General features: G+C 37.1%; 64 protein-coding genes, 1 tRNA gene and 2 riboswitches (1 of these 67 running past the window's edge). Of the genes, 47 read left to right on the top strand and 18 right to left on the bottom strand.

From position 1 onward, the window contains the following. The 7 genes from N782_RS09190 to phoU all read left to right on the top strand — a co-directional run. On the top strand, positions 1-105 hold the final stretch of the coding sequence (locus tag N782_RS09190) for an MFS transporter (protein WP_036818778.1). It extends 1170 nt beyond the left edge of the window; only the last 105 of its 1275 coding nucleotides appear in the window; the start codon falls outside the window, past its left edge; the stop codon is at positions 103-105. 81 nt (positions 106-186) lie between these two features. Continuing rightward, complete coding sequence (locus N782_RS09185) at positions 187-2352, top strand: peptidoglycan D,D-transpeptidase FtsI family protein (RefSeq protein WP_036818774.1); 2166 nt, start codon at positions 187-189, stop codon at positions 2350-2352. A 256-nt stretch (positions 2353-2608) separates the two neighbouring features. Further along, positions 2609-3670, top strand: a complete 1062-nt coding sequence (locus tag N782_RS09180) for a PstS family phosphate ABC transporter substrate-binding protein (RefSeq protein ID WP_036818773.1) — start codon at positions 2609-2611, stop codon at positions 3668-3670. Between the two features lie 104 nt (positions 3671-3774). Further along, complete coding sequence (gene pstC / locus N782_RS09175; protein ID WP_036818772.1) at positions 3775-4722, top strand: phosphate ABC transporter permease subunit PstC; 948 nt, start codon at positions 3775-3777, stop codon at positions 4720-4722. A gap of 1 nt (position 4723) precedes the next feature. Next, positions 4724-5602, top strand: coding sequence for a phosphate ABC transporter permease PstA (gene pstA / locus N782_RS09170; protein ID WP_036818770.1), 879 nt, complete (start codon positions 4724-4726; stop codon positions 5600-5602). 11 nt (positions 5603-5613) lie between these two features. Then, positions 5614-6447, top strand: coding sequence for a phosphate ABC transporter ATP-binding protein PstB (gene pstB, locus N782_RS09165; RefSeq protein ID WP_338048253.1), 834 nt, complete (start codon positions 5614-5616; stop codon positions 6445-6447). A gap of 34 nt (positions 6448-6481) precedes the next feature. Then, entirely contained in the window at positions 6482-7141 is a 660-nt protein-coding gene (gene phoU / locus N782_RS09160) for a phosphate signaling complex protein PhoU (RefSeq protein ID WP_036818766.1), read from the top strand. A gap of 209 nt (positions 7142-7350) precedes the next feature. Here the strand turns inward: phoU and N782_RS20685 are convergent, their stop codons facing one another. Then, entirely contained in the window at positions 7351-7851 is a 501-nt protein-coding gene (locus N782_RS20685; RefSeq protein ID WP_052111267.1) for an endolytic transglycosylase MltG, read from the bottom strand. Position 7852: 1 nt separating this feature from the next. Next, a complete protein-coding gene (locus N782_RS21800; protein WP_036818764.1) occupies positions 7853-8260 on the bottom strand; it encodes a hypothetical protein in 408 nt (135 codons plus the stop codon). Between the two features lie 206 nt (positions 8261-8466). Between N782_RS21800 and rpmG the strand changes: the two genes are divergently transcribed. The 5 genes from rpmG to N782_RS09125 all read left to right on the top strand — a co-directional run bounded on the left by rpmG (position 8467) and on the right by N782_RS09125 (position 12764). Further along, complete coding sequence (gene rpmG / locus N782_RS09145) at positions 8467-8616, top strand: 50S ribosomal protein L33 (protein WP_036818761.1); 150 nt, start codon at positions 8467-8469, stop codon at positions 8614-8616. A gap of 569 nt (positions 8617-9185) precedes the next feature. After that, positions 9186-9740 (top strand): 5-formyltetrahydrofolate cyclo-ligase, encoded by a 555-nt coding sequence (locus N782_RS09140; RefSeq protein WP_036818758.1) that lies wholly within the window; start codon positions 9186-9188, stop codon positions 9738-9740. A gap of 121 nt (positions 9741-9861) precedes the next feature. Next, positions 9862-10824 (top strand): L-lactate dehydrogenase, encoded by a 963-nt coding sequence (locus N782_RS09135; protein ID WP_036818755.1) that lies wholly within the window; start codon positions 9862-9864, stop codon positions 10822-10824. A 56-nt stretch (positions 10825-10880) separates the two neighbouring features. Further along, positions 10881-11069: a hypothetical protein gene (locus N782_RS09130; protein WP_036818753.1), complete on the top strand. Its 189-nt coding sequence runs from the start codon at positions 10881-10883 to the stop codon at positions 11067-11069. Between the two features lie 147 nt (positions 11070-11216). Then, on the top strand, positions 11217-12764 hold the full coding sequence (locus N782_RS09125) for a rhomboid family protein (RefSeq protein ID WP_036818752.1): 1548 nt from the start codon (positions 11217-11219) through the stop codon (positions 12762-12764). Here N782_RS09125 and N782_RS09120 read toward each other — a convergent pair. Then, a complete protein-coding gene (locus N782_RS09120) occupies positions 12740-13621 on the bottom strand; it encodes a hypothetical protein (RefSeq protein WP_036818750.1) in 882 nt (293 codons plus the stop codon). The two genes, N782_RS09125 and N782_RS09120, sit on opposite strands and share 25 nt — an antisense overlap. Positions 13622-13704: 83 nt before the next feature. On the opposite strand from N782_RS09120, the gene N782_RS09115 reads away from it, so the two are divergent. The 8 genes from N782_RS09115 to N782_RS09080 all read left to right on the top strand — a co-directional run bounded on the left by N782_RS09115 (position 13705) and on the right by N782_RS09080 (position 22702). Next, positions 13705-14748 carry a M42 family metallopeptidase gene (locus N782_RS09115; protein WP_036818748.1) on the top strand — a complete coding sequence of 348 codons (1044 nt, stop codon included), beginning with the start codon at positions 13705-13707 and terminating at the stop codon, positions 14746-14748. 105 nt (positions 14749-14853) lie between these two features. Further along, the gene (locus N782_RS09110; RefSeq protein WP_036818795.1) at positions 14854-16293 is read left to right on the top strand and encodes a spore germination protein; all 1440 of its coding nucleotides are present in this window, start codon (positions 14854-14856) and stop codon (positions 16291-16293) included. 99 nt (positions 16294-16392) lie between these two features. Then, positions 16393-16599, top strand: coding sequence for a YqgQ family protein (locus N782_RS09105; protein ID WP_036818745.1), 207 nt, complete (start codon positions 16393-16395; stop codon positions 16597-16599). Between the two features lie 5 nt (positions 16600-16604). Further along, the gene (locus N782_RS09100) at positions 16605-17567 is read left to right on the top strand and encodes an ROK family glucokinase (protein ID WP_036818743.1); all 963 of its coding nucleotides are present in this window, start codon (positions 16605-16607) and stop codon (positions 17565-17567) included. A 498-nt stretch (positions 17568-18065) separates the two neighbouring features. Next, a complete protein-coding gene (locus N782_RS09095) occupies positions 18066-19949 on the top strand; it encodes an LTA synthase family protein (protein WP_036818740.1) in 1884 nt (627 codons plus the stop codon). Positions 19950-20058: 109 nt separating this feature from the next. Then, positions 20059-20955, top strand: a complete 897-nt coding sequence (locus N782_RS09090; RefSeq protein ID WP_052111266.1) for a M14 family metallopeptidase — start codon at positions 20059-20061, stop codon at positions 20953-20955. Positions 20956-21214: 259 nt separating this feature from the next. Continuing rightward, positions 21215-21910, top strand: a complete 696-nt coding sequence (locus tag N782_RS09085) for an ABC transporter ATP-binding protein (RefSeq protein WP_237582632.1) — start codon at positions 21215-21217, stop codon at positions 21908-21910. A 21-nt stretch (positions 21911-21931) separates the two neighbouring features. Then, positions 21932-22702, top strand: coding sequence for an ABC transporter permease (locus tag N782_RS09080; protein WP_052111265.1), 771 nt, complete (start codon positions 21932-21934; stop codon positions 22700-22702). Between the two features lie 73 nt (positions 22703-22775). On the opposite strand, the gene N782_RS09075 is transcribed toward N782_RS09080, so the two are convergent. Beyond that, entirely contained in the window at positions 22776-22958 is a 183-nt protein-coding gene (locus N782_RS09075; protein ID WP_036818737.1) for a DUF2759 domain-containing protein, read from the bottom strand. 166 nt (positions 22959-23124) lie between these two features. On the opposite strand from N782_RS09075, the gene N782_RS09070 reads away from it, so the two are divergent. Next, on the top strand, positions 23125-23751 hold the full coding sequence (locus N782_RS09070) for an MBL fold metallo-hydrolase (protein ID WP_036818735.1): 627 nt from the start codon (positions 23125-23127) through the stop codon (positions 23749-23751). 177 nt (positions 23752-23928) lie between these two features. Continuing rightward, complete coding sequence (locus tag N782_RS09065) at positions 23929-24990, top strand: SAM-dependent methyltransferase (protein WP_052111264.1); 1062 nt, start codon at positions 23929-23931, stop codon at positions 24988-24990. Between the two features lie 177 nt (positions 24991-25167). On the opposite strand, the gene N782_RS09060 is transcribed toward N782_RS09065, so the two are convergent. After that, positions 25168-25410, bottom strand: coding sequence for a DUF2626 domain-containing protein (locus N782_RS09060; RefSeq protein ID WP_036818731.1), 243 nt, complete (start codon positions 25408-25410; stop codon positions 25168-25170). A 336-nt stretch (positions 25411-25746) separates the two neighbouring features. On the opposite strand from N782_RS09060, the gene N782_RS09055 reads away from it, so the two are divergent. Beyond that, on the top strand, positions 25747-26133 hold the full coding sequence (locus N782_RS09055; RefSeq protein WP_036818730.1) for a Spx/MgsR family RNA polymerase-binding regulatory protein: 387 nt from the start codon (positions 25747-25749) through the stop codon (positions 26131-26133). Positions 26134-26334: 201 nt separating this feature from the next. Here N782_RS09055 and N782_RS09050 read toward each other — a convergent pair. The 8 genes from N782_RS09050 to comGA all read right to left on the bottom strand — a co-directional run bounded on the left by N782_RS09050 (position 26335) and on the right by comGA (position 30343). Then, a tRNA-Gln gene (locus N782_RS09050) sits at positions 26335-26406 on the bottom strand. Between the two features lie 71 nt (positions 26407-26477). After that, positions 26478-26855 (bottom strand): hypothetical protein, encoded by a 378-nt coding sequence (locus N782_RS09045; protein ID WP_036818729.1) that lies wholly within the window; start codon positions 26853-26855, stop codon positions 26478-26480. After that, positions 26821-27255, bottom strand: a complete 435-nt coding sequence (comGF, locus tag N782_RS09040; RefSeq protein ID WP_036818727.1) for a competence type IV pilus minor pilin ComGF — start codon at positions 27253-27255, stop codon at positions 26821-26823. The genes N782_RS09045 and comGF overlap by 35 nt, the downstream gene beginning before the upstream one ends. Then, positions 27236-27580, bottom strand: a complete 345-nt coding sequence (locus tag N782_RS09035) for a hypothetical protein (protein WP_036818725.1) — start codon at positions 27578-27580, stop codon at positions 27236-27238. The genes comGF and N782_RS09035 overlap by 20 nt, the downstream gene beginning before the upstream one ends. After that, a complete protein-coding gene (comGD, locus tag N782_RS09030) occupies positions 27564-27998 on the bottom strand; it encodes a competence type IV pilus minor pilin ComGD (RefSeq protein WP_084103034.1) in 435 nt (144 codons plus the stop codon). The genes N782_RS09035 and comGD overlap by 17 nt, the downstream gene beginning before the upstream one ends. Further along, positions 27988-28293, bottom strand: coding sequence for a competence type IV pilus major pilin ComGC (gene comGC, locus N782_RS09025; RefSeq protein WP_036818719.1), 306 nt, complete (start codon positions 28291-28293; stop codon positions 27988-27990). Before comGC ends, comGD begins: the two co-directional genes overlap by 11 nt. 15 nt (positions 28294-28308) lie before the next feature. Continuing rightward, the gene (gene comGB, locus N782_RS09020) at positions 28309-29370 is read right to left on the bottom strand and encodes a competence type IV pilus assembly protein ComGB (protein ID WP_036818716.1); all 1062 of its coding nucleotides are present in this window, start codon (positions 29368-29370) and stop codon (positions 28309-28311) included. Beyond that, a complete protein-coding gene (gene comGA, locus N782_RS09015; RefSeq protein WP_036818715.1) occupies positions 29336-30343 on the bottom strand; it encodes a competence type IV pilus ATPase ComGA in 1008 nt (335 codons plus the stop codon). The genes comGB and comGA overlap by 35 nt, the downstream gene beginning before the upstream one ends. Positions 30344-30502: 159 nt before the next feature. On the opposite strand from comGA, the gene N782_RS09010 reads away from it, so the two are divergent. Together N782_RS09010 and N782_RS09005 are read left to right on the top strand one after the other, a co-directional pair. Next, positions 30503-31000 (top strand): shikimate kinase, encoded by a 498-nt coding sequence (locus N782_RS09010; protein WP_052111263.1) that lies wholly within the window; start codon positions 30503-30505, stop codon positions 30998-31000. Between the two features lie 43 nt (positions 31001-31043). Continuing rightward, positions 31044-31238, top strand: coding sequence for a YqzE family protein (locus N782_RS09005; protein ID WP_036818711.1), 195 nt, complete (start codon positions 31044-31046; stop codon positions 31236-31238). A gap of 37 nt (positions 31239-31275) precedes the next feature. Here N782_RS09005 and N782_RS09000 read toward each other — a convergent pair whose 3' ends face one another. After that, the gene (locus tag N782_RS09000) at positions 31276-32124 is read right to left on the bottom strand and encodes a YqhG family protein (protein ID WP_036818709.1); all 849 of its coding nucleotides are present in this window, start codon (positions 32122-32124) and stop codon (positions 31276-31278) included. Continuing rightward, complete coding sequence (locus N782_RS08995; protein ID WP_036818707.1) at positions 32102-33763, bottom strand: DEAD/DEAH box helicase; 1662 nt, start codon at positions 33761-33763, stop codon at positions 32102-32104. Before N782_RS08995 ends, N782_RS09000 begins: the two co-directional genes overlap by 23 nt. Before the next feature lie 165 nt (positions 33764-33928). Further along, positions 33929-34022, top strand: a riboswitch (glycine riboswitch). A 3-nt stretch (positions 34023-34025) separates the two neighbouring features. Next, a riboswitch (glycine riboswitch) is annotated at positions 34026-34134 on the top strand. A 97-nt stretch (positions 34135-34231) separates the two neighbouring features. On the opposite strand from N782_RS08995, the gene gcvT reads away from it, so the two are divergent. From gcvT to gcvPB, 3 genes are read left to right on the top strand one after another with little or no spacing between them, the layout of a single operon-like run. After that, the gene (gene gcvT / locus N782_RS08990; RefSeq protein ID WP_036818705.1) at positions 34232-35335 is read left to right on the top strand and encodes a glycine cleavage system aminomethyltransferase GcvT; all 1104 of its coding nucleotides are present in this window, start codon (positions 34232-34234) and stop codon (positions 35333-35335) included. A gap of 24 nt (positions 35336-35359) precedes the next feature. Further along, complete coding sequence (gene gcvPA / locus N782_RS08985; RefSeq protein ID WP_036818702.1) at positions 35360-36709, top strand: aminomethyl-transferring glycine dehydrogenase subunit GcvPA; 1350 nt, start codon at positions 35360-35362, stop codon at positions 36707-36709. Next, positions 36699-38153 (top strand): aminomethyl-transferring glycine dehydrogenase subunit GcvPB, encoded by a 1455-nt coding sequence (gcvPB, locus tag N782_RS08980; RefSeq protein WP_036818700.1) that lies wholly within the window; start codon positions 36699-36701, stop codon positions 38151-38153. The genes gcvPA and gcvPB overlap by 11 nt, the downstream gene beginning before the upstream one ends. 40 nt (positions 38154-38193) lie before the next feature. Here the strand turns inward: gcvPB and N782_RS08975 are convergent, their stop codons facing one another. Continuing rightward, complete coding sequence (locus tag N782_RS08975; RefSeq protein WP_036818697.1) at positions 38194-38565, bottom strand: rhodanese-like domain-containing protein; 372 nt, start codon at positions 38563-38565, stop codon at positions 38194-38196. Positions 38566-39053: 488 nt separating this feature from the next. On the opposite strand from N782_RS08975, the gene N782_RS08970 reads away from it, so the two are divergent. From N782_RS08970 to N782_RS08955, 4 genes are all read left to right on the top strand, one after another. Further along, a complete protein-coding gene (locus tag N782_RS08970; protein WP_036818694.1) occupies positions 39054-41612 on the top strand; it encodes a vitamin B12-dependent ribonucleotide reductase in 2559 nt (852 codons plus the stop codon). Between the two features lie 269 nt (positions 41613-41881). Then, complete coding sequence (gene splB, locus N782_RS08965; protein ID WP_036818691.1) at positions 41882-42913, top strand: spore photoproduct lyase; 1032 nt, start codon at positions 41882-41884, stop codon at positions 42911-42913. An 80-nt stretch (positions 42914-42993) separates the two neighbouring features. Next, entirely contained in the window at positions 42994-43428 is a 435-nt protein-coding gene (gene mntR, locus N782_RS08960) for a transcriptional regulator MntR (RefSeq protein WP_036818689.1), read from the top strand. Between the two features lie 859 nt (positions 43429-44287). Continuing rightward, a complete protein-coding gene (locus N782_RS08955; protein WP_036818685.1) occupies positions 44288-45178 on the top strand; it encodes a patatin-like phospholipase family protein in 891 nt (296 codons plus the stop codon). A 17-nt stretch (positions 45179-45195) separates the two neighbouring features. Here N782_RS08955 and N782_RS08950 read toward each other — a convergent pair whose 3' ends face one another. Together N782_RS08950 and N782_RS08945 are read right to left on the bottom strand one after the other, a co-directional pair. Then, entirely contained in the window at positions 45196-45600 is a 405-nt protein-coding gene (locus N782_RS08950) for an SA1362 family protein (RefSeq protein WP_036818681.1), read from the bottom strand. A gap of 32 nt (positions 45601-45632) precedes the next feature. After that, on the bottom strand, positions 45633-46592 hold the full coding sequence (locus N782_RS08945) for a DUF1385 domain-containing protein (RefSeq protein WP_036818679.1): 960 nt from the start codon (positions 46590-46592) through the stop codon (positions 45633-45635). A 129-nt stretch (positions 46593-46721) separates the two neighbouring features. Between N782_RS08945 and N782_RS08940 the strand changes: the two genes are divergently transcribed. From N782_RS08940 to N782_RS08870, 15 genes are all read left to right on the top strand, one after another. Then, complete coding sequence (locus N782_RS08940) at positions 46722-47234, top strand: YqhR family membrane protein (RefSeq protein WP_036818677.1); 513 nt, start codon at positions 46722-46724, stop codon at positions 47232-47234. A gap of 82 nt (positions 47235-47316) precedes the next feature. After that, on the top strand, positions 47317-47778 hold the full coding sequence (gene aroQ, locus N782_RS08935) for a type II 3-dehydroquinate dehydratase (protein ID WP_036818676.1): 462 nt from the start codon (positions 47317-47319) through the stop codon (positions 47776-47778). After that, on the top strand, positions 47762-48823 hold the full coding sequence (locus N782_RS08930) for a M24 family metallopeptidase (RefSeq protein WP_036818784.1): 1062 nt from the start codon (positions 47762-47764) through the stop codon (positions 48821-48823). Before aroQ ends, N782_RS08930 begins: the two co-directional genes overlap by 17 nt. A 93-nt stretch (positions 48824-48916) precedes the next feature. Then, on the top strand, positions 48917-49480 hold the full coding sequence (efp, locus tag N782_RS08925; RefSeq protein WP_036818673.1) for an elongation factor P: 564 nt from the start codon (positions 48917-48919) through the stop codon (positions 49478-49480). Between the two features lie 198 nt (positions 49481-49678). After that, the gene (spoIIIAA, locus tag N782_RS08920) at positions 49679-50656 is read left to right on the top strand and encodes a stage III sporulation protein AA (protein WP_036818670.1); all 978 of its coding nucleotides are present in this window, start codon (positions 49679-49681) and stop codon (positions 50654-50656) included. Beyond that, entirely contained in the window at positions 50601-51113 is a 513-nt protein-coding gene (gene spoIIIAB / locus N782_RS08915; protein ID WP_036818667.1) for a stage III sporulation protein SpoIIIAB, read from the top strand. The genes spoIIIAA and spoIIIAB overlap by 56 nt, the downstream gene beginning before the upstream one ends. Before the next feature lie 25 nt (positions 51114-51138). Beyond that, a complete protein-coding gene (gene spoIIIAC, locus N782_RS08910) occupies positions 51139-51342 on the top strand; it encodes a stage III sporulation protein AC (RefSeq protein ID WP_036818664.1) in 204 nt (67 codons plus the stop codon). 9 nt (positions 51343-51351) lie between these two features. Continuing rightward, the gene (gene spoIIIAD, locus N782_RS08905; RefSeq protein ID WP_237582631.1) at positions 51352-51747 is read left to right on the top strand and encodes a stage III sporulation protein AD; all 396 of its coding nucleotides are present in this window, start codon (positions 51352-51354) and stop codon (positions 51745-51747) included. A 31-nt stretch (positions 51748-51778) separates the two neighbouring features. Further along, complete coding sequence (gene spoIIIAE, locus N782_RS08900) at positions 51779-52957, top strand: stage III sporulation protein AE (protein WP_036818660.1); 1179 nt, start codon at positions 51779-51781, stop codon at positions 52955-52957. A gap of 11 nt (positions 52958-52968) precedes the next feature. Beyond that, positions 52969-53595: a stage III sporulation protein AF gene (gene spoIIIAF / locus N782_RS08895; protein WP_036818658.1), complete on the top strand. Its 627-nt coding sequence runs from the start codon at positions 52969-52971 to the stop codon at positions 53593-53595. Then, positions 53595-54248, top strand: a complete 654-nt coding sequence (gene spoIIIAG, locus N782_RS08890) for a stage III sporulation protein AG (RefSeq protein ID WP_036818657.1) — start codon at positions 53595-53597, stop codon at positions 54246-54248. Before spoIIIAF ends, spoIIIAG begins: the two co-directional genes overlap by 1 nt. A gap of 15 nt (positions 54249-54263) precedes the next feature. Beyond that, positions 54264-54872, top strand: coding sequence for a SpoIIIAH-like family protein (locus tag N782_RS08885; protein WP_036818656.1), 609 nt, complete (start codon positions 54264-54266; stop codon positions 54870-54872). A gap of 372 nt (positions 54873-55244) precedes the next feature. Next, positions 55245-55748, top strand: a complete 504-nt coding sequence (accB, locus tag N782_RS08880) for an acetyl-CoA carboxylase biotin carboxyl carrier protein (RefSeq protein WP_036818653.1) — start codon at positions 55245-55247, stop codon at positions 55746-55748. A gap of 12 nt (positions 55749-55760) precedes the next feature. Next, positions 55761-57116 (top strand): acetyl-CoA carboxylase biotin carboxylase subunit, encoded by a 1356-nt coding sequence (gene accC / locus N782_RS08875; protein ID WP_036818651.1) that lies wholly within the window; start codon positions 55761-55763, stop codon positions 57114-57116. A gap of 18 nt (positions 57117-57134) precedes the next feature. Further along, complete coding sequence (locus tag N782_RS08870) at positions 57135-57554, top strand: Asp23/Gls24 family envelope stress response protein (protein ID WP_036818648.1); 420 nt, start codon at positions 57135-57137, stop codon at positions 57552-57554. Positions 57555-57671 lie beyond the last annotated feature (117 nt).

Raw genomic sequence — 57671 nt, 5'->3', positions numbered from 1 at the left:
CATTTTGTTATATATTTCTTTATTAAAGATGTCCGTTTTACGGTGAATACAGAAGAAGAGTCTGTTTTTGTGAAAAATAAACTTGCAGATAATGATAATCGTTAATCAGGAATTGCGTTGCATAGTATAGGTAAGGAAGAGGTGCTATAATTAAAAAGATGATAACTAAGTAATAGGGGGAGAACTATGGGGAACAAACATAAGAAAAAGAAATCACATCTTCCCTTCCGGTTGAATGTATTATTTTTTGCGATATTTCTATTGTTTTCTGGATTAGTTTTGCAATTAGGGGTTGTACAAATCCTATATGGGGCGGACGCACAAGATGAGATTGATAAAACGACAAACCAAACCACGAAGGTACCCGTACCAAGAGGGAAAATGTATGACAAGTACGGTAATGTAGTGGTGGACAATGAGCCAATGTACTCTATCACATACACACCAATGAAGTCGCCTAGTCAACAACTCCATTTAAGCATAGCTAAGAAGTTAGCAGGTATGATTCAAATGGATACTGGAGACATAACCGTAAGAGATAAAAAAGATTACTGGATTTTAACGCAAGAATCACCATATAAGGATCGTTTAACAAAAGAAGAGCAAACTTATACAGATGAAGAAGCTCAAGCGGAAGAACCAAGACCATATGAATTGCTTTTAGAAAGAATCGATATAAACAAGGACCTTAATTTTAGTGACCAAGAGAAAGAGATTATTGCTATTAAACGTGAACTAGATCGAGCGTATTCCTTAACACCACACGTTATAAAAAATGAAGACGTATCCCAAGAGGAATATGCAGTGGTTGCTGAACACTTAAATGAACTTCCAGGAATAAATGTTACCACTGACTGGAAACGTAAATACCCTTATGGCGATTCACTAAGAGATTTTTTAGGAAGCATCACAACTGATGGATTACCAAAAGATGAGCTTGATTATTACCTATCTCGTAATTATAGTCGGAATGACCGTGTAGGTTCTAGTGGAATAGAAAAAAGATACGAGATGGTCTTGAAAGGGCAGAAAAAACAAATACAATACACAACAGACCGTAATGGAAATCTTGTTAATGAGAAAGTAGTTCAAGAAGGAAATCGTGGTCAAGATTTAGTTTTAAATGTCGATATGGAATTACAAAAGTTAATGGATGAATCCATTCGAAAACATCTTAAAGCCGCCAAGCAAAAGTTTCCCATTGAAAACAAATATATGAAAGAGGCTATGGCTGTTGCATTAGACCCTGATACTGGTGAAGTAATGGCTATTTCAGGGCAAACATGGGATGAAGAAGATAAGGAGTTTTATGATAGTGGCATAAGAGCAGTTAATGCTCCAGTATTACCTGGTTCAGCTGTAAAAGGCGGTACGATGTTAGCTGGTTATGATTATGGTGTAATAAATTATGGGGAGCAAATTTATGATAACCCAATAAAATTGAAGGGTACACCTTCAAAAAGTTCCTATCAAAACTTAGGTTTCGTCTCCGATATAGAAGCTCTAAAGAAATCTTCTAACGTATATATGTATCACGTAGGTATGAGAATTGGCGGGGATCCGAGTTACCAACCAAATGAGAAGCTTACTTTTTATCCAGAACGTTTTCAAGTATTTAGAAATTACTACAGCCAATTTGGTTTAGGAGTCAAAACTGGCCTTGATATCCCCAGTGAAACGGAAGGATCTGGACAGCAAAGTGATAACTTCCTTGGTGGTAATATCATGGACCTTGCTATCGGTCAATATGATACGTACACAACAATGCAGTTGGCACAATACGTATCTACGATTGCCAATGATGGTTATCGAGTGCAGCCTCAAATTGTGAGTGAAATTCGCGAACCTACAACAGAAAGAAATCAGCTTGGGCCTGTTGTTCAATCAAATAATACAAATGTGCTAAATAGAGTAACGATGGACCAAAAATATATTAATCGCGTTCAAGAAGGATTTAGAGAAGTATTTACAAACGGTGGAACAGCTCACACCTATTTTGAAGATACAGATTATGAAGCAGCAGGTAAAACAGGTACTGCTCAGGCTAGTTACTGGGAGCCGATGCGTGATGGAGAAGGTCAAGTAATAGAGTATAAGGAAAGAAAACTAGAAAACTTAACTTTAGTTGGATATGCTCCATATGATGATCCAGAAATTGCATTTGCAATAGTAGTTCCTTATACAGGGATTGTGAACGGCCAATACCAAACAAATAAAAAGATAGGTAGAGATCTTTTAGATGGTTACTTTAAACTAAAGCAAGCACGTAAAGAAAAGGAAAGTGTAAATGACATAACAGAAGAAAAAATGCAGGCAAATGATACACTAACTACTACAGAAAACGAAAACTAATGACATTTTTAAGGCAAAATATAGCGAATCAAGCGATATTTTGTCTTTTTTTATATCTTTTTTTAGAAAAAGCTACGTGGTTTGATCGCCTATTTTGTCGGCTTTTGCCGTAGAGTTTACTTCATCTTTTAATTAATTTACATAACCTTAACATTTTGTTCATATGTACTTAAAAGAGTCTAGGTAAGATATGAATTGTGAGTTGATCAGGGAATCAACCAACAAAATTCAACAAACATTTTAGGGGGAAAAAGAAATGAAGAGTTTCAAGAATTTAGCTCTATTACTTACTCTTGTATTCGCTCTTACTGCACTAGCTGCTTGTGGTAGTAGCGAAGGTGGAGACAGCGAAAGCTCTGGCGATGAAGGTCAGACAGAAGAAGGTTCAAACGGAGATAGCGGTTCTGAATCTGAATCTGGTTCTGAAGGCGGCGAAAGTGCTGAAGGTGGAGAAAGCGAAGAGCTTTCTGGCACAGTTAAAGTAGCAGGATCTTCTACTGTTTACCCAATGGCAGTTTACATTGCAGAGCAGTACCAAAAAGAGCATTCTAACGTTAACGTAACTGTTGACTCTATCGGTTCCGGCGGTGGATTCAAGAAATCTACTAAAGGTGAAATCGATCTATCTAACGCTTCTCGTCAAATCAAAGAAGAAGAAAAGCAAATCGCTAAAGAAAATGACGTACAGCTTGAGCCACTAACTTTAGCGTATGACGGTATCACAGTAGCAGTTAACAACAATAACTCTTTCGTTGAAAACCTTTCTGTTTCCCAGCTGAAGAAAATCTTCTCTGGTGAAGTAACAATGTGGTCTGAGCTTAACTCTGAATGGCCAGAAGAAAAAATCGGTATCTATGCTCCTGGGTATGACTCTGGTACAAACGAATACTTCCACGAAGCAATCCTTGGTGAAGACACTGAGTATGTGGAAGATAGCCGCGTAACTCTTTCTGAAGATGACAACGTACTTGTACGTGGTATCAAAAACGATGAGTATGCAATCGGCTTCTTCGGCTATGCTTACTATGCAGCAAACGAAGATTCTCTTAAAGCTCTAGGCGTTAAAGATGGAGAAGACGCAGAAGCAGTTAAACCAAGCGAAGAAACAATCCAAAACGGAGATTACACTCCATTATCTCGTCCACTATTCACTTATGTGGTAGTAGGTTCTCTAGAAAAGCCACAAGTTCTTGACTATACAGTCTTCACACTTAATAATGCAGCAGCTGCTGCTAAGGACGTACAATACGTTCCACTTAAAGATGAGAAGTATCAAGAACAAATCGACAAAGTGAAAGAATGGGCTCCATCTAACTAATTGATTAATTTCAAGATAGCTCTTTAAAAAGGTGGGGGGCACTAGTGCTAATGGTCTAGTACCCCTCGCTTTTCCTATGTTTAAGAAAGGAGTCTGATTTAGTAATGGAATCTAACCCTAATGAAGGCAACAAACAACAATCTGTAAGTCAACGAATTCAAAGTAATAGACAGAATCGCAGTGGGTTAATGATTATAGAATCATTAGTACCGAAATTATTGCTTCTTGCTTCTATAATTTCTGTACTTGTCACTGTTGGTATTTTATACACGCTGTTAAGTGAGGCAATAACATTTTTTACGCAAGTAAACTTTTTTAGTTTCATTACAGGATTAGATTGGTCGCCATGGCAAGGTAGGTATGGTATCTTAGGCTTAGTAAGTGGTACAATGCTTATTACTGTTATAGCTATGGTAGTAGCAATACCTGTTGGTGTCGCATCTGCTATTTTCTTGAGTGAGTATGCTACAGATAAGTGGAGAAGAATTCTTAAGCCAATTTTAGAAGTTCTAGCTGGAATCCCTACCGTTGTATATGGTTTCTTTGCATTAACATTTGTAACTCCAATACTTCGAGCAATTATCCCTGGATTATCCTTTTTTAACGCGTTAAGTGCAGGGATTGTAGTTGGAGTAATGATTATTCCTATGATTGCTTCTTTAACGGAAGACGCTATGAGTTCTGTACCGAACGAAATGCGTGAAGGTGCTATGGCTCTTGGGGCTACCCGTTTTGAAACGACCGTGAGAGTTGTATTACCTGCTTCCTTGTCTGGAATTGTAGCTTCCTTTGCTTTGGGTATATCCCGTGCAATTGGTGAGACTATGATTGTTGCTATTGCAGCTGGTGCAACACCAAAGTTTACTTTAGATCCTACACAATCTATTCAAACGATGACTGGTTATATTGTGCAGGTTGCTAAAGGAGATGCTGGATTCGGTACAACTATTTACTACAGTATTTATGCAGTAGGAGCAACTCTATTCGTATTTACACTTATTATGAACTTATTGGCACAGTTCATATCTCGTCGTTATAGAGAGGAGTATTAATATGAATTATATCGATGAACAAACGGTTCAAAAAAACATGGGAAACCGTATAAAGAAAAATAAAATGTGGAGATGGCTCTTCTTTTCTGCCACTATGATAGCATTGCTATTTCTCGCTGCTCTTGCCTATCGTATATTGACTCAAGGAATTGGCGGTATTGATTGGCAGTTTATTTCAGGTTTTACATCTGCTTCCCCTGAACGTGCAGGAATTAAAGCAGGTGTAGTAGGTTCTCTTTGGTTAATGGCTGTTACAGCACCTGTTACAATTATTTTAGGGGTAGCTACAGCTATCTATTTGGAAGAATATGCGAAAAAAGGTCGCTTAACGAATTTTATTCAAACTAATATTCAAAACCTAGCAGGAGTACCATCTATTGTTTTTGGACTACTAGGACTAACGATCTTTGTTTACGTTTTTAATATCGGGGAAGTCATCTTAGCAGGTGGTCTTTCACTCGCTTTACTTGTGCTACCTGTAATTACAGTAGCTGCACAGGAATCGGTTCGAGCGGTTCCAACTGATGTAAAAGAAGCATCCTATGCTATGGGCGCAACAAAATGGCAAACTGTACGAAGAATTATTTTACCAGCTGCAATCCCTGGTATAATAACAGGTAGTATTTTAGCTCTTTCTCGTGCGATTGGTGAAACGGCACCTTTACTTGTTGTAGGAGCTTCCACTGCAATATTTACGTTACCAAACGGCATTATGTCCCCATACACGGCAATGCCTATTCAGATATTCAGTTGGACTCAGCAACCTCAACAAGCATTCCAGGGAGTTGCATCTGCAGGTATCGTAATATTGCTAGTGATTTTACTACTGATGAACTCTATTGCTGTGTTTATTCGTAATAAGTTCCAAAATCGTTATTAGTAACCTTTTTTATCAAGCTTCGAGGAGGAATAAAAATGGCTCAAACAAATGAACAACAATCGAATGAAACAGTCAAGCAGACGGAAAGTAAGCAGACTGTTTATAATGTGCAAAACTTAAACTTATGGTATGGTGAAGATCAAGCTCTTTACGATGTAAATATGAAAATTGGGGAAAATGATGTAACTGCTATTATCGGTCCATCAGGTTGCGGGAAGTCTACTTTTATTAAAACGTTAAATCGTATGGTAGAGATGGTACCAGTAGTACGTACTTCTGGAGAGATCAGTTATCGCGGAGATAATATCTTTGACCGAAGCTATGCGGTTGAAGACCTTCGAACTAAAGTGGGTATGGTCTTCCAGCAACCAAATCCATTCCCTAAATCAATTTATGAAAATATTGTATATGGGCCAAGAATCCATGGTATTAAAGACAAGAAAACACTTGATGCTATTGTAGAAAAGAGTTTAAAAGGCGCGGCTTTATGGGACGAGGTAAAAGACCGTTTAGATCAAAATGCGTTTGGTCTATCTGGTGGTCAGCAGCAGCGTGTTTGTATTGCTCGTTGCTTGGCTATTGAACCTGATGTTATACTAATGGATGAGCCAACGTCAGCATTAGACCCAATTTCTACAGCAAAGATTGAAGAACTTGTACAACAATTAAAAGAAAATTATAGTATAATTATCGTTACTCACAATATGCAACAGGCTGCACGTATCTCTGACAATACAGCCTTCTTCTTGAATGGGGAGCTAGTGGAGTACAATGACACCAATACCCTATTCTCTACACCGGGAGATAAGCGAACTGAAGATTATATCACAGGCCGTTTTGGTTAATAGAGTGGTGTAGCCCTGGAAAGGGGAATACCAAATGGCTTTACGTGGTCAGTTTCATGATGAATTAGATAGGTTAAAGTTTAGAATAAAGAAACTTGCTGTAAGCTCTGTAGATGCATTTGATCAGTCTATAACTGCTCTATATGAACATGATGTTGAAAAGGCAAAACAGATAATCAATGATGATTCAAAGATTGACAAAGAAGAATTAGAAATTAATGAGTCAGCAATTCTGTTAATTGCAAAACAACAACCTGTGGCTACAGATTTACGTCGTCTAATTGTTGCTATAAAAGCATCATCTGATTTAGAGCGAATGGCTGATCATGCGACGAATATTGCAAAAAGTACTATTCACTTAGGTGAAAATCATGATGTTGAGATTCATCCAAAACTAAAAGAGATGGCGTCAGTTGCTAAAGAGATGGTGGAAATTGCCACGAAAGCTTTTGAACAAGAAAACGTCTCCTTAGCTCGTAAACTTGCAGAGATGGATGATCAAATCGATGAAATGTACGGTCAAGTGACAAAAGAGATGCTTGAGATGACAGCGAATAATCCACAAAAAATACAACACATTATGCAAATGGCTTTTGTTGGAAGGTATATCGAACGTTTTGCGGATCATATTACGAACATTGGCGAGAATATCTTTTATATTGTTAAAGGGGAAACCTTTGATTTAAATGATTAATTTGCATAAACAAGCCCTGCTCCTTCATGAGAGCAGGGCTATTTGTTAACCGAAAAAATATTGTACTTACATATACAGCATTCAGGGAATGTCCTCCATTAGATTAGATAAATTTACATCCCTATATATGACTCCATACTTTATTTTATAATAAAGACCAACTTCTCTTATGCAATATATAGAAGTTGGTCATTTTTGTTTTAAATGAGTTATTTATTTGTAATGGCATTAGCGATTTCTTCATAAGTCATATCTTTCTTTAATTCGTAGTTTCCCACTTGTATATAACGACTGTAATCGTTCATTTCTAAATATTGATTGAAAGCCTTTGTATCTTCTACCAAGCCCATTTCATTAAGCTCTTGGCTAATACTTTTTGAATACATACCATCTTTGATAATAAGTGTGGTGGATTCATCTTCTTGACTGTCCTTTGTACTATTTTCAGTATTTTCTTCTTCTTGTTTTGAGGTCGTTTGATTTGTTTTCTCTTTATCTTTGGGGTTTTGTTGACTTTCTTGGAGAGACTGGTATTCAGAGTTAGAAAGTATATGGTAACCTTTCTTATCTAAATAGTTAGTTGCTTCTTCTTCGGATATAGGTTTTGTTTGACCTGAATCATTTGCTTCGCCACTTTGAAAATAGACAATTGTAAACAAAGAAGTAGCAGTGAATATACCTAATGCATATGCTCGAATAGCGTGTTTCATATTAAGACCCCTTTGAAGAATATTGTTGTAATGTTGTTAAGATGTCATGCTCCTTTAAAGAGGTTTCTTGTGCTATGTCTCTAGTGGTATAGCCTTTCTCATACATATGTAACACTTTTTGTACTAATGGTGGCTGATATGCTTGAGAAGTGGATGTAGGGTTGGTTTGATGTTTGCTTGATTTTTGAGTAGCTTGAGCTCCACTATACATAGTAGTAGATACATCGTCCACCAATAATTCTTCTTCCAAAATACGCATTTTCTTCTTTAATTGATAACTCTCCTGCATTGTAGTCATCGATAACTGTTCGACTTGTTCTTCAAGATCTTTGAAACGATCTTTCATTGCAAAAGATAGAAGATAAAGGGCAAATGCTACCCCGAATAATGTAAGTATTATATATAACATATTCATCACCTCATTTCAGTCCTTTACTAGTTATATCATAAGTTAGCTATGTAGAAAACAAAGGAACGAAAACATTCATGTTAATTTTAAAATTGATAAAGAACGGCAAATTTGCTTGAAACACAGCTAATAATTTGATACTATTATTAAGTCTAATAAAGAATGTGAATACATGACACAGTAACACTTGTTTGGAGGGATAACCAATGCGTGTAAATATTACACTTGCTTGCACTGAAAGCGGAGATCGTAATTATATTAGTACTAAAAACAAGCGTAAAAACCCAGAGCGCTTAGAGCTAATGAAATATAGCCCACGTTTGAAGAAGCACACTCTTCACCGTGAAACGAAGTAACAGTAGGATTTCCGATCCTACTGTTTTTTTATGCTATTATTTGGGTTCCAGGCCCATCTCCCGCAATGAAGGGAGGAACGGAAACATGGTAAAGGTGATTGATATTACAAATTCGTATTGAAGTTAACACCTATCTTAACGGACAAATAATCTCTTATTTCCTGAAAAAACGTTATTTATAGAAGTTAAACGGACACAGGACACCTTATTTGGCTAAATTACCATTCATAAAGGGTGTTTTGCTCCAAATTAGGTATCCTATGTCCTTTGAGTACCGAAAATTGTCTTGATTGGTGATAATAACGCATCCTATGTCCGCTTTCGCATTGTTCGATAAGCTTCCCACTTAAGATTTTCGTCAAATTCAAGACAAATAAAGCAACAAGTACTCCATAGGTCCGATAGCAATCCTACTCTCGGCTCCACCCTATATTCAGTAGCTTTTTTTGTAATATCTCAAATCCAAGTCATCAAAATTATGTCTATAATGTAGAAGAAACTTAATAAAAAAGTAAGTATGTTTGTATGTATTTGCAAGTTACACTATTATCATATGGAGGTGTATTATTGTGAAGAAAGAATTGCGGAAAATGGGATTAGATATTCTAAAAAGTCTTGTAGGTGAAGAAAGAAGCAATATATCAACAGAAATTGAAAAATCATTATACCAAACCGACCTATGGAGACAATCGAATGTGATTGGTGTTACTATTTCTCAAGTCCATGAGATTAACACATATCCATTAATAAAGAAAGCTTGGGAGGAAGGGAAACAAGTTGCAATACCTAAATGTTTTCCTAAACAGAACCAACTCGTTTTCTATCAATTAACATCATTTGATGAATTAGAAACGGTGTTCTATGGACTTAAAGAACCTATAGTTGAAAAAACAAAAAAACTACATAAAAACGATATAGACTTAATGATTGTACCAGGTTTGTTATTTGACTATAACGGTTATCGGATTGGATATGGAGGTGGATATTACGATCGTTATCTGGTCGACTTTCCCAATTATACGGTTGCGCTGGCTACGAATCGTCAACTAATTGAAGAAGTTCCTTATGATGTGTATGACATTCCGGTTCAGCACCTTATAACAGAGAGTGGTATGCGTTATTAATATTAAAATGTTAACAATTTTGCAACAATGATAACGTTTACACCTCTTTTGGCAACAAACGAACTAATGTACACTTGAAATAGATAGAGAAAGTACTCTCCTAACTGAAAGGATGTTTTTCATGGAAAGAGTTAATCGAGTAGCACTAATCGGTACAGGATTTGTAGGATCTAGCTATGCATTTGCTTTATTAAATCAGGGCATCGCTGATGAACTTGTTATGATTGATTTAAACAAAGATAAATCAGAAGGGGATGCAATGGATTTAAATCATGGTTTAGCATTTGCTCCTTCAACAAAGAAAATTTGGTATGGTGATTATTCAGATTGTAAGATGGCAGATATTGTTGTTATTACAGCTGGTGCAAATCAAAAGCCAGGAGAAACTAGATTGGATTTAGTTGAAAAGAATACACACATTTTTAAGAGCATTGTTGGACAAGTAATGGATTCAGGATTTGATGGAATCTTTATCGTTGCTACAAATCCTGTGGATATATTAACTCATATGACATGGAAGTTCTCTGGTTTGCCTTCTCATCGAGTTATCGGATCAGGGACTATATTAGATACATCTCGCTTACGGTACAGTATAGGGGAATATTTTGAAGTGGATGCACGAAATGTTCATGCCTATATCATGGGGGAGCACGGTGATTCTGAATTACCTGTATGGAGTCATGCCAATGTAGGCGGACGATCCATTTATGATCGAATAAAAGATAATCCTGAAAAATATGACAAATCTGATTTAGAGGACCTTTTTATTGGCGTTCGAGATGCAGCTTATCACATTATTCAGCGTAAAGGAGCAACTTATTATGGAATTGCGATGGGACTAGTTCGCTTAACCAAAGCTATCCTTCATAATGAAAACTCTATTTTAACTGTATCTGCCTATTTACAAGGACAATACGATGAAAATGATATTTATATTGGAGTACCTGCAGTTGTTAATCGTTCCGGAGTACGTGAAGTTCTTGAGTTAAACTTAGATGAGGATGAAAAAGCAAAATTTCATCATTCCGCGAATGTACTAAAAGAATCTCTTCATCCAGTAATTCAAAAAGTCAGTTCCGAATAACATGTTTCACTTCCTCACATACTAGAATTATCTAGGTTAACAGGAGGAAGAATAGTATGAGATTTTTGTGGTGGATCATTGCTTTAGTCGCTGGTATATATTTATTTAACCGTTATAAGTATCGTTTGTTGAATGTTCTCTTAGCCGTAGATTTTATTAGAAAGATGGCCGTATCATGGAGTATGCAACTTCCATACATTCGTGAGAAAATTTTACCGAAAATTTTAGGAAGAACCTCATTCTAATGATGGTCATTGATTTTCTTGAAACTCCTGACACTAATACTGTGTTAGGAGTTTTTTTACTACATCCATACTACATATTATTATAAGCTGTGCCTTTCTGATAAACACTATGTTCATGGTAAAATACTTATAAAGGGGGGGAATGCCATGTATATTGAAGAGTCCTATTACTTTTGGCGATTAGCAGCAGATTTAGTCGTTAATCATGATTTTGAAATTATCCAAATGATAGAAGACAAACACGAGGTATGGCTTGAGCAACGAATACAAGGAAAAACTAATGTAGTAAGGCTTTCCCACAAGACGTTTGACTGGTCCAATCAATTAAAACAAGACCAAGCTGTATTGGATGAAAACATAAAACGCGTTTTAAAAGTTGTGGGTGGTCGTCAGGTCCATATACATAATGTATATATTGCTAAGTTTAAACCTGTTGATGACTGGAATGAATGGAAAGATACCCGAAGCCTACCAGGTAGGAAAAAGGGAACAGTTCAAACCTTTTATATAGATGAGCAATCCAGAGAGACAGAAATCAATCAATTATATCGATCCTTGCAATTAAACGAGAAGAATTTTCCTGCTCCATCAGAATTTGAGATGGAACAAATGGTGGAATATTTAAAGCAATCGATTCGGAATAACCACACAAAAAAGCAACAACAACGTGAACAGATATTTTTTTATGGAAAACCTTTTCTAACTTATATTCTCATTGCCATTAACTTGTTCTTATTCGGTTGGCTGGAATATCAAGGTGGTAGTACAAATACATATACACTCATCCAATACGGAGCTAAATATAACCCTGCGATAGTAGATGGGGAATGGTGGCGTATTGTCTCCTCTATGTTTTTACACATTGGCTTCTTTCACATCATGCTGAACATGTTAGCGTTATATGTCTTGGGTACAGCAGTGGAAAGGATGTTTGGGAGCAAGCGATTCATTGTAATCTATTTTGTAGGTGGAATCATAGGTGGTTTAGCTAGTTTTGCTTTCACCCCGAATGTAGCTGCAGGAGCATCAGGGGCCATCTATGGATTGTTTGGAGCTCTTTTGTTTTTTGGTACCGTATATAAAACACTTTTCTTTAGAACCATTGGTACAAACGTAATTTTCATTCTGATACTCAATATTGTTTTTAGCGTTCTTATGCCTCAGGTAGATAATGGTGCGCATCTTGGTGGACTTGTCGGAGGCTTTTTAGCTTCAAGTCTTGTTCACTTCCCTAATAAAAAAGAAGTAGGGAAACAGGTTGCAAGCTTTCTTGTTATTACTGCACTTGTTATAGGGTTAGGTTGGTATGGTTACAATCATGAATCGAACCACTATGACGCAAGACTACAAGCTGGTGTCGCAACAAACTATAATAAGAAAGAAGAATATCAAAAAGCAATAGACATTACGACAAAAGCATTACAGCATACATCATCAGACCAGGAAAGCCTCTATTTTGTAAGAGGGAACGGTTATGTGAATGTTAAAAAGTATAATCAGGCCAAAGAAGATTATTTAAAAGCAATTGAATTAAACCCAGACTTTGCTGAGGCTCATCAGAACCTAAGTGTTCTCTATTATAATTTTGAACAAAATGAGGAAGAAGCCATAAAACATGCGAAACGTGTATTAGAATTGAATCCTGATAATAAAGAAATGAAGCAATTCATTCAGTCCGTAGAAGAGAATGGGTAACGTTGGATGAGCTTCTCCTTTTCTCCTTTACTGTTCTCGAATAATACTACTAAGTGTGTCCCTTTTTTATCTGCTAGTACTAAAGGGACATACGACTTTATGGTTTCATCCTTGTCATTGTCTTTAGTGGTGAACGTAAGCACATAATTTTTATATAATCCTTCCCAAAGCTGACCTATCACTTGAAGAGTTTGGTCAGCTGTTAAGGATGGAAATGGTTTTGTCTCATAATCTGGTAATGACGTTAAGGGAATTACTTCGTATTGAGTTTTATTGATTTGAAAATGACCAATCAATTGATTCCATTCATAGTGCAATTGTTGATTTGTGGCATGGTCTAATGTCTTCTTCCAGTCCTTTTGGGTATCATTCTCAGGTATTTCAAATGATTCAAGAGGTGTTAACGGTGAATCTATGACATATAATTCAGCTTTGGACATATCTTGGATGCTTTTAATTTTATCATCTGGATAATGTAACTCCCCGTGATGAAAGGTGATTGCTTGATAATGACTACTGTCTTCTCCATGTACTTCCGTATCTTGAAATAGATTTTGTCCACTTTCTTTCCATTTACTTAAAATCCCCTTCAGTTGACCGTCCGAGTACAAAAGGGATACATCCTGCCGCAAGTATATTGGTTCATCTATTAATGATTCTGTCTTCCATTGAATGTCATACTCATCGTGATCACTTTCTGAAAGAAGGGTAAGGGAAGTGGTTGTTTCTTCAAATCGCTTCTCTTCATCTAATGGAAAATATTTAACAGTTGTTTGGTCTTGAGGTTTTTCCCATTGCGAAAGAATAATAAATCCGCCAATAAAACATAAACATATATATAACATTGCTTTTTTCATATGTGCACCTCTTCTTTCTTTGGACATCCTCTGTGCTTCATATGTATGATAGAAATTGAAGAGTTATGAAAAGGGGAGAGAATATGATAAATCATTCCAAACAAATTACCGAAGTGTTAAAACAATTAGTATCCATACCTAGTCCTTCTGGTTATACGGAAGACTGTATTCGCTTTTGTGAGAATTACTTCCAGTCAAAAGGGGTACAGACATCCATTACGAATAAAGGAGCCCTTATTGCTACACTAGAAGGGGAAGATAATACTAAGCATCGCCTACTTACGGCTCACGTTGATACGCTAGGGGCAATGGTTAAAGAAGTGAAATCCGATGGTTCTCTGAAGCTATCAATGATTGGGGGCTTTCGCTGGAATAGTGTTGAAGGAGAATACTGTCAAATACACACTGCCTCAGGTGCAACGTATTCTGGTACTATTCTGATGCACCAAACCTCCGTCCATGTATATAAAAACGGTGGCGATGCTAAGCGGGACCAGGAAAATATAGAGGTACGAATCGACGCAGAAGTAACGAACGCCAGTGAAGTGAAAGACTTGGGTATCCAAGTTGGAGACTTTGTTTCATTTGACCCTCGCTTTCAAGTAACAGATAACGGATTTATTAAGTCTCGCCATTTAGATGATAAAGCTAGTGTAGCCATTCTGCTTGAGTTGGTAGCGGAGCTGAAAGAACAAAACGTAACTATTCCTTACACTACTCACTTCTATATCTCTAATAATGAAGAAATTGGATATGGTGGAAATGCGAGTATCCCTGAAGAGACAGTAGAGTATTTGGCTGTGGATATGGGGGCTATAGGGGATGGTCAAGCAACTACAGAATACGTGGCATCAATTTGTGCAAAGGATGCTACAGGACCTTACCACTATGGTTTACGCCAACACTTAGTTCAAATAGCTGAAAAAGAAGAAATTGACTATGAAATTGATATTTATCCTTACTATGGTTCTGATGCATCTGCTGCTATCAAAGCTGGCGCCGATGTGAAGCATGCTTTAATAGGACCAGGTATCGATGCGTCACATGCATTAGAGCGTACCCACCAAAAATCGCTACATCATACTTATCAATTACTAATGGCCTATGTTCAATCAGATTTAATATAGAGACAGTTTCCTCATGTATGCTTTGGAAGGTTTGAGCAAACACTTATAATAGACCTTTTGTAAAGTTAGGTGAGGAATTTGAGAGAAGAAACATCAAAGCAGCCAATGTTTGATAACTATGATGATAATGTCTCCTACATGAAGGAACGCATGGGTGTAGGAAAAAGCTTCGATGTTATTCAGTTAGACTTGGAATATGCAGGTCGTAGAATGGCATTGTTTATGATTGATGGTTTTGTAAAAGATGACATACTGCATTATCTAATGAAATTGTTATCTAAATTGGAACCAGAACAGTTAGAGCCTGACCCATTTGAACGTTTACTGCGAACTCATTTACCCTATGTAGAACTTGGGCATAAAGATGACCTAAATGAAGCGGCAGATTGGGTTTTAGCAGGTCCCACTGCTCTATTTGTAGAGGGAATTAACGATAAGATTATCATGATTGATGCCCGTACATATCCGGTACGTGGCCCGCAAGAACCTGATGTAGAACGTGTGGTAAGGGGATCTCGTGATGGCTATGTGGAAACAATAATATTTAACACTGCCTTAACCCGTAGAAGGGTTCGCGATCGATCACTTCGTATGGAGTATATGCAAATCGGACGCCGGTCTAAAACAGATGTGTGTATTTGTTACCTTGAAGATATTGTAGATATGGACAAGGTGGAGCATCTAAAGAATAATTTACAAAAAATTGATACAGATGCCTTACCTATGGCAGAGAAAACGGTAGAAGAATTTTTAAGTGGTCGTCATTGGAATCCATATCCAACGATTCGTTACACAGAAAGACCAGATACAGCGGCAGCACATCTATATGAAGGACATATTTTAATCATGATTGATGGCTCTCCGAGTGTTATGATTACACCGGCTACTTTTTGGCATCATTTACAACATGCTGAAGAATATCGACAGAAGCCTTCTGTAGGAGCTTATCTACGTTTTGTTAGGTTTTTTGCAGTATTTGCTTCCTTATTTATATTACCCGTATATTATTTATTTTCCATGGATCCGTCGTTACTGCCTAAACAGCTTAGTTTTATAGGACCAACTGAAATAGGAGTTCTTCCTCTAATCGCTCAATTTCTCATAGCGGAAGTAGGAATAGATACCTTAAGGATGGCCGCCATACACACTCCTTCAGCATTAGCAACAGCTCTTGGATTAGTGGCTGCCATTCTAATTGGCCAAGTAGCTATTCAAGTAGGTTTATTTACGAATGAAGTTGTTCTTTATTTAGCTGCAGCAGTTATTGGAACGTATTGTACTCCAAGCTATGAATTAAGCTTATCCAATAGACTAACTCGGTTATTTTTGCTAATTGTGACAGGTTTGTTTGGCGTTAAAGGCCTTGTCATTGGGACAACATTATGGATCTTATACTTAGCCAGAATGCATACCTTCCGTACTGCTTACCTATGGCCTTTTTTACCATTTAATTATCGGGCATTCCGTGATGTAGTGTTACGTACCCCAATGCCACTAAAAAATAGAAGACCTACTTTTTTACACACTCAAGATCCTGATAAATAATCAGGGTCTTTTTGGTGTTTAAATGTTTCCATAATGATAAGCACTATCTTTTTCTTTCTTTCAATATAAACGATTGCTATAATAAAATTAGGTGATCGTATGCAAACAATTTATGATGTACAACAATTATTAAAAAGATTCGGAACGTTTATTTATATTGGTGATCGTTTAGCTGATTTAGAATTAATGGAACAAGAAATTAAAGAATTACATCAAGCTCAATGCATTACCAATGATGAATTTCAAATGAGTGTATTATTGCTTCGCCATGAAGCTGCTAACCTTCGTGATCAACAGAAGAGGTGAATCGTGTGAGTACAAAACATTTAATTGGTATTGATATAGGTGGCACTACCGTTAAAATCGCATTTATTACATATGATGGTGTGATTATAGAAAAATGGGAGATACCTACAAACAAGAGTGATGAAGCACAATATATCGTTCCTGATATAGCTACTTCTATTCGAGATAAACAAAAGGAGAAGGGTTATCAGCATGACGATTTTGCTGCTATAGGGGTAGGTGCTCCAGGATTTATTGACGTAGATAGTGGCATGATACATGAAGCGGTTAATGTTGGATGGAAAAATTACCATTTGAGCGAAGAGCTTAAACAAGCCACAGGATATAAAGTGTGGGTAGAAAATGATGCCAACTTGGCAGCGCTAGGAGAAAACTGGAAAGGGTCTGGCGATCGTGCCAACCATATGATAGCTGTAACACTAGGAACAGGTGTTGGCGGTGGTATCATTGCGAATGGCCAGCTATTACACGGAGCAAATGGTACTGTTGCAGAAATTGGTCACATGGCAGTTGAGACAGAACAACCATTACCATGTAATTGTGGCAAGTCTGGTTGTCTAGAGACTGTTACATCAGCAACAGCTATATCAAGGTTTGCCAAAATGGCTATTGAAGAAGGGAAAACCACTTCCTTAGCTCAAACGTTAAAAGAAAAAGATGATATTACAGCAAAAGATGTGTTTGAAGCATCCACACAAGGTGATCAAGTAGCAGAAGATATTTTAGCTTACGTCATAGAGCATTTAGGGAGAGCTATTGCAAATCTAGCAATAGCACTAAACCCATCTAAGATTGTTATAGGCGGTGGCGTATCGAAAGCTGGCGACCAGTTACTAATTCCACTGCGAGCGGTTTTTGATCAGTATGCTTTAACTCGTACAAGCCATGCAGCTGAAATCGTTATGGCATCCCTAGGAAACGATGCAGGTGTAATGGGTGCCGCATATTTTGCGAAAGAAGAATTATAAGACAAAAATCCCTTTCTGCTAATGGAAAGGGATTTTAACTAATAAGAATACTCATTTTGCCTGATATATTTCCACATACATCATCCTTCAATATGTGGTTTCATGCACTGTGAGCATTTTGTAAACTTGCTTCAACCTCGACCTTCATGATTTATGATGTGTCGAGGTTTTATATTGAAATGTAATTATCCACCTAATGAATCCATCTACTAGTGTCTCCATCCAATTCCTAAACATTGCACAACTTCTATCCTACCTTTAAAGACAGCAGTCACTATTTCGCTAAAAATTCGCACTGAGCTTTTATAGATATTTTGTAACAAGTCATTTGTAAAAAATTTGTTAAGAGTTTGTGAAACTTTTTCTGGGGGATGACCGTCATATAGTAAGTAAGTCGTTTAGAATACTATGCTAAGTGATATATAGGTTTATAGAATTTATAAAGAACTTTAACAAAAACAAAATATTCGGTCTCAAACATGTGGGAGGAAAGAAATCATGTTGTTCAATTATAGTAAAACACCATTCTATGCTATAGCTGCCTTTCTATTTGCGGTGAAAACATATATGGTCTATCGGTTTATATTTGATTTATCTATTGAGAATCCACTGCAAGAAATCATTTTAATCATAAACCCAATAGCTACCGCATTTCTCTTTTTTACTGCTGTAGTATGGTTTAAACCAGAAAAGCAAATCAAATATACGAGAAGAATTGCACTTATAGGTTCCTTAATATTGTACTTTAATGTCATTTATTTCCGTTCGTTTAGTGATTTTCTTACGATTCCGGTTCTATTTCAATCCAGTAATGCTGGAGATCTAGGATCAAGTATTTTACAACTCACCTATACATTGGATTTATTGTTGTTTTTAGACGTTGCAATTATTTATTTCCTTAGTAAAAAAATATCCCTCGATGCTCAACCTTCACTAAAGAACATGAAATTAAGAGCAACTGTAATTGCTGTCGCTCTATTAGTAGGTAATGTTGTGTTAGCTGAATTGGAGCGCCCTATGCTATTTGTTAGAGCTTTTGATCGGGAATATTTAGTCAAAAACATTGGTGTGTTTAACTTTCACCTTTACGATGTAGCACTACACTCTAAATCAAAAGCTCAGCGTGTTCTTGCAGATGGCAGTGAAGTAAAGCAGGTAGAGGAATATACAAATAAAAATATTAAAAGTGGTCAACCATCTAAACTACAGGGTATTGCGAAGGATAAAAACATTATTTATATATCAGCAGAATCCTTACAAAGCTTTGTCATCAACAATAAATTAAATGGGGAAGAAGTAACCCCTTTCTTGAATGATTTAATCGATGAGAGTTATTATTTTGAAAACTTCTATCATCAAACAGAACAAGGTAAAACTTCTGACTCTGAGTTTGTAATCGAAAACTCGATGTATCCATTATCTAGGGGTGCTGTATTCTTTACACACTCTCAGAATGAGCTCAATGCTGTTCCAGAAATCGTTGGTGATTATGGATACACATCTGCAGTATTCCATGCAAATAATAAAAGCTTTTGGAACCGAAGTGTTATGTACGACACACTTGGTTATGATAAGTTTTATTCTGAAACCTCTTATAATGTAAATAGTGAAAATTCTATTGGCTGGGGGTTAAGTGATAAAGCCTTCTTTGATCAGTCTATCAAGTATTTAAAATCGATGGAGGAGCCTTATTACGCCAAGTTTATTACACTAACGAACCATTTTCCATTCGAATTACCAGAAGAGCAACAAACTATTGATAAATTTGATTCTAACTCGAAGACTTTAAACAATTACTTTACGACAGCTCGTTACACAGACGAGGCAATCAAACAGTTCTTCCAACAACTAAAAGAAGCTGGTGAATATAAGGACTCGATTTTAGTTATATATGGAGATCATTATGGAATTAGTGAATACCATAATAAAGCCATGAGTCAGTACCTTGGGAAGGAAGAAATTACTCCGTATGATCATATCCAGCTACAACGTGTTCCCTTTATTGTGCATATCCCAGGTCATGAAGGGGGGCGGACCATTTCAAAAGTAAGTGGTCAAATGGACATGAAGCCTACCATTCTAGGTATGATGGGAATTGAAACGGAAAATGGAGTAGATTTTGGTACCGATTTATTTACCAGTGATGTAGATCCACTCGTTGTGTTACGAGATGGAAGCTTTATTTCCGAAAATTATCTATACACCAGAGACACTTGTTACAATCGTAAATCAGGTGAAGAAATAAGCATGGAAAAATGTAAGCCACTTGTGTCCAAGGCACAACAAGAATTAAATTATTCAGATAGTATTATATATGGAGATTTATTACGCTTCTATGATGCTGAATACACTCAGGTTGAGGAAGATGTGAATTATAAATAATTGTTATTCTAGCTTGCTACTTATCGTAGCAAGCTTTTTTGTTCTTCTAACCAAATGGAAGTTATATAATGGTGTCAACATGATAGAAAGTAAAAAGGAGACCAAAGCGATGAGCGAGATACGATTACACAGTAAATATGATTCTATTTCTTGTAGGAATAATGTGTTGGAACTACAACAGAAGTACCCATTTATTGTATTAAATGTAATCGGTACCTCCTTATTAGGTAGGCCAATTTTTGAAATAAGTGTAGGCGAAGGGGAAAAGAAAATTCATTGGAATGGAGCCTTTCATGCTAATGAATGGATTACGTCACCATTACTTATAAAGTCACTCGAAAGATACTGTAATGCAATCGTGCAGGATCTCAAAATTGAAGGAGTGTATGCTCAAAATATCTACGATCAAATTAAATTGTCTATCGTTCCAATGGTTAATCCAGACGGAGTAGATTTGTTCCACTACGGATCTGCAATTGCAGGGTTATATAAGCCTCTTGTTGAAAGAATAAATGCACAGCATAATCATGAAACCTTTACTTCATGGAAGGCTAATATCAGGGGAGTAGATTTAAATAATCAATTTCCGGCCAATTGGGATATAGAACAAAAGAGAAAGCCCATTCTCCCCTCTTTTCGAGACTTTCCTGGGTATTGCCCTTTATCTGAACCAGAGGCTTTAGCGATGCATCAATTATCTATTCACCGTTCATTTGACCGTGTATTAGCTTTTCATAGTCAAGGTGAAGTCATTTATTATGGATATAATCAAGCAGAACCATCTATCTCCAAGGATGTGGTGAGTAACTTTCAAAAAAAGAGTGGGTATCTTCCTATACGTACAATTGATAGTCATGCTGGCTATAAAGACTGGTATATTCAACACTTTAGAAAAGAAGGGTACACAATTGAGGTTGGCAAGGGAATCAATCCCTTACCATGGTCCACTTTTAACGAGCAAGACAGGCGAGTAAGTAAAATATGTATGAGTAGTCTTATTTTATGAGTGGCATGAAAAAGTAATACCCTCTATACGTTTGCACCTAAGAATACTGCATCTTTATTTAGAAAGGAGGAACCCTACAAGTAAATTGCATATAACTTCAACAAAGAAAGCAAAAGCATTATGCAAAATAATCTAAACCATACGTCTATTAAATGTTCTCCAACAGAAAGTATTGTCTGATTGGGTATCAATTAAAGAATCTTATCCATATCGAGAAACAATATTTCAGCAATTTACTAATAAGGAAAGGTGATTTGTATTGAGCCAATCGATGTATTCATTTCATAATGTCCACAAAGGAATCCTACAAAACATAAATGTAACAATAGAAAAAGGGGAGAAAGTAATCATTTTTGGTCCTTCTGGTTCTGGCAAAAGTACCTTATTGCATTTATTTAATCGGTTGCAGGATCCGGATGAAGGGAAGATTCACTTCAAGGACAACCCCATACAGTCCTATCATATACCTGATCTTAGGAATCAAGCAGGTTTGGTTATGCAAGCACCGCATCTATTTCCAGGGACAGTCCTTGATAATATAAAATACGGGCCATCTCTAAGAGGGGATTGGCGTGAGCAAGATGGAGAAGAGCTTTTGGCATATGTACAACTACCCACTGAATATCTAAGTAGGGATGTGAACCATTTATCAGGAGGGGAGCAACAACGTGTGTCATTGGCCAGGACGCTAGCTAATAAACCTGAAGTATTATTACTAGATGAGCCTACGAGTGCATTAGACCAACATACTATAGAAGAAATAGAAGATGTATTAGAGGAGTTAATCCATGAACATCAATTAACAATGATCATGGTCACCCATAATCTTAAACAGGCTAAAAGGTTAGGTGATAAAGGTATATTCCTATCAGAAGGTGAAATTTTAGAATCAGGACTTATTCTCGATTTGCTTGAGACCCCTACTACAACCTCATTACAGTCATTTCTTGCTTAAATTATTGAAGGAGTTGTACTAATGTCACCAGAAATCTCAAATCAGTCTTTACTTTTTTTAATTGTATTTGTCCTCGTACCGTTATGGTTATCCTACTATTATCAGTTAGGATTAAAAAGAGATATTATCTGGTCTTCCATAAGAGGTGCCCTTCAATTATTCTTAATAGGGTATGCCTTAAATTTCTTATTTGATTTACCTGCTATTCAAGGTATCCCTCTCATGTTATCTGTTATGATTACTGTTGCCAGTTTCCATGCCAAGAAAAAAGGCGAAGGAATTCCAAGAATGTTATCTACGATAGTCATAGGGTTAATTCTTATTGAAGGTAGTGTGTTATCACTGTGGCTTTTAGCAGATATGATAGAATTTACACCATCTCAAGTTATTCCGATGAGCGGGATGGTAATTGGGAATAGCATGGTTGCTATGGGATTAGCAATAGAAAGGATGAGAAGTGAATTTAAAGAGAATGAGGGAAGGATTCTGGCTGCTTTATCTTTAGGTGCTAAACCAAGTCAATCTTCAAAGATTATACTACAACAAACATTACAATCTTCATTGATACCGAATGTAGATCAGTTGAAAACAATTGGACTCGTTCAATTGCCAGGCATGATGACTGGTTTAATTCTCGGAGGTGTAAATCCTGTAACTGCAATAAAATATCAATTAGTCATCTCTCTAAGTATTTTTTCAGCTGTTTCCATAAGTGCTATATACATAACACTTATGACGTACAAGTATTTTTATAATGACCGTATGCAACTAAAAAGAATGGAAAGTGAATAGGGAGAGGGTTTTTGGAGCAATAAAAAATCCTCTCGATAATCATGAGAGGATTGTACGTTATTTGTGGATTAGTTTAGTGACCGCCGCCACCACTACTTGTGAACTGAGATATGATCGTCATAATTGAGAAGAATCCAAATACTAACGTTGAAATACCCGCAAAAGCTACTGCGAATAGATTTTTGGTCTTCAATTCGCGGAAAACAGCCACTGCGCAAAGAATTGTAACGAATAACATCATGATTGCTAATGTCATATTCCTTAACCTCCTTTTTACACATCTACTATTGCAGACGGTAAACATCTTCATATACTATAATTAATATGTATCTTTTCTATTCTTCTCATACATTTTAAACGACTTTTCTTTGTTTGTCGAGATATTATTAATAGTTTTATACATTATTTTAGGGGGTATTTTAATGAAGCTAGAACAGTTGCCATTAGGGCCTTTAGGAACAAATTGTTATATCATCAAAGAAGATAAGAAAGCGCTTATTGTAGACCCAGGTGGAGATGCGGACAAGTTAATTCGAATGATTGAGAGAAGAGAGTTACAGCCTGTTGCTATTTTACTGACACACGCTCACTTTGATCATATAGGAGCTCTTGATGAAGTAAGAGATCACTTTGAAATTGAAGTGTATATGCATGAAGAAGAACAAGACTGGTTAATGGACCCAGAAAAAAATGGATCGGCTTTATTCGGAATGGTTACCTCTAGCATCACAGCACGAAAGGCTGAACATTTTATAGGGGCAGGTACAACACATGTTGAAGGATTTTCATTTGAGACCCGCTATACACCTGGTCATTCCCCTGGTAGCATTTCATTTATATTCCATGATGCAGGCTTCGCAGTAGTTGGAGATACATTATTTGCTGGTGGTATTGGAAGAACGGATCTACCAGGTGGCAATATGGAAACATTACTATCCAGTATAAACACCCAGTTACTTGATCTGCCAAATAACATGGAAATCTGTCCGGGTCATGGCGACATGACAACTGTAGAAGTAGAAAGAGAAGAGAATCCATTCCTAAATTAGTTCGAAAGCATAACATATAAAAGAAAAAGCAGGCATACCTATAAATGAAGTAGGACATGCCTGCTTTTTCTATATTCATCAAAACTCCTTCCTGCATTAGTTTCACTCTGCCCTCACTTAGTAATAAAAGTCATCTCGAAATTCAGTTCTTTCCAATCCAATAGTTAGGAGGAGCATATGAAAAGATACTTACAAACATTAATTCAAGGACAAGAGGAGAATTTTATGCCTTTTGATACCTTTATTTCCTATGCTCTTTATGATCCTGTGTATGGATATTATCAAAGACAAGGAACAAAAATCGGTAAAAAAGGTGATTTCTACACATCGAGTCATGTGGGGGACATATTCGGGAAACTGATTGCCTCCTATTTTAATAAAGTTGCTGTTTGTGAAGATTTACCATTGCATATTTGCGAAATAGGTGGAGGGGATGGACGATTTGCACATACCGTATGTGACACATTATCTTTCTCAGGCAAGGAGTTTAAATATGATTTAATTGATAAAAGTTTAACACACCAAAGGACAGCCTGTTCATTAGTGAAGGAATTTAAGGAATGTTCCATATATGAGTCACTGCAATCATGGGGGGAAGAAAACCGTGATTTCTCAGGAATCATTTTTTCAAATGAATGGCTAGATGCCCAACCTGTAAAAGTAGTAAAAAAAGAGGATGGATTAGTATATGAGGTAGGAATCTCCGTTCAGGAGAATACTTTAATCGAATGTAAAAAGCCTGCAGATAAGGAAGTATTACAGTTCTTGAAAACCTATCAATATAAATTAATGGAAGGTCAAAAGCTGGAAGTCCCTTTGTATATGGTCGAGCAAGCCTCATACCTTTCCACTTATATAAAAAGAGGTCTGATAGTGACGATAGATTATGGTTATACCCATGAAGAAAGTATGCAACCCACAAGGATGCAAGGTAGCCTTAGAGGATATCGAAATCATCACATTATTGATGATATTTTAGAGGCACCTGGAGAATATGATATTACACATCATGTACATTGGAATACTTGGGAGCAAATCTGTGAAGAAAGGGGTATACAAAAAGTATGGAGAACTAAACAAAATAACTGGTTACTCCATTTGGGAATTCTTGACCACTTGCAAAATAATATTGGGCAAGACCCATTTTCTTTAGATCAAAAGCAAAATCGAGCGATAAGGTCCTTTGTGTTAGGTGACCAAATGACAAATAGTTTTGATGTATGTATTCAAAGAATATGAACAGAAAATGCATTTGAAAATGGTGAACAAAAAGCTCAATGCGTCTGCTTAGCGACGTATATGCTAAGGCCTACACGCTGTATGTTTGTTCGATGTTGCTGCACGATCAGCGAATGTAATCGAACGTTAGATAATAAAAAATCCCTGCGTTTATTAGGTACAAACGCAGGGGTTTTTTTAGTGCCCAAATGATGGGGTTAATAAGAATGCAGTATAATACGTAAATCCGATAAAGAAGACTGTTAAATAAGCGCCAAATATGTACATATACATACGCTCTGATAGTTTGAGATAACTTAGTGTTATGAAAAATACTGTTTGAACTAAGAATAACATCGTCGCGTCTGGCATTTCACCGACAAAAAACATAACAGTGAAAATTCCTGTCCAAAAGGCAAGTACGCGGAACATACGATCCATACCGAATCCCCCTCCTTTATCCCAAAGGTGACTTATCATGGTAATTATAAACGACTAAAGCAAGATTGTAAATGTATTCATGTAAACCGCATCCATAATCCTTAAGATTATAGTGAAGTATCTTAGTTATTTGCTTCTTATAAAAGTATACCCGAGCTTACGATTATCATTCTATTTTAAAATATTTCATACCTCTTATAGTGACTTGATAAACCTTTTTAATCAAAATAAAATTTAAAAAATTTCAAGCAAATGTGTGTACAAATGTTGTACAACGGTTATACAATGTATATAACAAAGGTCCTTATAGATATTAACAAAAGGGAGAGATTATACATGAGTGAGCTGAAATTTTATACGTATCCAAGTTGTACATCTTGTAGAAGAACAAAAGCATGGTTGAAAAATCAAGAGGTTACATTCAAAGAACGCCATATTTTTCGTGAAACTCCAACATATGAGGAGCTATTAGAAATATTGCAGTTAACAACAAATGGTATTGACGAAATATTGGCAACACGTGGAAAAACATATAAATCATTGGATGTCGATGTAGATAACTTAAGTATTTCTGAATTTATTAAGTTGGTTATGGATGAACCTAAATTGTTAAGAAGACCAATTGTAACCGATGGAGAAAAACTCGTAGTAGGATACAACGAAGAAGGGTTGAAGGGTATTACAAAAGTAAAACAGGACTTTCTTCTATCAAATATTTCATAAATCCGCTAATCAAACTTGCAAACATACATGAAAAGCGCATGCAATTCGATGTTGACTTATCGTAAGAAGGAGCAATAAGTTTGCTAGTTGCTGAGCGTTGAAGCTAGACACGTTAAGCGCCAGAAATTTATAATTACTGTGGTACTAAAATAAATGAAAACACCCTGGCTATGGGCCAGGGTGTTTTCTGTAAGTGTGAAACTGGGCTAGAAGGATTCGAACCTTCGCATGACGGAATCAAAATCCGCTGCCTTACCGCTTGGCTATAGCCCAACGGAATTACAATATTATCTTGCCAGGTTTCTCTTCATCTTATACACTTATATTTATTTTTACATAAATGATTATTCAGATGGCATTGATATATATTGTACGAGTCCTTTTTCACTATTATTTATTGTGTTTATCCGATATTCCACTCGAACTTTCTGATCAGCTTGTAAGCTTCCTATTGCTGTTACTTTACCGTAAAAGAAGTCATATACATAATGATGGTCCATTTGAAATGTATGTTCTCTACATTCCTCTAGTACGCTTGCATGGGCCATTTGAAATAAAGTATCGAGTTGGATTTGTTCTTTTTCATTAATGGTTAAGGCTTGACTGTGTTGGAGTTCAAGTAATAAAGCGGAAAGGACAATGAAGGTTAGGGTGATAAGTGTAAGGAGGATTGGTAGTGCGAATCCACTATCGTTTTGGAATAAGGCTAAACGTTTTCTCATACGATTCTCCTTTTAAAGTGATTACAGAAATCATTACCGTATGCTCATTTGAAGAGGTGCTGTTAAACGCTGAAATGTCATGTATTAATGTTTCATGCCCTTGACCGTTTACTTGTCTACGTACAATTGATCCATATTGTTCAATTGTTATTCTTTTTCCGTCTGATTGGAGTAACTCAATCCCTTTTGAGGTCTTAGTGAAGGAAATTGTTTTGTGGATCTCATCTTGTATAAATTGAAACAACTGGTTAGCTTCCATATCATCAAGAGTAGCATAAGGGTGAAAGGAGGCTATTTGTTTTACCACAAACGGTAAACTACTGATAATAAGTAAAGAAAGTATTAATGCAAATAAGGCTTCAATAAACGTAAAACCATTTTTATTTATAGGCTTTTGCATAGAAACATTCCTTTGATTGTTTTTCCCGTTTGCTTGTCCATTCCACACAACCTCTAATTACGTTCGTTTCCTCTTCAAATGTAAAATGCATGGGAGTTTGTTTGTAATTCATTGAATAAGAAGTAGGAAAATCGAGTGTAGCATCCCATATTACTTTTTGTAACTCACTATGAAGCAGATGCATTACCATACGTTTTTCTTCAAATCGTATTTGTTCTTGGTGAATGGTTAAAAGGGAAGGGAGGATAAATAGCAGTAAAAAAATATATATGGTGAAAGCATATAATTCAGTTATTGCCAAATATCCTTTATTGTTCTGTAACATAGAATCTTCCTTTACCTAATGGGAAAACCATTATATAAGATTTATTTGGGGTGCGTATATAAAATGTTCCGGGCGATCTATTTCTCCCATTGACATCAAAATGAATTCTTTTAGAGATGGAGGTTTCAATTGACCACCCCTTAGGATATTGTACCTCCCGTATTAGTCGATGATTATAGATTTCGTAATGATCTTTTTTTAGAAATAAACTAAAATTTTCTCCTTTTGTCATGGTTTCTTGTTGCACATAAAGGACATCAGTCTTCAATTGGTTTAGAAACAACTCCTCTTTATACCCTCTGTATAAGGAAGTTGATAATGGAATCGCTATGGATAAAAGAATCGTCCAAACCGATAAAACCATCAGCATTTCTACCAGCGTAAAACCATTGCGTGGAGGGGCTAGATTATTCTTCACTTGCTAATTTAACCAGCCCATTTGGTTCTAGTGTAAGCGTATCTCCATTAGGGCATGTTTCGCTTTCTAAATACCCTTCATCCATTAGGATTGTAATGCTGGATGGGAAATCACCATTTTCGATTTCATATGTGTGTGCTTGTGTTTCGACTAGCTTAATAAATGCTTCACACCCTTTCTTTTGTACAACAGAATTATTGGTAGATATATGCGGTATGGTAATGAGCAATAAAGTGGAAATGATCATTAAAACAATCAGCATCTCTATAAGTGTAAAACCTTTTTCATTGTTCATAATTGAACTTCCTTTCTACATTTGATTCATCCATTGGAATAGGGGCATCATAATAGAAGCATAAATAACCATAATTAACACACCTAAAAACAGAAATAATGATGGTTGAACCCAATTTAAAATCTTGTGAATAATGGATTGAATTTCTTCCATCATCCATTGAGCATAAATGTTTAAATCTAATTCAAGGTTACCGTCATACTGATTTCTCTGGATGATTGTTGATAAATTTTTTTCAAAGAGAACTTGGTTTGAAATTAAGGTATGGAATCTTTGACCTTCACTTAATCCTTTATATAATGATTGAGCATACCAACTGAGTATTGGGAAGTGATTCTGGGCTTTTATTATAAGTAAACATTTTTGGATGGGGAGCCCTATAGAAAGCAGAGAGCTCATATGAAAGGCAAATAAGAAGGTGGTTTGTTTTTGAAGAAAAGTTTTACATATGGGTATGTTTTGATAAATCTTGAGGCGGTTTTGGAGAGAAATATTTCGTGAAGTGATTTTCCAAATAACAATACATAGGATGAGAGTGATGATGAGAAATATGAAACCATAAAGAAATCGATCCATCCATCTTACAGTGTGTAACAAATCTGATTCATTAATATTCATTGAAGAAAAAAGATTGATAAAGGATGGAAGTAAATGGGTTTTTACAAATGTAAGCAAGGTAAGCATGATAAATAATAAAACGGCTGGGTATTGTAGCGCCTTTTTGCCTTTTATCATAAAATCCTGCTGCTTCTCTAATAAATCTGCACTTTGATCTAGTGCATGTTGCAAATTACCATACGCTTTTGAAAAATACAGATACGATATAACATACTTTGAAAAACCATGTTTGGATAAAACTTGGTCTAGGGATTCCCCTGATAACAATCCCTCCTTAATACTGATAACCAGAACTTCTTGTTGTGTATCATACTGTAACACTTCTAGTGCAGAAACAAGAGAGTATCCTCTTCCTATTAGAAGAGAAAGCCTTCTGAGAAAGCGTTGTTGTTTTTGTAAAGGAATCGAATGTGAAAACCATGATTTAAATAATTTGTTTGGAAACGAAGCCGAGAGCATAGGCTTTCCTCCTTAAGCGATGAAAAGAAGAGTAGGATTCGTCTTCGTAAGGAGAAAATCCCTTGAAAGCATTCTTTAAGTGTTCGTTATCTAATAGCTCTAAAACAGCTGCTCGAGAATGTGGAAGGGTCCCTAAATCATCGTGAAGTAGTGGTAGGAGTTGTTGAGAGGCAACAGCTACAAGGGTTTGTTGAAGGTCGGATTTTGTAACTCCCATCTCAAGCATTCGAGAAAGCGTCCCAAACGCGTCTTTTGCATGTAAACTCGATAATACCAAATGGCCTGTTTGAGCTGCCCTTATAGCGAATTGTGCAGTGCTAGCATCACGAATTTCACCTACCATGAGGATGTCGGGGTCATGGCGTAGTGCAGCCTTCAAGCCTGCGTTATAGTCAATTCCTGCTTTTTCATTTACTTGAACTTGGAGAATATCTTTTAGTTGATTTTCAATAGGATCCTCTAATGTAATTGTCTGAACGGATCGTTCTGCTAAAAGAGATTGTAGTAATGCATATAATGTAGTTGTTTTACCACTTCCGGTAGGACCTGTGAATAAAATTAGTCCGGATCTGTGATTCATCCAAGATTTAATGTGTTTTAGCTGGTTTGGATATAAAAATAGTTCATTGAGTTTCGGTACCTGTCTTTGAGGGAGAATTCGAATGGCAAGACTTTCAGTTGATTGGATGGGGAGGGTAGATAATCGTAAAGCGTAGGATGTTTCATTCTGCTTAAGAAATGACACTCCATTTTGAGGAACAAGGATTTCTCCAATATCCATGCCAGATGTGAATTTCAAATAAGAGAGTAATGGCTGATATTTGGATAGTGGGAGCGTTTGTTTCTGGATTCGTTGTCCATGGATTCGATAATAAACAATCACGTTGTCTCCAAACGGACAAAAATGGATATCTGAGGCTTGAGAGGAAATAGCATCTAAGATAAATTCATCGGTTTCTTGTGATACATTCATTTTTCATATAACACCTCCTGTTTTTTGCTACAGTAGCTATTTCGACAAAACTTCTTATATTCCTTTATTCTTTTTAAAAATTTTTTCTTGTAAGTAACCCCTATTTATTCGCTATAATAAATCATTAAGTTGTACATGTTACGAAGGGAGAGCTGGATGATGAATATTTACTTAATTGGATTTATGGGAAGCGGAAAATCAAGTGTAGGCAAAGAATTGGCTACATCTTTAGGTGTCTCGTTTATTGACACAGACTCATATATAGAAGAAGTCACACAAAAATCAATTCCCGCTATATTTGCTGAGCAAGGCGAGGACGGGTTTAGATCGCATGAATCCGATGCCTTAGAGCGGTTAAGTACTAAAGAGGCGGTCATTGCTACAGGTGGCGGAATTATTGAGATTCCTGAAAATAAAGATATTATGACTAAGAATGGTATTATTGTTTATTTACATACAAACTTTGAGACGATAAGTAAACGGCTTCAAGAGGATGAAAATCGCCCACTTTGGAATCAAGATTTGGATAAACGAAAAGCCTTATACGAGAGGCGTTTACCATTGTATAGACAATTTGCTCACTATGTTGTCGAAACAGATGATAAAGAAGTTGAAACGTTAATTCATGAGCTTAAAGAGGTTATAAAATCATCTTAAGAAGGAGATACTAGTAGTAAATGCACAATCAGAGGTGAGTGTTATGTCTGGTAATGACTATGTGAAATTCATGACTCAAGAATTAGTGAAATACATGGACATGCCACATGAAGAAAAGCAGAAGCGGAAAGAGGATAAAAAGCTTCACCGCAAACCTGCTTCAACTCAGATGTTTGGTGTATTACCGTTTGCTATTAAATTTTTGTTTAGACGAAATAAAGGGAAAAACAGAGGGTAGTATAACCCTCTGTTTTTTTATATAATTTTATTTTCGTTTATCTCTTTAATAAAGAATACGATGTTTGTTGAACGAAGTAAAACAATCCGGCGTTGATAATTTCTAAAGATACTTTAGGCTCAAAGCGTTCTGCAAGCTTTGCTACTTCCGATTGATACCGTTCTTTTGCTCCCTTAACATGCTCGATTTCCTCTTCAGACATTTCATCTGTTACTTCAATCTGTTTGCTATAAAAATAATCCAATAGCTCTTTTTCTTCATGAAGTTTCTTATGAGAATCTTCCACCCAAGTATCGTCATGTGAGCTTATTTGATTTTGTGTATATTTTTCAATTCTCTTTAAGGCACTGCTCACTCGTATGATAGGGGTAAGAGTGAAACAATAATCAGGAATAATTGGAGTTAGCTTAATCGTTTTCAATTTTTCCATAAAGTCAGGGACTATTGCACCAGTTATTAGGTGGAGTCCAACAGATACGATTTCATTCCTTTTTTGGGTACCTTGATAATGAATACTCAAATTTAATACTAACCAGGGTGTTAAGGAAGTTTGTGAGGCAAGATTCTCCACCTTCTCATATTGTTTCGTTATCATCCCTTTGTTTTTTAGTGTATTAAACATTTGATGTAACCTGGGTGAGCCGAAATGAATCCATTCTCCTTTTTCCTGTTTTTTCTCCGGGTTAGTAATAAAAGTAACCTTCATAGGAATGCCTTTCCCACCAACACGTTTTACATAGTTCCAGTAAAAAGGACGATTCATCAGTGTTTCGTCTAACTCATCCGTAAGTTGAACGGTCATGACACCTTGTTGATCCTCAACAATTTCACAATCATTTGCAGTGAAATAACGTATCAAGAAATTATGAAGCTCCGCTTGTTTCATCTTGTCCCTCCTGTTCTTGGGCATAGGAAATGACAGAAGAAAGGTTGTTTAGTTTCACTTTCATTTCCCCTACAGAGCCAGATTGAGTAAAGATATCCTGTATCTCTGTTTCTATATTATCAATATCTAATTTCTGTAATATTGCATCTAAATTCCCGACTACGCGTTGGAACAAGTGAATTTTTTCATATAATAGAGATAGAACATGTTCTTCAATGGTATCTTTAATAGCAAAATTATAAATATTCACATCTTCCTTCTGCCCAAATCGATGAATCCGTCCAATTCGTTGCTCTAACCGCATTGGGTTCCAGGGTAAATCATAATTTATCATGTTATTACAAAATTGAAGGTTAATGCCTTCTCCGCCTGCTTCTGTTGCAATAAGAACCTGGGCTTGATTTTGGAAAAGTTGCTTCATCCAATCCTTTTTACTTCGTTTAAAACCGCCTCTAAACGGAACCGAAGTAATCCCATGCTGTTGTAAAAACCATTGTAGATAAAACTGAGAAGCACGATATTCGGTGAAAATAATAAATTTTTGATCCGTCTTAGAAATAAGCTCAACAACTTTTTTTGCTTTAGCATGATGCGGCATTTGTTCAATATGAGATATCATTTCTTGCAACTGTTCGGCACGCGATGGATGAATCTCTTCATTTTTTAGCATGTTTTGAATGGATAGAAAACAAGCCTCTCTACTAGAACATAACTCTCTTAAAAGAGTAATGTTTGTAAACGCCATACCTCCACTAGAGATTTCAGATAAAAAGGAATATGCCTTTTGTTCTTCATTAGTAAATTCTATATTCACAGTCTCTACGTGCCTTTTTGTCCACTCAACACCTGTTTCATCTCGACGGTTACGTACCATAACTTTATTGACTAGAGTTTTTAAGTGATGATCATTTGAGAGTTGATTTCGGTTTTTACCGAACCGTTTTGTAAAGTCTTCATAGTTTCCTAAATGTCCGGGTTTCAATATTGAAACAAGGTTGAATATATCTATTAGATGGTTTTGAACAGGTGTTGCTGTAAGGAGTAAGCAATATTTTTTCTTAAGCTTTTGTACAAATTCATAGTTTTTGGTTTTATGATTTTTTAATTTATGAGCTTCGTCAATAATAACCATATCGTAATCCGTATCTAAAATGATGTCACGATGTGGGGCTCTTTTAGCTGTATCCATAGAGGAGACGACCACATCATACCCCCATATGTGGGATTTTCGTTGTGCTGCTGCAGGGATATAAAATTTCTGATTCATTTCTAATACCCATTGATTTACTAAGGAAGCTGGGGCTAAAATCAGCACCTTTTTTACAAGACCTCTAATCATATATTCTTTTAATATAAGACCAGCCTCAATTGTTTTTCCTAGACCAACCTCATCTGCTAGAATAGCTCGACCATTCATATGCTCAACAACCTGTTCAGCACATGCTAATTGGTGAGGTAGAAAGTCTACCTGAGGTAAATACTGAGGAGACGTAAGCCCCTTAAATTCAGGAGTAGATAATTTTTTTGATGTTTCATAGGCCATTTGAAATAAATCCCATGAACAAAATGGACCTTCTGACATTAGCTCATTTTCCAATGAAGCATCAATCGAAGTGTGGAGATCGATATTTTGATTCATTCTATTCTCACCTCAAATTATAGAATATCGTATCTTTAAAGGTGTTTTTTAGGTACACACCTATGAAACCCTATGGTATAATGACACTAATTTATAATCTATTGTTCACATAACTTATGGTTTTTATGATATAGCTACATATTTTTTCAAATTTCATAATAGCGAATGATTACAAGAGGAGAGACTACTTTTATGGTAGCGCCGAAGGAGCAAGCTATTTTGTAGCGAATCTCTCAGGCAAAAAGACTCTTGTAGGACGCACCTCTGGAGAGTGCCTGATTTATTTTGGGCCACCCAAGAAGCAAGCAGTTCTATTTGTGATGAATGCGATTACAATAGGAGCTGTGAAACTTTCTGGTGAATGGACAGGGAATATCACTAAGCATGTGAATTCTCTGTTTTTTTATGGTCTTTTTTCAGAAAATTATGATAAGAAATCATCGAGTAAAGCTGAATGGGGGAACTAGAATGTCGGATTTAAAACGAACGCCTCTCTATCCTGAATTTGAAAAGGCTGGTGCAAAAACTGTTGACTTTGGTGGATGGGAAATGCCTGTACAGTTTTCTTCTATTATAGAGGAACACAAAGCAACACGAGGTACTGCTGGTTTATTTGATGTCTCTCATATGGGGGAGATTTATGTAGAGGGTCCTGAAAGTGAAGCTTTTTTGCAAAAAATGTTAACAAACGATGTATCAAAATTAACACCAAATAGAGCACAATATACCATCATGTGTTATGAAAATGGTGGAACAGTAGATGATTTGTTGATATATAAGCTAGCAGAGCAAAAATATTTACTTGTGGTGAATGCTGCTAATACAGAGAAGGATTTTAAATGGTTAAAAGACAATCTTTCTGAAGAGGCAACTGTAGAAAACCACTCTCATCATTACGTGCAACTGGCCATACAGGGACCTAAAGCAGAAATGATTTTGCAAAGACTAACAGAAACGGATTTGTCTGAAATTAAATTTTTTCGCTTTAAACAGGATGTCTCGTTTGAAGGAGTAGAGCACAAAGCGCTGGTATCCAGAACGGGATACACAGGGGAGGATGGATTTGAAATCTATCTTGATCAAGAATCCGGACAAGCTTTATGGCAATCCATTGTTAAGACAGGAGAGAAAGATGGCTTACAACCCGTAGGGCTAGGAGCAAGGGATACGCTTCGTTTTGAAGCGAATCTAGCTTTATATGGACAAGAGCTAAGTTCCGAAATAACGCCAGTTGAAGCTGGACTTTCCTTTGCAGTTAAAACAAATAAAGAAGCAGACTTTATTGGTAAAGAAGTGTTGAAAAAGCAAAAGGAAGAAGGGCCAGCACGTAAGCTTGTTGGTATAGAAATGATTGATAAAGGGATACCTCGTCATGGATACCCTGTGTTTGTAGAGGATGAACAGGTAGGTTTTATCACATCAGGAACTCAATCTCCTACCTTAGATAAACGAATCGGTTTAGCGTTATTACCAGTTGCGTTTACATCGGAAGGACAAGAGGTTGTCGTTCAAGTACGTAAGCGGAAGCTTCGTGCCAAAGTGGTACCAACTCCGTTTTATAAAAGATCATAGAGCATGTAAAGGGGGAAAACATCCATGGCATTTCGATATTTACCAATGACAGCCGAAGATAAGGAATCCATGCTGGAGGCTATTGGGGTGAAGTCTACTGATGAATTGTTTCAAGACATTCCAGAGGCGATCCGTTATAAAGGCGATCTTCAAATAAAGCCAGCTTTAAGTGAACCTGTATTAGTGCGTGAAATGTCACGCTTAGCAAATAAAAATATAAACACTCAAGAACATACATCGTTCTTAGGGGCCGGAGTGTATGATCATTACATTCCTTCTATTGTAAACCACGTTATTTCACGTTCAGAATTCTATACGGCTTATACGCCATATCAGCCTGAAATCTCTCAAGGTGAGCTACAAGCAATATTTGAATTCCAAACAATGATTACTGAATTAACAGGGATGGAAGTATCTAATTCCTCCATGTATGACGGAGGTACAGCACTTGCAGAAGCGGTAACATTAAGTGCTGGCCAAACGAAGAAAAAGAAAGTCATTGTATCAAAAGCAATTCACCCACATTCAAGAGAAGTTATTCAAACATATGCCAAAGGTCCAAATTTGGAAGTTATCGAAATTGATACGAAGGATGGAATAACGGATATCGAGGCTCTTGAACAAGAACTCGACGAAAATACTGCGAGTGTTGTCCTATCTTATCCAAACTTTTATGGTCAAGTCGAACCATTAGCGAAGGTGCAAAAACTTCTTGAAAATTATAAAGCAATGTTTATTGTCTCAAGTAACCCACTTTCCTTAGGGTACCTAACTCCACCAGGAGAGTTTGGAGCAGATATTGTGGTAGGAGATACACAAGTATTTGGAATACCAGGACAATTTGGGGGACCGCATTGTGGTTATTTTGCTACTACAAGTAAATTGATGCGAAAGGTGCCTGGTCGGCTAGTTGGACAAACAAAAGATGAGGAAGGCCGAAGAGGCTTTGTTCTTACTCTGCAAGCTCGTGAGCAACATATCAGACGAGATAAAGCGACCTCTAATATTTGCTCTAATCAAGCATTAAATGCATTAGCAACATCTGTAGCTTTAAGTGCACTAGGAAAACAAGGTCTAAAAGATATGGCATACCAAAATATGCAAAAAGCTCGTTATGCATACACTCAATTTAAGGAAGCGGGTATTGAGGTAAAGTATGAGGGAGCATTTTTCAATGAGATTGTAGTTGTATTTCAAAAGTCAATTAAGACTATAAATCAAAAGCTTCAGGAAAAAGGGTATATTGGTGGTTTCGATCTGGAATCGATCGACCCAAGTCTAAGTGGTTGTATGTTAATTGCTATTACCGAAATGCGTACAAAAGAAGAAATTGATGGCTTTGTCAGAGAATTGAGGGATATACATGATGAATGAAAACTTTCCACTGATTTTTGAACGTAGTCAAGAAGGGCGTATGGGGTATAGTTTGCCGGAGTTAGATGTACCTGAAGTAGAGATTGAACTAGAAGAGCCTTATGTTCGAAAGAATGATGCGGATTTACCAGAGGTGAGTGAACTTCAAATAATGCGTCATTATACGGCATTATCGACAAGAAACCATGGTGTTGATTCAGGATTTTATCCATTGGGTTCCTGCACTATGAAGTATAATCCAAAAATTAATGAAGATGTAGCTCGCATGACAGGATTAAGTCATATTCACCCGTTACAAGATCCTGATAGCGTTCAAGGTGCTTTAGAGTTAATGTATGATCTCCAAACCTCTTTAGAAGCTATTACAGGTATGAACACGGTTACCCTTCAGCCTGCTGCTGGAGCTCATGGGGAATGGACTGGATTAATGATGATTCGGGCTTTTCATGAAACAAATGGAGATTATCATCGCACCAAAGTAATCGTTCCAGATTCAGCGCATGGTACGAATCCCGCTTCAGCTACCGTTGCAGGTTTTGAGGCGGTTACTGTAAAATCCAATGAGCAGGGATTAGTTGATTTAGATGATTTAAGAAGAGTTGTGGATGAGAACACCGCTGCACTGATGTTAACAAATCCGAACACGCTTGGGTTATTTGAAGAACATATTCTTGAAATGGCTGAGATTGTTCATGGAGCTGGCGGAAAATTATATTATGATGGAGCGAATTTGAATGCCATTCTAGGATACGCTCGTCCTGGAGATATGGGCTTTGATGTAGTTCACCTTAATTTGCATAAAACATTTACTGGTCCTCATGGTGGTGGTGGTCCTGGTTCTGGTCCTGTAGGGGTGACTTCAGAGTTGGCACCTTATTTACCAAAGCCGCTATTAAAGAAGCAACATGATCGATTTGTATTTGAACATGATCGCCCACAATCAATAGGTAGAGTGAAACCCTACTTTGGTAATTTTGGTATCAACGTTAGGGCATACACGTATATTCGCACAATGGGACCTGAGGGACTTCGTCAAGTAAGTGAGTATGCAGTCTTAAACGCGAATTATATGATGAGAGAGTTACAAAAGGATTTTGATTTACCATTTACACAGCATTGTAAACATGAATTCGTGCTTTCTGGTAAACGTCAAAAGAAACTAGGGGTGCGAACACTAGATATAGCTAAACGATTACTAGACTTTGGCTATCATCCACCTACCATTTACTTTCCTATTAATGTAGAGGAAGCGATGATGGTGGAACCAACAGAGACAGAAGCAAAAGAAACACTAGATGAGTTTATTGCTGTTATGAGGCAAATCTCTAAAGAGGTAAAAGAGAATCCTGAGGTTGTACAAGAAGCACCTCATACAACCATAGTAAGTCGACTAGACGAAACCACAGCAGCACGTAAACCAGTATTAACATATAAAAAAGAATAGACTAAAAAGATCCTCAACATGTAGTTGAGGATCTTTCCTATTAACTCTGTTTAATTTTACCGTCCCATTTCTTGAATCCACCTTGTAGGACATGAAGTTGCTCGTATCCATTTTTATGAAGGACGTTCGCTGCTCTTGATGAACGTGTTTGATTTTGGCAATACAAGTAAACGGGTTTATCTGGACGAACTTCCTGCAAACGTTGTTTTAATTGAGTTACTGGGATGTTTCGAGCTCCAAGTATATGACCTGCTTTAAATTCGTTAGGTTCCCGAACATCAATCAGTTGAGCTTTACGGTACCCTTCACGAAATTGTTCTGGTGTCAGTGTCGTTAAATAACGACGTTGATTTACATATCTAATAACGGCATAGCCAATTATGAGTGCTAGTCCAACAATAAAAATCCACATCGTAACTCCCCCTATCTCTCTTGTTTCCTAATCTATTATAGTTCTGTTTGAAATAAGTTTCAAAGTTTTTTTATCCAAAAATGAAACCTTTCTAGTTTGCTTCTTTTTCTAAGAGGAATTATAACTTAGTGTACTTACTGGTTCAAACACTCAATGTATAGATTGAGTATAGCGTCGATATATCCAATTTATTTGCAAGTAGTAAATTAGGGATTTGTAGAGGGAATTGTCGATTTATACGACAAATACCTTATATATTCTTTTATTTTCTTAGATTTTTCAGATTGACAAATGGATTGGGTTTTGTTCAAAACACAATATATAGTGTAAATTCTTTTCAAAGAACACTATATATTGAACTTTTATATTGAACCAAGGAGAGGACTATGGTAAGTTATATATAGCAAAAGTTGAGCGGCTACAAGCGCTGATATTCATCAATAGATGTCGAACTCAACGCATTCTACGCGATAGAGGAGAGATGGATCATGCAGGCGGTGAAAGATTCACTAAAACATATCAACATAGATCAACTGAATAAAGATATCGGGATGTTCCCTCAAGTTCATCCGGTTACAGCTGATATGCATATAACACACTCAGGGGTATCAAGACTTGTGATGTTAGATCGATATGCTTTTAAGGACACAGAGAAAATCACACTAGCATCAGGAGATTTTGTAGTTCTAACCATTAAGGAAGATCCTAAATTTCCTGCTAGAGGATTAGGCTACATACAATCTATAGATTGGGAAGTATCAAAAGCTCAAGTTAAAGTTGAGCCAGAATTCGTTCATGTATTGGATAACCAAGAAGAAGCTGAAACGGGCATTATTACTCGTTCACTAGATGTAATAGACAAACCGCTTGAGATTTTTTACGAACAAGTAGCCCTGCGTAATGCTACTGGCTTGGCGGAAGTAGAAGTGGATGAAACCAATAAACAGGAATGGTTTAAGCATTTCTATGAAGAACTATCAAATCTAAACTTTATTCCTGCTGGGCGTGTATTATATGGAGCTGGGGCTGATACAGATGTTACTTACTTCAACTGTTATGTAATGCCTTTCATTCAAGACTCTCGAGAGGGGATATCAGACCATCGGAAGCAAGTGATGGAAATCATGTCCCGCGGAGGAGGCGTTGGAACAAACGGTTCTACGCTTCGGCCAAGAAACGCTCTAGCAAGAGGAGTAAATGGTAAATCATCAGGTTCTGTTTCTTGGCTCGATGATATCGCCAAGTTAACACACCTCGTAGAACAAGGTGGTTCAAGACGGGGAGCGCAAATGATTATGCAAGCAGATTGGCATCCTGATATTATTGAATTTATTATTTCAAAAATGCAGAATCCCCGCATTCTACGGTTCCTAATTGAGACCACAGAAGACGAAGAAATTAAGCGCCAGGCCCAATCGAAATTAAAATTCACTCCTCTTACAGAAACGGAACGAGACATGTATCAGGGAATTGTTAATTATAAAGCGATTGAAGGCCAAGGAGGATTTACCAATAAAGTAATAGCTGAAGCGGAAGAAAAGCTACGCTTAGGCGGTAACTATGACGTTCACAATTCTGAGTTTTTAACTGGAGCGAACATCTCTGTATGCTTAACAAATGATTTTATGGAAGCTGTTGAACAGGATGGTTACTATGACCTACGCTTCCCAGACGTAGAAAATTACTCTCCTGAAGACATGAAAGCATATAATGAGAAATGGCAAGAAATTGGAGATGTCCGTGAGTGGGAAGCAATGGGGTATAAGGTGAAGACACACCGTCGCATGAAAGCGAATGAACTTTGGAATTTAATTAATATTTGTGCTACCTATTCAGCTGAACCAGGCATTTTCTTTATTGATAACGCCAATGAAAAGACCAATGCAACAAGTTATGGTCAAAAGGTAGTCGCAACAAATCCTTGTGGAGAACAACCACTAGCTCCATACTCGGTATGTAACTTAGCGGCTGTAAACCTTGCTTCTTTTGCAAATAAAGAAACAAAGGAAGTTGACTATGAAAAGTTGAAGCAAACGGTTCAAACAGGCGTGCGAATGCAAGATAACGTAATTGATGCTACACCATATTTTCTTGAAGAAAATAAAAAGCAGGCACTTGGAGAACGCCGTGTAGGCTTAGGTGTAATGGGTCTTCATGATTTATTAATTTACACAGAAACTGCCTATGGTTCAAAAGAAGGTAATGAAGTAGTTGATCAAATATTTGAAACAATTGCAACCACTGCATACAGAGCTTCTATAGAATTGGCTAAGGAAAAAGGCAGCTTCCCGTTCCTCATTGGTCAGACGGAAGATGAGACAAAGCAACTTCGTGAGCAATTTATTAATACAGGTTATATGAAAGGAATGCCGGAGGATATACGCCAGGGTATATTAGATCATGGTATTCGCAACTCTCACTTGTTAACTGTAGCTCCTACAGGTTCGACAGGTACAATGGTGGGAGTTTCAACAGGGCTTGAGCCATACTTCTCTTTCTCTTACTTCCGTAGTGGACGATTAGGTAAGTTTATTGAGGTAAAAGCAAGTATTGTTCAAGAATACTTGGATGAGCACCCTGAACAAGATCCAGACAACTTGCCTGAATGGTTCGTCACTGCCATGAGTCTTTCACCAGAAGCCCATGCAGATACACAATGTGTCATTCAGCGCTGGGTTGATAGTTCTATATCGAAGACAGTAAACGCTCCTAAAGGCTATAGCGTGGAACAAGTGGAGCAAGTATATCAACGCCTCTATCGAGGAGGAGCAAAAGGTGGAACTGTTTATGTGGATGGTAGCCGTGATGCTCAAGTACTCACACTTAAGGCAGAGGACAATAAAGTAGAAGAACAACAAGAATTGTTCGAAAACGAGCAACCTAAAGTAGTCCTAATGGATACGGTACACGAGTTAGACAAGACAGATGTCACGATTGGATCCGAAGTAGGAAATACATGTCCAGTATGTCGAGAAGGTAAAATTCAAGATGTTGGCGGTTGCAATACTTGTATGAATTGTGGAGCACAGCTGAAATGTGGATTATAGGATAGACGAAAAGCTTGAAGAATGAGTACATTCTTCAAGCTTTTTTATTTTTTTATAGGAAATTATAAAATTCAATGCTTGTGTATAACTAAAAAAGTGAAGTAGCCGCCTCGTGTGGGCCGCAGCATATACGTCGCTAGCAGAGCGCTGGCGCTTTTGTGCCATATAAAAAATCATGAACAGGTCGTTTATACTGTGGGATACATTCTTTACCAGCAGTGTTCATCAGTTGTTGGTTCATACTAAATCCTAAAAGGAGTGATTTAGTAATGAAGCCATTCACACCTAAGTTGGTGTACATTGAACCAAGAGCAATGGAATATCCTCTCGCTCAGGAGCTTTACCAAAAGTTTAAGGACCAGGGGATTGAAATTAGAGAAACAACTTCCCATAATCAAGTGCGCGGTATTCCAGGGGACAATGAACTTAAACAATACGCAAATGCGAAAAATACGTTTGTCATTGGTGTACGAAAAACATTAAAATTTGACACATCAAAGCCTTCAGCGGAATATGCAATACCACTAGCAACTGGTTGTATGGGGCACTGTCATTATTGTTACCTACAAACTACATTAGGAAAAAAACCATACATTCGAACATATGTGAATTTAGATGAAATTTTCAACCAGGCACTAGAGTACATTGAAGAACGAGAGGAACCTACTCGATTTGAGGCCGCATGTACTTCAGATATTGTAGGGATTGATCATCTTACTCATTCATTAAAAAAGACTATTGAGTTTATGGGGCAACAAGAGAAAGGAAGGTTACGGTTTGTAACAAAGTATCATCACGTTGACCATCTTTTAGACGCGAAACACAATGGACATACTCGCTTCCGTTTTAGTATTAATGCTGATTACGTAATCAAAAACTTTGAACCAGGTACTTCCTCTTTAGACAAACGGTTAGAAGCAGCTAGAAAGGTAGCTGATGCTGGATATCCGTTAGGGTTTATTGTTGCTCCTATTTATTTATATGGAGATGATTGGAAACAAGGATATCATCAGTTGTTTGAGAATCTTTACAATCAGTTAAAAGGAAGTTCAGTAAATCAAGAGGACCTAACGTTTGAATTGATCCAGCACAGGTTTACGAAACCAGCAAAACGAGTCATTCAACAACGCTATCCTAAATCTAAATTAGAGATGGATGAGGACGAGCGTAAATACAAATGGGGAAAATACGGTATAGGTAAATACGTGTACCCTAACGAGCAACAAGAGGATATTCAAAATACGATGAAAGCCTTCATGAACGAATTTTTCCCTAAAAGTAAGCTTTCGTACTTTACGTAAGAAATCTTGTCAGCATCCCGAATCTAGTGTATCATTTTAACAAGTTAGATTTTAATGGACGGCAGAATTGGAGGATTATCATGCCAACACCAAGTATGGAAGATTATATCGAACAAATATACATGCTAATTGAAGATAAAGGATATGCCCGCGTTTCCGACATCGCTGAAAACCTTCAAGTACATCCTTCATCTGTTACGAAAATGGTACAAAAACTAGATCGAGATCAATATTTAAATTATGAAAAATATAGAGGGCTAATCCTAACAGCTAAAGGTAAAAAAATCGGTAAGCGACTAGTTTATCGTCATGAGCTGTTAGAACAATTCCTCCAAATTATAGGTGTTAATAGTGAAAATATCTACGAAGATGTTGAAGGAATTGAACATCATCTAAGCTGGAACTCCATCGATCGAATTGGCGATTTGGTCCAATTCTTTGAAGGGAATCCAGAGTGTATAGAACTGTTACGCAAAGTACAACAACAAAACGAAGAACAAACCGAAGATGAATAAAGCAGCTGGCCTTCCAGCTGCTTTTTTTATTTTGATTATTCAAGATAAGAGGAAAAATCTTGAAGACTTGGATTCGAGATAGTCTGAGGGGAGAGATGTTTTCGTTACGTATATTAGAGAAAAGATGGGCCGGGAAATAGCTCGCTTTCCTGCGGCCTCACGCGACGTGAGGTCGGTCGAGTTTGCTTCAGGATGTAGCGAACTTACTCGACCTTCCTTGATTACTAACAGAGTCTCCTCGGGCCAAAAAGCGGCCCTGTGGGGTCTCGACACATCCGTTTTTCCGCGGGAGTCTCACTATTTCCCGGCCCATCTTTGCGTTATTATGGTTTAATGGAAACATCTCCATTTGTCGAGGATAGCTATACGTTCGTTCTTACATAATGAATCTGCCAACGATGTTTTGATGACATGAAATGAATGTCTAAATCCCACTTTTAAAGGTAGTGAGCTTTGTATAAGTGTTATAAACAGCATATAAAACGGTAAAAAAGAGTAATCCTCTGATGATATTAAGAACGACCCATCTTAGCCGCGGGTCCGATCGCCAAACTTCAGCAGGGGGTGAAGGGGGAACTGCGAGACTCCCGCGGGAGAAAGAGGTTGGTGAGACCCCGGAGGGAGCGAAGCGAGTGAGAAGGCTCACCAGCTCGCCCGCAGGAAAGCGAGTTGTTCCACCGTAACCCCCCTCCACTATTTAAGTATCGGACCCAATACTTTCCATAATAACTCGAACCCAAGTCTTCAAGATAATGGGGCTATAACGATATATCAAATGTAATAACAAAGTTCTAATTACCCTTACAAACGACTATAGATAGTGGTAAACATGTAATAGTTTCGGGGAGAGTGGCGTGTAGTGAGAATTGATGGCGTATTCTCTGGTGGTGGTGTAAAGGCTATTGCATTTATTGGTGCTATAAAAGAAGTGGAAGAGAAGGGATATACATTTGAGCGAGTCGCTGGAACATCTGCAGGTGCTATTATTGCAGCATTTATCGCTGCTGGTTATTCTAGTGAAGAAATAGGAACGTTATTTGACGAGTTACAACTTGAGAGTTTTTTGGACCCTCCAATGATGGGGGATTGGTTTCCATTTTCAAAATGGCTGTCTCTTTATTTTCGACTTGGCATTTACAAAGGAAAGAAGTTAGAAGAATGGATCTATGATCAGCTAGCAAAAAAAGGAGTTTATACATTTGGCGACTTAGAAGATGGGGGTTTAAAGGTAATTGCCTCAGATTTAAGTTTAGGAAGAATGGTGGTCATCCCTGATGATTTAGAGAGATTATATGGCATTTCTCCTGAGCATTTTTCCGTTGCGAAAGCAGTAAGAATGAGTGCAGGACTACCATACTTTTTTATCCCAGATCGTATTCAAGGAAAAAGTCCAATAAAAAGTGTCATAGTAGATGGTGGCTTGTTAAGCAATTTTCCTATTTGGGTTTTGGCATTACCTGATGAGAGAAGGATCCGTCCTATTTTAGGAATGAAATTGAGTACATCAGTAGAGCATGTCCCTCCAAAGAAATTAAACAATGCTATTGAAATGTTTCAAGCATTGTTCAGCACAATGAAGAAAGCGCATGATGCACGACATATATCAAAAGCAGAAGCTGTTGATATTATATTTATACCGGTTGAGGATGTAGATACTACAGACTTTAATTTATCGGAAGAGCAAAAAAGAAACCTCATCTCATTAGGAAAAAAACAAGCGCAACTATTCCTGAAAACATGGACTAAATAAAAAAGATCGAGCACTCATTACAGAGATGCTCGATCTTTCTTTTTATTCTTACTACCTTCAATAACACGAAGCTGTGGTCCATCTTTTCTTGATTTAGAGGTTTTTGTTTTTGGTGTTACCTTATTTTTTATGGTAGAGGGTTTCATTTTGCTGGCAATGCTAGAGCTAGAAGAGTTCGTATTACCATATTTTTGTTTAGACTGACGAACAGCTTTTCGGTATCGTTTCATCTCATCCGATTGACCACCATTACGTCTGGAAAAGATGAAATAAACGACACCTATTACTAGCGCTGCAACACCTGCGGTCATAATTATTTGAGTAAGAAAGCTTTGGGTATCTGTAATCAACTTAAAGCCCATACCGATTATGGCCAGAGTAATAATGGCATAAGTAAGAGGTTTCGCAATATTTCGAAACAATAGGTTTTCCTCCCTTCAGCAATCCATTCGGTTTATGAAATCACCTTACTACCTTGTATACCACTTTTAGAGGCGTTTTTATCATTCTCTAAAACTTTTTTAAAAGAGTGAATAGCAACCTCCACTTGTTCATCTTTAGGTTCTTTGGTAGTAAGTAATTGAAGCCAAAGACCAGGGTAGCCAAGTACACGTAGAACAGGAACGTTACGTACTTTATTTGTAAGTTGAAGTACTTCAAAAGAAATACCAATAACGAAAGGTAAAAGCAAGATACGGTTCACCATTCTCCACCAGAGTGGTTCTGTTTCAATGAATGGTAATAAATACACGAGAATTCCAACAAAAACGGTAAATAATATAAAACTCGATCCGCAACGATAATGCAACCTTGAACTCTTTTGTATACCTTCTACGGTAAGATTAGAGCCACTCTCATATGCATTAATTACTTTGTGCTCAGCACCATGGTACTGAAACACTCGTTTAATCAAAGGAGTAAGGGAGATGAGGTAGATATACACAAGAAGAAAAATAAATTTAATGAAACCTTCTAATAGCACCTGACCAGTTTCTCCAGGTACGATTCCTCTGAAGAATTCTGCAATCAAGGCTGGTGTTAAGGTGAAAATCAACTTTCCAAATATAAAAGATAATACACCTACTGCACCAACACCAATAATCATTGCGAGTTTTGATGTTTCTTCTTCTTTTTGGATTGATTCATCATCTTCTGGATCTACATCATATCGTTCTGTCGAAAAGTTTAGGTGCTTTGTACCATTAGCACTAGCTTGAACCAAAGCAACCAATCCTCGAATAAAGGGTATTTTCTTTAATCGTTTAGATATTTTAGAGTCTTTCCGTTCTGTTTCAAAATATTCAATAGAGTCGTCATTCCGTCGAATTGCTGTGACATAACCTGATTGACCAGCAAACATGACACCTTCAACGACGGCCTGGCCTCCATATGCTGGTTGGTTTTGCTCACTCATATATCCACCATCCTAGATGTTTCTTCGTTTCTTCTATTTTACTAGAAAATGGAGTTAACCTCTAGTCCTCTTCCAAAAAAGCATGGATTTTATCTTTTTGGGCCATCCTAGGTTATGGAGGTGTATAAAATGGAACAAGAGCAAAAACAACTTCAAAATGAGGATTTAGAACAAAATAAAACGGAAAAACCTGTATCATCATTGTCCAAAGCACTGGTAACTGGATTAGTGGGAGGTCTTCTATGGAGTTTTGTTGGAGTGGTAACGTATTTCTTTAATTTTAGTTCAGTCTCTGCTGCTTCTTTTATTATACGTTCGTGGATTCAGACAGATTGGACTGGAAGCTGGATTGGTGAATTTCTAGGCATGATTGCAATAGGACTACTTTCATTAGGTATAGCGTTAATTTATTATGGTCTATTACGAAAAACAAAGGGGTTAGTGCCTTCCATCCTATTTGGGGTTGCACTATGGTTCATCGTCATGTACTTATTTAATCCTGTATTCTCAGCTGTACCCACTGTATATGAGATGGATAGCAACACCATTGTAACAACCCTCTGTATTTATATTTTATATGGAACATTTATCGGGTATTCCATTTCTTATGATTATGAGCAATTTGCGCATGGTGCTAGCTAAATTATTATCACAATGATGTGTGTTGTGTTATCCTTAAAAGTGTCGGAAAATTTTCCCCAAAATCGATACAGGGAGAGGAATTATGAAAGAATTGTTATTGTTAAATGGCCCTAACTTGAACCTCTTAGGAGAGAGAGAACCCGGTGTTTATGGGGCAGTAACTCTCGAAGATATTGAACGTCAGGTTAGAGATATTTGCAAGCAGGAGGGGTGGCAATTAAAATCCTTTCAATCGAATCATGAGGGAGATTTAGTGGATGCGATTCATGAAGCGAGACATTCCTCGAAAGGTATTATATTTAATCCAGGTGCCTATACTCACACAAGTGTAGCTTTACGAGATGCTATATCGGGTGTGAATGTGCCTATGATTGAAGTTCATATCTCTAATGTACATAAAAGAGAATCGTTTCGCCATACATCCCTTTTATCGCCAGTGTCATGGGGTCAGATTGTTGGATTGGGTCCAATAGGATATCAATTAGCCGCCAAGGCCTTTATTGACCATTTTAAGGAGGACACAGATGATGGAGAAGCTAAGTAAAGTAAGAAAGAGACTAACTGAAGAAGATTTAGACGGTGTACTTGTTACAAATGATAAGAATCGTCGTTATATGACTGGCTTTACAGGTACTGCTGGAGTATTATTAATTACTCAAGAGAGTGCTCTTTTTATCACCGATTTTCGCTATGTAGAACAGGCGCAGAAAGAAGCGCAAGGGTTTGAAGTCATCAAGCATACAACTCCTATACAAGAAGAGATATCCGCTCAAGTAGAAAAGTTGGGTATTAAAAGATTAGGATTTGAAAAACAGCATATGACTTATGGGGTATATGAAGATTATCAAAAAGTCATAAATGCAGAATTGGTTCCTACAGCCGGCGTGGTTGAAAAATTACGCTTGATTAAGAGTGAAGATGAGATTAAGATATTAAAGGAAGCAGCTGAAATTGCTGATGCAGCTTTTGAACATATCCTTACGTACATAAAACCTGGTGTGAAGGAAATAGATGTATCAAATGAGCTAGAATTCTTTATGAGAAAGAAAGGCGCTACATCTTCATCATTTGATATAATTGTTGCTTCTGGCTATCGATCAGCATTGCCTCACGGTGTGGCATCTGATAAAGTCATTCAGTCAGGTGAGCTTGTTACCCTAGATTTTGGAGCTCTTTATAAAGGCTATTGCTCAGACATTACCCGTACAGTTGCTATAGGTGAGATTAGTGATGAATTAAAAGAGATCTATGATACTGTTTTACAAGCGCAGTTACGTGGTATGGATGGGTTGAAAGCAGGTATTACTGCTAAAGATGCAGACGATCTCACAAGGGATTATATTAAAGATAAAGGATATGGAGAGTACTTTGGACACTCTACAGGCCACGGTATCGGGTTAGACGTTCATGAAGGACCTGGTCTTTCATTCCGATCAAAAGAAACTCTACAACCCGGTATGGTTGTTACAGTTGAGCCTGGTATCTATGTTCCAAATGTAGGTGGTTGTCGAATTGAAGATGACACTGTTATTACAGAAAACGGTAACGAACGCCTATCCACTTCTACCAAAGAGCTTATTTACCTATAAACTCTCTTAAGGGTATTAGAGACATCGAAAGATTACCGAAATTCATTCATATCTTATGGGTGAGTAAATGATTTTGCTTAAGGAGGATAACAAATGATTTCCGTAAATGATTTTAAAACAGGACTAACTGTTGAAGTTGATAATGGAATTTGGCAGGTTATTGATTTCCAACACGTAAAACCTGGAAAAGGTGCAGCGTTTGTTCGCTCTAAACTACGTAACTTACGCACAGGTGCAATTCAAGAGAAAACCTTCCGTGCTGGTGAGAAGGTGAACAAAGCACATATTGAAAATAGCAAAGTTCAATACCTGTATTCAGCAGATGATGTTCACACTTTCATGGATAACGACACATTTGAGCAGGTTGAATTACGCACAAATCAAATTGAAAATGAGTTAAACTACTTGAAAGAGAATATGGAACTTAATATTCAATTCTATCAAGGAGAAACTATTGGAGTAGAACTTCCAAATAATGTTGAACTAGTCGTTTCCGAAACAGAACCTGGTATTAAAGGTGATACAGCTAGTGGTGGTACAAAACCTGCAACACTTGAAACAGGTTTAATCGTACAAGTGCCTTTCTTTATTAACGAAGGCGATAAATTGGTAATTAGCACTGCAGATGGAAAGTATGTATCCCGCTCCAATAAATAAGAATCATAAACGTAAGAGTCAGGCAATAGTGCCTGGCTCTTTTTTTGTTTCAAGAGATATATGTAATTTATAAGTAATAAGTTATAAGTTTGTAGCTAATGAAATAGACTTACGAGACTTATCTTATTTAAGGTCATAAATTGGTCAAGCTGGCATAAATTACAGTAAAAGCACGTAATAGAAATGTGAGGGCTAAGAATGGATGAAATTCTAAGAATTATACCTCCTCAAATTCAAGAAAAACTTCGGCATCTTACTATACAAGAATGGGATGAGCTTCAAGAAATTCGTTTGCGTATAGGGCGACCGATAGAGCTTATTTTTTCAGGACATCAGCAGGTGTTAAGTGAAGTCATTCCAAGTGAGCGCGATAGTCAATATGTAATCAATCAACTTGGGGATTATTCAATTTATCGCTTGGAGGATGAATTGCGTGAGGGCTATATAACAATAGCTGGTGGTCATAGGGTAGGACTAGCTGGAAAAGTAAACACCGAGAAAGGTTTCGTGAAAGCAATTCGACATATCTCATCTTTTAATATTCGAATTGCTAGGGAAAAAATTGGCGTTGCTAATGAAGTCGTAGAGAGTCTTTATGAAGATTGCTATAGAAACACTCTCCTAATTGGTCCACCTCAAACTGGTAAAACAACTTTATTAAGAGATATGGCTCGAATAATCAGTGAAGGTTCAAACCATTTACCTTCTAGAAAAGTTGGTATTATCGATGAACGATCTGAAATAGCAGGTAGCTTGCATGGAGTGCCCCAACATCAACTAGGCTTGCGAACGGATGTTATGGATGCGTGTCCTAAGGCAGAAGGTATGATGATGATGATTCGGTCGATGTCACCAGAGGTCCTCATTGTCGATGAGATTGGAAGTAAGGAAGATGTCAAAGCATTAATGGAGGCTGTTTATGCTGGTGTCACTGTCATTTCTACAGTGCACGGTGACAGTTATGATTCTGTTAAACATCGACCATCGTTGCGCCCATTATTTCAGAATCATGTATTTGAACGCTATATTGTTCTAAATGAGTGGGACCGAAGTGGTTTCACACGCACGCTCTTAAATCACCAAGGGCAACGAATTCCATTGAAAAAGAGGTGCATGGCAAATGAAATGGATCGGAGCACTTCTCCTACTGTGCGCTACAACGTGGGGAGGATTTGAGTTTGCAAGACGTTTAAATGAGCGTCCTAAGCAAATCCGACAATTAAAGAATGCGTTACAAGTACTAGAAGCAGAAATACTTTATGGGCAGTCACCTGTTATAGAAGCGTGTGAAAAAGTAGCTAAGCAAGTGCCAGCTCCCTTAGCTTGGTTTTTCGAAGAATTCAGTGCATCTCTTAAACAGAGTAGTTCCTCTTTATATGATGTGTGGGAAGATCGCCTGGATCGATACTGGTCAATTAGTGCATTGGGTGAGGGAGAAAAAGAAATTATGAAGCAATTTGGTCAAACATTGGGTCAGCATGATTTTGCTGGACAACAAAAGCACATAAGACTTGCACTTTCGCATTTAGAAAGAGAATTACAAGAAGCACAAGAGCAACAACAGCGATATAGCAAAATGGTGAAAAGCCTAGGGTTTTTATCTGGATTGCTGATTATATTGCTTTTTATATGACAGGCAAGAGAAAGGGGATCGAAGCATGCTTGGGGACGCGTACATTTTATTTCAAATAGCAGGTATTGGCATCGTTATTGCCATGATTCATACGGTCTTGAAGCAAATGGGTAAGGAAGATATTGCCCAATGGGCCACTTTAGTAGGTTTTATTATTGTTTTGTTTATTGTAATGGATAATCTTTCGGATTTATTTCAACAAATTAAATCAGTCTTTTTATTTCAATAACAGGATGGTGTGAATATGGGGATTTTTCAAATTGTTGCCTTTGCCATTGTAGCTAGCCTGTTAACCATTATTCTTAAAGAGCAAAAAGGTTCGATTGCATTCTTCCTCATCCTATTCACTGGAATTGTTATCTTTCTCATACTTATCCAACAAATCGCACAAGTTTTCTCCTTACTAGAATATATTGCTCAAAAAGCAAATGTGAATGGAATGTATGTGGAAACCATACTCAAGATTATTGGAATTGCTTATATAGCTGAATTTGGGGCTCAGATCACACGGGACGCTGGCTTAGGAAGTGTTGCATCAAAAATCGAGTTAGCCGGAAAAGTATTTATTTTAGTATTAGCTGTTCCGATTTTAACAGCGGTTATAGAAACAATTCTAGGCTTTATTCCTGCCTAGGGATTGTAGGGAGGGAGTTTTCCCGAAAGGCATGAGACAAACCTTCAAAGTATTGATTGTCGTTCTCTTTATTCTTCCATTCATTATTGTTCCTGACTTACTAACTCATGCTCAGACATCTGGATCAGAATGGACAAGTAGTGACCTTGACCGTATTACCTTCACAGAAATACAAAGGTATTGGACAAAAGTTGTCGATGAATATGGAGGGTATTTGCCAGAAATACGTAAAGGGTCGTTTATGGAGTTCATGCAACATAGAGAGTCTATCTCAATAAAAGATTGGACATTTGGGTTGCTAAAGTATCTATTCTATGAATTTATTATGAATGGAAAATTACTTGGAACGCTTTTGTTTCTTACCTTATTTTGTATGATTCTTCAATCGTTACAAAATGCTTTTGAAAACCAAGCTGTTAGTAAAGTAGCTTACGCCATTGTGTATTTAGTTCTGATTGCCTTAGCTTTGAATAGCTTCCATCTTGCTGTGTCGTATGCCAAAGATGCCATCCAGATGATGAGTAGCTTTATGATAGCATTATTGCCATTGATGTTAGGGTTAATGGCTACCTTCGGAAATTTGATAGCGGTATCTTTTTTCCATCCCGTTATTATATTTTTAATCCATGCAAGTGGCTTATTAATCTCTAATATCGTTTTACCACTATTTTTTCTATCAGCATTGTTAACCATTGTTAGTACGATAAATGATCAATATAAAGTAACTCAATTAGCCCAACTATTACGTAATGCCGGCTTAGGGATTATGGGGGTATTCCTTACTATTTTCTTAGGTGTTATTTCTGTTCAAGGTGCTGCATCTGCAATACAAGATGGAGTGGCAATGAAAACAGCAAAATTCGTAACAGGTAATTTCGTACCAGTTGTAGGTCGGATGTTTACAGATGCAACAGATACTGTACTTAGCGCTTCATTGTTACTAAAAAATACAGTTGGAATCGTTGGGGTCATCATTATTTTAGGACTGGCTTTATTTCCAGCAATTAAGGTCTTGGCAGTAGCTTTAATCTATAAATTAGCGGCAGCTGTTCTTCAACCTATAGGTGGTGGACCTGTTATTACATCTATGGAGATTATAAGTAAACATATTTTATATGTATTTGCTGCATTACTCGTAGTTACATTCATGTTTTTCTTGGCAATCGTCATCTTAGTAGCCGCCAGCAATCTAACCATGATGATTCGATGAGGAGGGGTTGAATGGAATTTATTACGGAGTGGGTTACACAGATTATTCTTTTTTTATTACTTGCCTTTATAACAGATCTAATTCTCCCAACCTCATCCTTGAGAAAGTACATCAAATTAGTAGTGGGTCTATTATTGATTCTAGTATTTTTACAACCTGTATTTAAATTGTTCGAGGTAGATGTGAATCGCTTGTTTTCGCAAGAAATGATGAATTGGGAGAACCAATCCGAAGTTGAAAATATGGAAAATTTAATTGATGTGAAGAAAAAAGAAATACAAGCCTCCCAACGTGCATATATTTTAGAACAGATGGCTGTCCAATTAGAAAATGCGGCGAAGGAGGAGCTGATGGATGAACATAAAGTAGAAATTCTAAACTTTTCCTTCCAATTCTCTGAAGATGAACAAGATCTGAACCTAGAAGCTTTGGAACAACTCACTGTGGTGGTGTCAGATAAACAGAGAGAGGTGCAACAAGATGATGTTGGAGAAGTTGAGGATATTGAAATCAATTTTGCTAATCAACCAAAAAAAGAAGAAAACTCCAATAAATCAAATACAGTGAAAAATTTTCTCTCTGAGGTCTGGCAAATACCTATAGATAAAATCAATATACAGTGGGAAGGAGGGGTTTAATGAAAAAAAGTCCATTTAAATCTATTACTTCAATGCTTAAATTAAAATCTGAAGATGGCAAGAAACCTACTAAAATGGCTTATGTCATACTAATTGCGTTATTTGGACTTCTGATTTTGATTGTAAGTGACATGTTTTCAAGTGGTGAAACCCAAAATCAGCAACCAACCAATCTACCAGAATCAACTTCTTCACCTACAGAACAAGAGCAAGAAACGTTTCTACAAAAAGATAAAGAAGCAACTGACTCTCTCATGTCAGAAGCGGAAGATTACTATGAAAAAGAATTAGAAAAGTTATTGAATAGCGTCAAGGGGGTCTCCGAGGTTGATGTAATGGTGAATCTTGAATCAACTGAAGCTAAAATCTACGAAAAGAATAAAACCGTAACTCAACAGACCACCGAAGAAACAGATAAAAATGGTGGGGAACGAACAATAGAAGATTCTTCTGAAGACAGTCAAGTCGTTCTCACTAGAAGAGGAGACCAAGAGGTTCCATTGCTAGTCCGTACTCAAAAGCCGCAGGTAAGAGGAGTTTTAGTTGTAGCAAAGGGAGCGGATCACATGCAAGTACAACAATGGATTGTAGAGGCAGTATCCAGAAGTTTAGATGTACCAACCCATCGTATTTCGGTAATGCCGAAAAAATAAGGGAGGAATATAGAAATGATGTTGAAAAAACAAACGGTTTGGCTATTAACGATGTTGAGTTTAATGATTGTGCTTAGTGTGTATTACATGACTTCCCCTTCAGAAGATCAAGTAGCACTTCTGTATGATGAGGAAGAGAAGAATGAAGAGCAAGCATCTACAGAAGAGAACACAACGGAAGAAACGAATCCGGAAGGCACAATGTCTGAAGATGGTGTTGTAGAAACTAAGGGTGAAGAAAAAGGGAATGTGACATCAAGTGTGACTAGTGATGAAATTTTTACTGCAATGCGTATGCAAATTGAAGATAGTAGATCTAAAACAAAAGAAGAATTGAAAGATATTATGGCGTCAGGGCAAATGTCAGCTTCTGAAGTTGAATCTGTCGTAAGTGAAATTCGTCAGTTGGAGGAATTAAGCACAAAAGAGAAATTACTTGAGCAATCCATCCAGGCAAAAGCTGAATATCCTGATGTCCTTGTTAGAGCTGAAGAAAATAAGGTATTTGTTACCGTGAAAGCTAATGAACTCTCTAGTAGCGAAACTGTCCAAATTATGGATATGGTACAAGAGGAATTTGGCAAACGCACAGTAGATGTTGAATTCCAGCCATACGCTCAGTAGATTCTGCTAAATAGATATAAGAAGTATAGAAACCTGACACAATAAATGTGTCAGGTTTTTTATCGTTTAACGTACTATAAAATTCAATGCTTGTGTATAACTGCCCAGCATATACGTCGCTAAACGGACGCTTGCGCTTTTGTTCTTATGATGGATTTTTAATCATAAAACGATATCACTAGGTTAAGGATCATTGATATTTCGAAAATATTATGTTTAGTATATGATGAAGGAGAACACGAAAAAATGACGAAATGTAAAGGTAACCGCTTTCTTAGAGGTTGAAGTTTATATTGGCTTTATCGTAAAATATTAAGAGGTGTTATTAGTACCAGTTATAAATTGTATTTATATATAAAGGGGTGCACTATCATGTTAAAAGTCCAAGAAATCCGTGAACTCATTAAATTGATTGATGAATCAAGTATTGATGAATTTACATATGAGAGTAACGGCACAACCGTATCAATGAAAAAACAAAAAGGTGAGGTAGTTGAACGACCAGTCGTAGAAAAGCAGACACCGGTCGAGCCTGCTGCACCAGCACAGCCTGTTGAGAAAGCTGAAGCACCAGCTGCTAAGCCTGAACCGGAAGTGAAAGAAGAGAAACAAGAAACAACGGAATCTAAGAATTATGATTATGAAATTGTATCTCCTATGGTTGGTACATTTTATGAAGCAGCTTCGCCTGATGACGATCCATACATACAAGCTGGCGACAAAGTGAAACCCGACTCTGTTGTATGTATTGTCGAGGCAATGAAACTCTTTAATGAAATCGAAGCAGAAACAACTGGAGAAGTTGTGGAAGTATTAGTTGAAAATGGCCAACTCGTAGAGTATGGTCAACCATTATTCCGAGTTAAATCCGAGTAAGGGGTTGGAAACGTGATTAAGAAACTCTTAGTGGCGAATAGAGGAGAAATTGCAGTACGTATCATTCGTGCATGTAAAGAATTAAACATCGAAACGGTAGCTGTCTATTCTGAAGCAGACAAAGAATCCCTTCATGTACAACTTGCTGATGAAGCGTATTGTATTGGTCCAACGGCCAGTAGTGAAAGTTATTTAAACTTTACAAATATAATGAGTGTAGCAAAGCTAACTGAATCAGATGCCATTCATCCAGGCTATGGCTTTCTTTCCGAGAATCCTGATTTTGCAGAGTTATGTGATGAGTGCAACATTACCTTTGTTGGACCTAGTGCACAAGCCATTCGTAAAATGGGAACTAAGGATGTAGCTCGTGAAACGATGAGAGAAGCGGGTGTGCCTATTGTGCCTGGTTCTGAAGGACTCATCAAAGATGAAGATGATGCGAAGCAAATCGCTGAATCTATCGGCTATCCTGTTATTATTAAAGCAACAGCAGGTGGCGGTGGAAAAGGCATTCGTGTAGCAAGAACAGAAGAGGATTTAATCAAAGGGGTTCGCGTAACGAAACAAGAAGCAGAAACAGCCTTTGGAAACCCAGGTTTATATATTGAGAAGTTCATAGAAGATTTCCGACATATTGAAATTCAAATTATGGCGGACAATCATGGAAATGTTATTCACTTAGGAGAACGAGATTGCACGATTCAACGAAGGTTACAAAAACTTATTGAAGAAACTCCATCTCCTGCTCTTGGACCAGATTTGCGAGAAGAAATGGGAGATGCAGCTGTTAAAGCTGCAAAAGCCGTTGGCTACTCTGGTGCAGGTACAGTGGAATTCATTTTTGATAAAAAGAACGAACGATTCTATTTCATGGAAATGAACACAAGAATACAAGTGGAGCATCCGGTCACAGAAATGGTAACAGGCGTGGATTTGATTAAAGAGATGATTCATGTGGCAAATAACTATACCTTAACTTACACTCAAGATGAAATTAAGTTTGAGGGTTGGTCTATGGAATGTCGTGTTAATGCCGAGAACCCATTCAAACAATTCATGCCATCACCAGGAAGAATCGAGATGTATTTACCACCAGGAGGTTTCGGCGTACGAGTTGATTCTGCAGCTTACCCTGGTTGGATGATACCACCATATTATGATTCCATGATTGCTAAGCTTGTTACGTATGGTAATACAAGAGAAGAAGCAATGGATCGTATGAAACGTGCCTTAGATGAATTTGTTATTGAAGGTGTTCATACCACCATTCCATTTCACTATCGTATGATGTCTCATGAAGTATTTAGAGACGGTGATTTTAATACAAAATTCCTTGAAAATTATCCAATAATGGAAGAGGAGTAACCAAAAGGAGTGACCAAAGTGAGTGAACATTTATTAAACGTTGGGGAAGGCTCCACACTAGGTGAAGTTGAAATTGCACCAGAAGTGATTGAGGTCATTGCAGGAATCGCTGCTTCTGAAGTAGCAGGTGTAGCGTCTATGCGTGGTAACTTTGCATCAGGTGTTGCAGAACGACTTGGGAAGATTAATCATGGTAAAGGAATTAAAGTTGAACTAAGTGAAGAAGGTATCATTATTGACATTTATGTAGTAATGGACTTCGGTATCTCAATTCCTAAAACAGCACAAAAAATCCAAGATAATACTCGCCAAGCTTTACGCAACATGACTGCATTAGAAATTAAAGAAATTAATGTTCATATTGTGGGCATTCAAATGGAAGGCAAAGATGAATCTACAGAAGAAGAAGAGGTAGTACAAGAACAAAAAGAAGAATAATGTGTTTTGGAGCCATGGAGGTTTTTCCTCCATGGTTTTTTATTTAGGATATATATTATTTCGTTATAGCCCCATTATCTTGAAGACTTGAAGTCGAGATATTTTTAGCAGCTGGTG

Origin of the sequence: Pontibacillus yanchengensis Y32, from assembly GCF_000770635.1 — a bacterium.
In the GTDB taxonomy this organism is placed as follows: Bacteria; Bacillota; Bacilli; order Bacillales; family BH030062; genus Pontibacillus; species Pontibacillus yanchengensis.
This window is presented reverse-complemented; position numbering and strand designations above follow the sequence as displayed.

Excerpts from the sequence above, each read along its gene's own strand:
- N782_RS09005 (WP_036818711.1), top strand. The coding sequence starts at position 31,044 with ATGTCTGGTAATGACTATGTGAAATTCATGACTCAAGAATTAGTGAAA.
- N782_RS08995 (WP_036818707.1), bottom strand. The coding sequence starts at position 33,763 with ATGAATCAAAATATCGATCTCCACACTTCGATTGATGCTTCATTGGAA.
- N782_RS08930 (WP_036818784.1), top strand. The coding sequence starts at position 47,762 with ATGGAGAAGCTAAGTAAAGTAAGAAAGAGACTAACTGAAGAAGATTTA.
- pstA (WP_036818770.1), top strand. The coding sequence starts at position 4,724 with ATGAATTATATCGATGAACAAACGGTTCAAAAAAACATGGGAAACCGT.
- N782_RS09060 (WP_036818731.1), bottom strand. The coding sequence starts at position 25,410 with ATGGATCGTATGTTCCGCGTACTTGCCTTTTGGACAGGAATTTTCACT.
- N782_RS09065 (WP_052111264.1), top strand. The coding sequence starts at position 23,929 with ATGAAAAGATACTTACAAACATTAATTCAAGGACAAGAGGAGAATTTT.
- spoIIIAB (WP_036818667.1), top strand. The coding sequence starts at position 50,601 with ATGAAATGGATCGGAGCACTTCTCCTACTGTGCGCTACAACGTGGGGA.
- spoIIIAE (WP_036818660.1), top strand. The coding sequence starts at position 51,779 with ATGAGACAAACCTTCAAAGTATTGATTGTCGTTCTCTTTATTCTTCCA.
- mntR (WP_036818689.1), top strand. The coding sequence starts at position 42,994 with ATGCCAACACCAAGTATGGAAGATTATATCGAACAAATATACATGCTA.
- N782_RS08975 (WP_036818697.1), bottom strand. The coding sequence starts at position 38,565 with ATGTGGATTTTTATTGTTGGACTAGCACTCATAATTGGCTATGCCGTT.
- N782_RS09125 (WP_036818752.1), top strand. The coding sequence starts at position 11,217 with ATGTATATTGAAGAGTCCTATTACTTTTGGCGATTAGCAGCAGATTTA.
- N782_RS09080 (WP_052111265.1), top strand. The coding sequence starts at position 21,932 with ATGTCACCAGAAATCTCAAATCAGTCTTTACTTTTTTTAATTGTATTT.
- gcvPB (WP_036818700.1), top strand. The coding sequence starts at position 36,699 with ATGATGAATGAAAACTTTCCACTGATTTTTGAACGTAGTCAAGAAGGG.
- phoU (WP_036818766.1), top strand. The coding sequence starts at position 6,482 with ATGGCTTTACGTGGTCAGTTTCATGATGAATTAGATAGGTTAAAGTTT.
- N782_RS08885 (WP_036818656.1), top strand. The coding sequence starts at position 54,264 with ATGATGTTGAAAAAACAAACGGTTTGGCTATTAACGATGTTGAGTTTA.
- N782_RS09010 (WP_052111263.1), top strand. The coding sequence starts at position 30,503 with ATGAATATTTACTTAATTGGATTTATGGGAAGCGGAAAATCAAGTGTA.
- N782_RS09000 (WP_036818709.1), bottom strand. The coding sequence starts at position 32,124 with ATGAAACAAGCGGAGCTTCATAATTTCTTGATACGTTATTTCACTGCA.
- N782_RS09035 (WP_036818725.1), bottom strand. The coding sequence starts at position 27,580 with ATGTTACAGAACAATAAAGGATATTTGGCAATAACTGAATTATATGCT.
- splB (WP_036818691.1), top strand. The coding sequence starts at position 41,882 with ATGAAGCCATTCACACCTAAGTTGGTGTACATTGAACCAAGAGCAATG.
- N782_RS09110 (WP_036818795.1), top strand. The coding sequence starts at position 14,854 with ATGTTTGATAACTATGATGATAATGTCTCCTACATGAAGGAACGCATG.
- pstC (WP_036818772.1), top strand. The coding sequence starts at position 3,775 with ATGGAATCTAACCCTAATGAAGGCAACAAACAACAATCTGTAAGTCAA.
- N782_RS21800 (WP_036818764.1), bottom strand. The coding sequence starts at position 8,260 with ATGTTATATATAATACTTACATTATTCGGGGTAGCATTTGCCCTTTAT.
- N782_RS09055 (WP_036818730.1), top strand. The coding sequence starts at position 25,747 with ATGAGTGAGCTGAAATTTTATACGTATCCAAGTTGTACATCTTGTAGA.
- comGA (WP_036818715.1), bottom strand. The coding sequence starts at position 30,343 with ATGAATGTATCACAAGAAACCGATGAATTTATCTTAGATGCTATTTCC.
- spoIIIAF (WP_036818658.1), top strand. The coding sequence starts at position 52,969 with ATGGAATTTATTACGGAGTGGGTTACACAGATTATTCTTTTTTTATTA.
- N782_RS08945 (WP_036818679.1), bottom strand. The coding sequence starts at position 46,592 with ATGAGTGAGCAAAACCAACCAGCATATGGAGGCCAGGCCGTCGTTGAA.
- N782_RS09090 (WP_052111266.1), top strand. The coding sequence starts at position 20,059 with ATGAGCGAGATACGATTACACAGTAAATATGATTCTATTTCTTGTAGG.
- aroQ (WP_036818676.1), top strand. The coding sequence starts at position 47,317 with ATGAAAGAATTGTTATTGTTAAATGGCCCTAACTTGAACCTCTTAGGA.
- rpmG (WP_036818761.1), top strand. The coding sequence starts at position 8,467 with ATGCGTGTAAATATTACACTTGCTTGCACTGAAAGCGGAGATCGTAAT.
- gcvT (WP_036818705.1), top strand. The coding sequence starts at position 34,232 with ATGTCGGATTTAAAACGAACGCCTCTCTATCCTGAATTTGAAAAGGCT.
- accB (WP_036818653.1), top strand. The coding sequence starts at position 55,245 with ATGTTAAAAGTCCAAGAAATCCGTGAACTCATTAAATTGATTGATGAA.
- comGF (WP_036818727.1), bottom strand. The coding sequence starts at position 27,255 with ATGCAAAAGCCTATAAATAAAAATGGTTTTACGTTTATTGAAGCCTTA.
- N782_RS08940 (WP_036818677.1), top strand. The coding sequence starts at position 46,722 with ATGGAACAAGAGCAAAAACAACTTCAAAATGAGGATTTAGAACAAAAT.
- comGB (WP_036818716.1), bottom strand. The coding sequence starts at position 29,370 with ATGCTCTCGGCTTCGTTTCCAAACAAATTATTTAAATCATGGTTTTCA.
- N782_RS08970 (WP_036818694.1), top strand. The coding sequence starts at position 39,054 with ATGCAGGCGGTGAAAGATTCACTAAAACATATCAACATAGATCAACTG.
- N782_RS09075 (WP_036818737.1), bottom strand. The coding sequence starts at position 22,958 with ATGACATTAGCAATCATGATGTTATTCGTTACAATTCTTTGCGCAGTG.
- N782_RS09045 (WP_036818729.1), bottom strand. The coding sequence starts at position 26,855 with ATGAGAAAACGTTTAGCCTTATTCCAAAACGATAGTGGATTCGCACTA.
- spoIIIAA (WP_036818670.1), top strand. The coding sequence starts at position 49,679 with ATGGATGAAATTCTAAGAATTATACCTCCTCAAATTCAAGAAAAACTT.
- N782_RS09130 (WP_036818753.1), top strand. The coding sequence starts at position 10,881 with ATGAGATTTTTGTGGTGGATCATTGCTTTAGTCGCTGGTATATATTTA.
- N782_RS09120 (WP_036818750.1), bottom strand. The coding sequence starts at position 13,621 with ATGAAAAAAGCAATGTTATATATATGTTTATGTTTTATTGGCGGATTT.
- N782_RS09070 (WP_036818735.1), top strand. The coding sequence starts at position 23,125 with ATGAAGCTAGAACAGTTGCCATTAGGGCCTTTAGGAACAAATTGTTAT.
- N782_RS20685 (WP_052111267.1), bottom strand. The coding sequence starts at position 7,851 with ATGAAACACGCTATTCGAGCATATGCATTAGGTATATTCACTGCTACT.
- N782_RS09135 (WP_036818755.1), top strand. The coding sequence starts at position 9,862 with ATGGAAAGAGTTAATCGAGTAGCACTAATCGGTACAGGATTTGTAGGA.
- N782_RS09105 (WP_036818745.1), top strand. The coding sequence starts at position 16,393 with ATGCAAACAATTTATGATGTACAACAATTATTAAAAAGATTCGGAACG.
- N782_RS09185 (WP_036818774.1), top strand. The coding sequence starts at position 187 with ATGGGGAACAAACATAAGAAAAAGAAATCACATCTTCCCTTCCGGTTG.
- spoIIIAC (WP_036818664.1), top strand. The coding sequence starts at position 51,139 with ATGCTTGGGGACGCGTACATTTTATTTCAAATAGCAGGTATTGGCATC.
- spoIIIAG (WP_036818657.1), top strand. The coding sequence starts at position 53,595 with ATGAAAAAAAGTCCATTTAAATCTATTACTTCAATGCTTAAATTAAAA.
- efp (WP_036818673.1), top strand. The coding sequence starts at position 48,917 with ATGATTTCCGTAAATGATTTTAAAACAGGACTAACTGTTGAAGTTGAT.
- N782_RS09180 (WP_036818773.1), top strand. The coding sequence starts at position 2,609 with ATGAAGAGTTTCAAGAATTTAGCTCTATTACTTACTCTTGTATTCGCT.
- N782_RS09095 (WP_036818740.1), top strand. The coding sequence starts at position 18,066 with ATGTTGTTCAATTATAGTAAAACACCATTCTATGCTATAGCTGCCTTT.
- gcvPA (WP_036818702.1), top strand. The coding sequence starts at position 35,360 with ATGGCATTTCGATATTTACCAATGACAGCCGAAGATAAGGAATCCATG.
- N782_RS09115 (WP_036818748.1), top strand. The coding sequence starts at position 13,705 with ATGATAAATCATTCCAAACAAATTACCGAAGTGTTAAAACAATTAGTA.
- comGC (WP_036818719.1), bottom strand. The coding sequence starts at position 28,293 with ATGAACAATGAAAAAGGTTTTACACTTATAGAGATGCTGATTGTTTTA.